The 57,671-nt window shown below is 53.7% G+C and carries 53 protein-coding genes and 4 tRNA genes (2 of these 57 cut by a window edge); 29 read left to right on the top strand and 28 right to left on the bottom strand.

Features of this window, described 5'->3' with window-relative positions; genetic code table 11:
• Positions 1–124, bottom strand: the 5' portion of a protein-coding gene (dnaN, locus tag ACLPGZ_RS09515; RefSeq protein WP_009461439.1) for a DNA polymerase III subunit beta. It extends 986 nt beyond the left edge of the window; only the first 124 of its 1,110 coding nucleotides appear in the window; it begins with the start codon at positions 122–124; the stop codon falls past the left edge of the window.
• A gap of 2 nt (positions 125–126) precedes the next feature.
• On the bottom strand, positions 127–1,524 hold the full coding sequence (dnaA, locus tag ACLPGZ_RS09510) for a chromosomal replication initiator protein DnaA (protein ID WP_009461437.1): 1,398 nt from the start codon (positions 1,522–1,524) through the stop codon (positions 127–129).
• 224 nt (positions 1,525–1,748) lie between these two features.
• Between dnaA and rpmH the strand changes: the two genes are divergently transcribed.
• The 6 genes from rpmH (at position 1,749) to ACLPGZ_RS09480 (ending at position 6,620) form a co-directional block, all read left to right on the top strand.
• Complete coding sequence (gene rpmH, locus ACLPGZ_RS09505; protein WP_003800771.1) at positions 1,749–1,883, top strand: 50S ribosomal protein L34; 135 nt, start codon at positions 1,749–1,751, stop codon at positions 1,881–1,883.
• 69 nt (positions 1,884–1,952) lie between these two features.
• The gene (rnpA, locus tag ACLPGZ_RS09500; RefSeq protein WP_009461433.1) at positions 1,953–2,318 is read left to right on the top strand and encodes a ribonuclease P protein component; all 366 of its coding nucleotides are present in this window, start codon (positions 1,953–1,955) and stop codon (positions 2,316–2,318) included.
• Positions 2,315–2,557: a membrane protein insertion efficiency factor YidD gene (gene yidD / locus ACLPGZ_RS09495; RefSeq protein ID WP_021447161.1), complete on the top strand. Its 243-nt coding sequence runs from the start codon at positions 2,315–2,317 to the stop codon at positions 2,555–2,557. The genes rnpA and yidD overlap by 4 nt, the downstream gene beginning before the upstream one ends.
• Before the next feature lie 107 nt (positions 2,558–2,664).
• On the top strand, positions 2,665–4,332 hold the full coding sequence (gene yidC, locus ACLPGZ_RS09490; protein ID WP_009461429.1) for a membrane protein insertase YidC: 1,668 nt from the start codon (positions 2,665–2,667) through the stop codon (positions 4,330–4,332).
• Between the two features lie 351 nt (positions 4,333–4,683).
• Positions 4,684–6,126 (top strand): catalase, encoded by a 1,443-nt coding sequence (locus ACLPGZ_RS09485; RefSeq protein WP_115634667.1) that lies wholly within the window; start codon positions 4,684–4,686, stop codon positions 6,124–6,126.
• A gap of 104 nt (positions 6,127–6,230) precedes the next feature.
• Positions 6,231–6,620 carry a VOC family protein gene (locus tag ACLPGZ_RS09480; RefSeq protein WP_060186797.1) on the top strand — a complete coding sequence of 130 codons (390 nt, stop codon included), beginning with the start codon at positions 6,231–6,233 and terminating at the stop codon, positions 6,618–6,620.
• 112 nt (positions 6,621–6,732) lie between these two features.
• On the opposite strand, the gene ACLPGZ_RS09475 is transcribed toward ACLPGZ_RS09480, so the two are convergent.
• The 15 genes from ACLPGZ_RS09475 to argE form a co-directional block, all read right to left on the bottom strand.
• Entirely contained in the window at positions 6,733–7,440 is a 708-nt protein-coding gene (locus tag ACLPGZ_RS09475; protein WP_035269502.1) for a TetR/AcrR family transcriptional regulator, read from the bottom strand.
• Between the two features lie 36 nt (positions 7,441–7,476).
• Positions 7,477–8,352, bottom strand: coding sequence for an oxygenase MpaB family protein (locus ACLPGZ_RS09470; protein ID WP_035269503.1), 876 nt, complete (start codon positions 8,350–8,352; stop codon positions 7,477–7,479).
• Between the two features lie 23 nt (positions 8,353–8,375).
• Positions 8,376–9,584, bottom strand: a complete 1,209-nt coding sequence (locus ACLPGZ_RS09465) for an FAD-dependent monooxygenase (protein ID WP_035269998.1) — start codon at positions 9,582–9,584, stop codon at positions 8,376–8,378.
• 93 nt (positions 9,585–9,677) lie between these two features.
• On the bottom strand, positions 9,678–10,295 hold the full coding sequence (locus ACLPGZ_RS09460; protein ID WP_083055107.1) for an isochorismatase family protein: 618 nt from the start codon (positions 10,293–10,295) through the stop codon (positions 9,678–9,680).
• Positions 10,292–11,332 carry a M29 family metallopeptidase gene (locus ACLPGZ_RS09455; RefSeq protein ID WP_060186799.1) on the bottom strand — a complete coding sequence of 347 codons (1,041 nt, stop codon included), beginning with the start codon at positions 11,330–11,332 and terminating at the stop codon, positions 10,292–10,294. The genes ACLPGZ_RS09460 and ACLPGZ_RS09455 overlap by 4 nt, the downstream gene beginning before the upstream one ends.
• Positions 11,333–11,351: 19 nt before the next feature.
• On the bottom strand, positions 11,352–12,188 hold the full coding sequence (locus tag ACLPGZ_RS09450; protein ID WP_269508549.1) for an alpha/beta fold hydrolase: 837 nt from the start codon (positions 12,186–12,188) through the stop codon (positions 11,352–11,354).
• On the bottom strand, positions 12,188–12,916 hold the full coding sequence (locus ACLPGZ_RS09445) for an ABC transporter ATP-binding protein (protein ID WP_239054919.1): 729 nt from the start codon (positions 12,914–12,916) through the stop codon (positions 12,188–12,190). The genes ACLPGZ_RS09450 and ACLPGZ_RS09445 overlap by 1 nt, the downstream gene beginning before the upstream one ends.
• Positions 12,913–13,671 (bottom strand): ABC transporter ATP-binding protein, encoded by a 759-nt coding sequence (locus tag ACLPGZ_RS09440; RefSeq protein ID WP_035269509.1) that lies wholly within the window; start codon positions 13,669–13,671, stop codon positions 12,913–12,915. The genes ACLPGZ_RS09445 and ACLPGZ_RS09440 overlap by 4 nt, the downstream gene beginning before the upstream one ends.
• Positions 13,664–14,623 carry a branched-chain amino acid ABC transporter permease gene (locus ACLPGZ_RS09435; protein ID WP_045930453.1) on the bottom strand — a complete coding sequence of 320 codons (960 nt, stop codon included), beginning with the start codon at positions 14,621–14,623 and terminating at the stop codon, positions 13,664–13,666. Before ACLPGZ_RS09435 ends, ACLPGZ_RS09440 begins: the two co-directional genes overlap by 8 nt.
• Positions 14,624–15,499 carry a branched-chain amino acid ABC transporter permease gene (locus ACLPGZ_RS09430; RefSeq protein WP_035269511.1) on the bottom strand — a complete coding sequence of 292 codons (876 nt, stop codon included), beginning with the start codon at positions 15,497–15,499 and terminating at the stop codon, positions 14,624–14,626.
• Positions 15,500–15,543: 44 nt separating this feature from the next.
• Positions 15,544–16,674, bottom strand: a complete 1,131-nt coding sequence (locus ACLPGZ_RS09425) for an ABC transporter substrate-binding protein (protein WP_239054918.1) — start codon at positions 16,672–16,674, stop codon at positions 15,544–15,546.
• Between the two features lie 625 nt (positions 16,675–17,299).
• Positions 17,300–18,271, bottom strand: a complete 972-nt coding sequence (locus ACLPGZ_RS09420; RefSeq protein ID WP_026483987.1) for a tripartite tricarboxylate transporter substrate-binding protein — start codon at positions 18,269–18,271, stop codon at positions 17,300–17,302.
• A gap of 30 nt (positions 18,272–18,301) precedes the next feature.
• A complete protein-coding gene (locus ACLPGZ_RS09415) occupies positions 18,302–19,306 on the bottom strand; it encodes an ornithine cyclodeaminase family protein (protein ID WP_239054917.1) in 1,005 nt (334 codons plus the stop codon).
• 2 nt (positions 19,307–19,308) lie between these two features.
• Positions 19,309–20,283 (bottom strand): threonine ammonia-lyase, encoded by a 975-nt coding sequence (locus ACLPGZ_RS09410; RefSeq protein WP_115634661.1) that lies wholly within the window; start codon positions 20,281–20,283, stop codon positions 19,309–19,311.
• Between the two features lie 30 nt (positions 20,284–20,313).
• Positions 20,314–21,510: an acetylornithine deacetylase gene (gene argE, locus ACLPGZ_RS09405; RefSeq protein ID WP_239054916.1), complete on the bottom strand. Its 1,197-nt coding sequence runs from the start codon at positions 21,508–21,510 to the stop codon at positions 20,314–20,316.
• Between the two features lie 109 nt (positions 21,511–21,619).
• Here argE and ACLPGZ_RS09400 point away from each other — a divergent pair, with 109 nt between their 5' ends.
• From ACLPGZ_RS09400 to ACLPGZ_RS09385, 4 genes are all read left to right on the top strand, one after another.
• On the top strand, positions 21,620–22,222 hold the full coding sequence (locus ACLPGZ_RS09400; protein WP_022983402.1) for a helix-turn-helix domain-containing protein: 603 nt from the start codon (positions 21,620–21,622) through the stop codon (positions 22,220–22,222).
• A 316-nt stretch (positions 22,223–22,538) separates the two neighbouring features.
• Complete coding sequence (gene mnmE / locus ACLPGZ_RS09395) at positions 22,539–23,912, top strand: tRNA uridine-5-carboxymethylaminomethyl(34) synthesis GTPase MnmE (protein WP_239054915.1); 1,374 nt, start codon at positions 22,539–22,541, stop codon at positions 23,910–23,912.
• Between the two features lie 43 nt (positions 23,913–23,955).
• A complete protein-coding gene (locus ACLPGZ_RS09390) occupies positions 23,956–24,993 on the top strand; it encodes a virulence RhuM family protein (protein WP_239054914.1) in 1,038 nt (345 codons plus the stop codon).
• Between the two features lie 136 nt (positions 24,994–25,129).
• Positions 25,130–25,519: a DUF6180 family protein gene (locus tag ACLPGZ_RS09385; protein ID WP_257112745.1), complete on the top strand. Its 390-nt coding sequence runs from the start codon at positions 25,130–25,132 to the stop codon at positions 25,517–25,519.
• 126 nt (positions 25,520–25,645) lie between these two features.
• Here the strand turns inward: ACLPGZ_RS09385 and ACLPGZ_RS09380 are convergent, their stop codons facing one another.
• Positions 25,646–26,116: a hypothetical protein gene (locus tag ACLPGZ_RS09380; RefSeq protein WP_230940663.1), complete on the bottom strand. Its 471-nt coding sequence runs from the start codon at positions 26,114–26,116 to the stop codon at positions 25,646–25,648.
• A gap of 231 nt (positions 26,117–26,347) precedes the next feature.
• Between ACLPGZ_RS09380 and ACLPGZ_RS09375 the strand changes: the two genes are divergently transcribed.
• Positions 26,348–29,650 carry an autotransporter outer membrane beta-barrel domain-containing protein gene (locus ACLPGZ_RS09375; protein ID WP_429641147.1) on the top strand — a complete coding sequence of 1,101 codons (3,303 nt, stop codon included), beginning with the start codon at positions 26,348–26,350 and terminating at the stop codon, positions 29,648–29,650.
• A 27-nt stretch (positions 29,651–29,677) separates the two neighbouring features.
• Here ACLPGZ_RS09375 and ACLPGZ_RS09370 read toward each other — a convergent pair whose 3' ends face one another.
• The 4 genes from ACLPGZ_RS09370 to ACLPGZ_RS09355 form a co-directional block, all read right to left on the bottom strand.
• Positions 29,678–30,430 carry a DUF4880 domain-containing protein gene (locus ACLPGZ_RS09370; RefSeq protein WP_035269538.1) on the bottom strand — a complete coding sequence of 251 codons (753 nt, stop codon included), beginning with the start codon at positions 30,428–30,430 and terminating at the stop codon, positions 29,678–29,680.
• Between the two features lie 280 nt (positions 30,431–30,710).
• Positions 30,711–31,736, bottom strand: coding sequence for a hypothetical protein (locus tag ACLPGZ_RS09365; protein WP_115634653.1), 1,026 nt, complete (start codon positions 31,734–31,736; stop codon positions 30,711–30,713).
• A 157-nt stretch (positions 31,737–31,893) separates the two neighbouring features.
• Positions 31,894–32,682 carry a PhzF family phenazine biosynthesis protein gene (locus ACLPGZ_RS09360; protein WP_115634651.1) on the bottom strand — a complete coding sequence of 263 codons (789 nt, stop codon included), beginning with the start codon at positions 32,680–32,682 and terminating at the stop codon, positions 31,894–31,896.
• Positions 32,683–32,952: 270 nt separating this feature from the next.
• Entirely contained in the window at positions 32,953–33,306 is a 354-nt protein-coding gene (locus ACLPGZ_RS09355; protein WP_021447165.1) for a MarR family transcriptional regulator, read from the bottom strand.
• A 562-nt stretch (positions 33,307–33,868) separates the two neighbouring features.
• On the opposite strand from ACLPGZ_RS09355, the gene ACLPGZ_RS09350 reads away from it, so the two are divergent.
• A complete protein-coding gene (locus ACLPGZ_RS09350; protein WP_083055089.1) occupies positions 33,869–34,786 on the top strand; it encodes a pyridoxal-phosphate dependent enzyme in 918 nt (305 codons plus the stop codon).
• A gap of 217 nt (positions 34,787–35,003) precedes the next feature.
• On the opposite strand, the gene ACLPGZ_RS09345 is transcribed toward ACLPGZ_RS09350, so the two are convergent.
• The 3 genes from ACLPGZ_RS09345 to ACLPGZ_RS09335 all read right to left on the bottom strand — a co-directional run bounded on the left by ACLPGZ_RS09345 (position 35,004) and on the right by ACLPGZ_RS09335 (position 38,640).
• Positions 35,004–36,005 carry an Lnb N-terminal periplasmic domain-containing protein gene (locus ACLPGZ_RS09345; protein ID WP_239054911.1) on the bottom strand — a complete coding sequence of 334 codons (1,002 nt, stop codon included), beginning with the start codon at positions 36,003–36,005 and terminating at the stop codon, positions 35,004–35,006.
• 198 nt (positions 36,006–36,203) lie between these two features.
• Positions 36,204–37,052, bottom strand: coding sequence for an archaetidylserine decarboxylase (asd, locus tag ACLPGZ_RS09340; protein ID WP_009458320.1), 849 nt, complete (start codon positions 37,050–37,052; stop codon positions 36,204–36,206).
• A gap of 220 nt (positions 37,053–37,272) precedes the next feature.
• On the bottom strand, positions 37,273–38,640 hold the full coding sequence (locus ACLPGZ_RS09335) for a diguanylate cyclase (protein WP_035269543.1): 1,368 nt from the start codon (positions 38,638–38,640) through the stop codon (positions 37,273–37,275).
• A 1,490-nt stretch (positions 38,641–40,130) separates the two neighbouring features.
• Between ACLPGZ_RS09335 and ACLPGZ_RS09330 the strand changes: the two genes are divergently transcribed.
• Positions 40,131–41,189 (top strand): metallophosphoesterase, encoded by a 1,059-nt coding sequence (locus ACLPGZ_RS09330; RefSeq protein ID WP_239054910.1) that lies wholly within the window; start codon positions 40,131–40,133, stop codon positions 41,187–41,189.
• Between the two features lie 601 nt (positions 41,190–41,790).
• Here ACLPGZ_RS09330 and ACLPGZ_RS09325 read toward each other — a convergent pair.
• Both ACLPGZ_RS09325 and ACLPGZ_RS09320 read right to left on the bottom strand, forming a co-directional pair.
• The gene (locus ACLPGZ_RS09325; RefSeq protein ID WP_239054909.1) at positions 41,791–42,219 is read right to left on the bottom strand and encodes a hypothetical protein; all 429 of its coding nucleotides are present in this window, start codon (positions 42,217–42,219) and stop codon (positions 41,791–41,793) included.
• A gap of 138 nt (positions 42,220–42,357) precedes the next feature.
• Positions 42,358–43,530 (bottom strand): methionine aminotransferase, encoded by a 1,173-nt coding sequence (locus ACLPGZ_RS09320; RefSeq protein WP_239054908.1) that lies wholly within the window; start codon positions 43,528–43,530, stop codon positions 42,358–42,360.
• A gap of 885 nt (positions 43,531–44,415) precedes the next feature.
• Between ACLPGZ_RS09320 and mnmG the strand changes: the two genes are divergently transcribed.
• From mnmG to ACLPGZ_RS09300, 4 genes are read left to right on the top strand one after another with little or no spacing between them, the layout of a single operon-like run.
• A complete protein-coding gene (gene mnmG, locus ACLPGZ_RS09315; protein ID WP_239054907.1) occupies positions 44,416–46,332 on the top strand; it encodes a tRNA uridine-5-carboxymethylaminomethyl(34) synthesis enzyme MnmG in 1,917 nt (638 codons plus the stop codon).
• On the top strand, positions 46,329–47,000 hold the full coding sequence (rsmG, locus tag ACLPGZ_RS09310; RefSeq protein ID WP_035269551.1) for a 16S rRNA (guanine(527)-N(7))-methyltransferase RsmG: 672 nt from the start codon (positions 46,329–46,331) through the stop codon (positions 46,998–47,000). Before mnmG ends, rsmG begins: the two co-directional genes overlap by 4 nt.
• Before the next feature lie 2 nt (positions 47,001–47,002).
• Entirely contained in the window at positions 47,003–47,818 is an 816-nt protein-coding gene (locus ACLPGZ_RS09305; RefSeq protein WP_021447168.1) for a ParA family protein, read from the top strand.
• A 29-nt stretch (positions 47,819–47,847) separates the two neighbouring features.
• A complete protein-coding gene (locus tag ACLPGZ_RS09300; RefSeq protein WP_429641146.1) occupies positions 47,848–48,786 on the top strand; it encodes a ParB/RepB/Spo0J family partition protein in 939 nt (312 codons plus the stop codon).
• Position 48,787: 1 nt separating this feature from the next.
• Here ACLPGZ_RS09300 and ACLPGZ_RS09295 read toward each other — a convergent pair whose 3' ends face one another.
• Positions 48,788–49,063, bottom strand: coding sequence for a hypothetical protein (locus ACLPGZ_RS09295; protein WP_203145278.1), 276 nt, complete (start codon positions 49,061–49,063; stop codon positions 48,788–48,790).
• 328 nt (positions 49,064–49,391) lie between these two features.
• On the opposite strand from ACLPGZ_RS09295, the gene ACLPGZ_RS09290 reads away from it, so the two are divergent.
• The 12 genes from ACLPGZ_RS09290 to rpoB form a co-directional block, all read left to right on the top strand.
• Positions 49,392–49,478: transfer RNA gene (locus tag ACLPGZ_RS09290), tRNA-Tyr, on the top strand.
• A 56-nt stretch (positions 49,479–49,534) separates the two neighbouring features.
• Positions 49,535–49,608 (top strand) — tRNA-Gly (locus ACLPGZ_RS09285).
• A gap of 38 nt (positions 49,609–49,646) precedes the next feature.
• Positions 49,647–49,721: transfer RNA gene (locus tag ACLPGZ_RS09280), tRNA-Thr, on the top strand.
• A gap of 43 nt (positions 49,722–49,764) precedes the next feature.
• The gene (gene tuf / locus ACLPGZ_RS09275; RefSeq protein ID WP_009462422.1) at positions 49,765–50,955 is read left to right on the top strand and encodes an elongation factor Tu; all 1,191 of its coding nucleotides are present in this window, start codon (positions 49,765–49,767) and stop codon (positions 50,953–50,955) included.
• 95 nt (positions 50,956–51,050) lie between these two features.
• Positions 51,051–51,126: transfer RNA gene (locus ACLPGZ_RS09270), tRNA-Trp, on the top strand.
• 45 nt (positions 51,127–51,171) lie between these two features.
• Complete coding sequence (gene secE / locus ACLPGZ_RS09265; RefSeq protein WP_009464327.1) at positions 51,172–51,552, top strand: preprotein translocase subunit SecE; 381 nt, start codon at positions 51,172–51,174, stop codon at positions 51,550–51,552.
• A gap of 9 nt (positions 51,553–51,561) precedes the next feature.
• The gene (gene nusG, locus ACLPGZ_RS09260; protein WP_009464325.1) at positions 51,562–52,095 is read left to right on the top strand and encodes a transcription termination/antitermination protein NusG; all 534 of its coding nucleotides are present in this window, start codon (positions 51,562–51,564) and stop codon (positions 52,093–52,095) included.
• Positions 52,096–52,162: 67 nt separating this feature from the next.
• Entirely contained in the window at positions 52,163–52,597 is a 435-nt protein-coding gene (gene rplK / locus ACLPGZ_RS09255) for a 50S ribosomal protein L11 (RefSeq protein WP_009464323.1), read from the top strand.
• 3 nt (positions 52,598–52,600) lie between these two features.
• Positions 52,601–53,296, top strand: coding sequence for a 50S ribosomal protein L1 (gene rplA / locus ACLPGZ_RS09250; protein WP_026484874.1), 696 nt, complete (start codon positions 52,601–52,603; stop codon positions 53,294–53,296).
• Between the two features lie 233 nt (positions 53,297–53,529).
• Entirely contained in the window at positions 53,530–54,054 is a 525-nt protein-coding gene (gene rplJ / locus ACLPGZ_RS09245; RefSeq protein ID WP_009464320.1) for a 50S ribosomal protein L10, read from the top strand.
• A 79-nt stretch (positions 54,055–54,133) separates the two neighbouring features.
• Positions 54,134–54,511, top strand: a complete 378-nt coding sequence (gene rplL, locus ACLPGZ_RS09240; RefSeq protein ID WP_003800851.1) for a 50S ribosomal protein L7/L12 — start codon at positions 54,134–54,136, stop codon at positions 54,509–54,511.
• Positions 54,512–54,673: 162 nt separating this feature from the next.
• Positions 54,674–57,671 carry the 5' portion of a DNA-directed RNA polymerase subunit beta gene (gene rpoB, locus ACLPGZ_RS09235; protein WP_022983337.1) on the top strand. The gene runs 1,115 nt beyond the window's last position, so 2,998 of the gene's 4,113 nt are visible here — the first part of the coding sequence; its start codon is at positions 54,674–54,676; its stop codon lies off the right edge, out of view.

The following is a 57,671-nucleotide window of genomic DNA, read 5'->3' as shown; positions in this document are numbered from 1 at the left end:
CAGAGCCGTTTTTACGCAGCAGGATGTTGGCCAGAATCGGCAAAGTATGGCGGCGCTCCACAATGCCAACTACTGTGGATAAGGGCTTTAGCAATGCGTCGCGAGTAGCTTGAACGAGTTGCATGGTCATCCTTTGAGAGTTTGTTCCAGTACGTGTAATGCGTGATTCAGTTCGGCTTGCTTGGTGCGTGCATCCGAGATTTTGCGCACCGCGTGCAGCACCGTAGTGTGGTCCCTACCACCGAAAAGATCGCCAATTTCCGGCAAACTCTTTTGGGTCAGTTCCTTGGCCAGATACATGGCCACCTGGCGCGGCATGGCGATATTGGCGGGGCGGCGCTTGGAGTACATATCCGCGACCTTGATTTTATAAAAATCGGCCACGGTTTTCTGAATATTTTCCACTGTGATCTGCCCATTGGAGACCGACAGCAAATCCTTCAGTGCATCCTTGCACACCTCCACCGTCAAGACATCGCGGCCATGGAAACGCGCGTAGGCCGAAACCTTGCGCAGCGCCCCTTCCAGCTCGCGCACGTTGCTGCGCAGATGCTTGGCAATGAAGAAGGCCACTTCTTCGGGCATGGCAATGCCTTCGGCCTGAGCCTTGCGCAACAAGATTGCCACGCGCATTTCCAGCTCGGGCGGCTCGATGGCCACGGTCAGGCCGGAGTCAAAGCGCGAGATCAGGCGGCTATCAATATTGGCCAGCTCTTTGGGATAGGTATCCGAGGTGATGATGATCTGCTTGCGCTGAGCCACCATCGCTTCAAAGGCGTAGAAAAACTCTTCCTGCGTACGGTTCTTGCCGGCGAAAAACTGAATATCGTCAATCAGCAGCAAGTCCAGCGAATGGTAGTAGCGCTTGAACTCGTCAAACGCCTTGCGCTGGTATGCCTTGACCACGTCCGACACGTATTGGTCGGCATGGACGTAACGTACCCGCACACCATTGCCATTGGCGACCAGCGCATTGCCGATCGCGTGAATCAGGTGGGTCTTGCCCAAACCCACACCGCCATACAGAAAGAGTGGGTTATAGGAGACACCGGGGTTCTCGGCCACCTGCAAGGCCGCTGCGCGTGCCAGCTGGTTGGCTTTACCCGTCACGAAGTTGTCGAAAGTCAGTTCGGCGTTCAGGCGCGAACGATCCTGTACCGCATCCACCACCGCCGTCATGGCCGGGTTGGCAACAGGAGGAGCCAGGTTTTCACCGGCGGGGCTGCCTGCAGGCGCAGGAGCGGCACGATCGGCCAGGGCGCGACGAGGCGCCGCGCTGGCCGAGGGCAGCTCGAACTGAACCGTTACGGGACATTCGTAGAAATCCGAAGCCAGTTCCTCTATGCGAGTGGCGAAATTCTTGCGGACCCAATCCAGTTTGAAACGATTAGGAGCAGAAACGCGCAACACCCCGGCTTCGCTGTCGAAGTCCAGGGGAACCAGTGGACGTATCCACGCACTTATTTGTTGGGGGGGAAGCTCCTGCTCCAATTTCTGAACGCAGGACTGCCAGAATTCATTCATCGGTCATCACTTCTGTAAACCTCGATTCTACCCTGAGCTGTGCCAAGTTATCCACAGGCTAACAAATTTAGTTGCGTAATATCGGGCTAAATAATTGACACAACAGAAAGAATTTGCTGAAATGACGGGCTTAACACGATTTTCTGTTGCCAGATCCCAAGCGTTTGCGCTGTCGGGGTGGAGATTTTCTGCGATTTCTGGCGGCTCATTTTTTTGGATACACCATGAAACGCACCTACCAACCCTCTGTTACCCGTCGCAAGCGTACCCACGGTTTTCGCGTTCGCATGAAAACTCGCGGTGGCCGCGCTGTTTTGAACGCACGTCGCGCTAAAGGTCGCAAACGTCTGGCTGTATAAGCCATGTCGGGATGCGGGGCCCAGGGTGATGGATCTATTATCTAAAGCCCGACTCCCACGATACGCATCATGCGTGCCTCCTTTCCAGCTACGGCTCGCTTACATAGCCCCACCGAATACGCACAGTCTCTTAAAGGGCAACGCGTAGGTCGCGGGGCTTTGTTCGTGGTCACTCGCTCTCGTGGCGAAGATCCACACCAGACCGAAGGCGCCCGTCTGGGACTGATCGTCCCCAAGCGCTTTGCCAACCGCGCCGTCACCCGCAACACCATCAAGCGTATCTTGCGTGAAACCTTCCGCCACAAACGTGAAGGCTTGCCCAATGCCGCCTATGTCTTCAGGCTGCACAGCAAGGTACCCCAGGTGTCGCTGACTGCCCTGAAGCAACTGGTTCGCACCGAGGCCGACACCTTGTTCTCCAAGGTACGGCCATGATGCGCAAACTGGCTTCGGCACCGATCCGCTTTTACCAGTTTTTTCTGAGTCCATGGATCGGTAGAAACTGCCGCTTTACTCCCAGCTGCTCCAACTATGCCTTGCAGGCCATTGAAATTCATGGCCCGCTCAAAGGGCTATGGCTCGGTGGTGTACGCATCTGCCGCTGCAATCCCTGGTGCAAGGGAGGGCATGATCCTGTGCCCGCTCGCACGCCCGAAGACCGCAACACTTTCTGAAATCGTCCTGGTCTGCGCCTTGTTTTTCAAGGCAACCCCCTGTTTGCTGACCAGCTACGTTAAACTGCTAAGCTTTTGCTCAGCTTTATAAATGTGATACAGGCGCTATGGATATCCGACGCACCATCCTATGGATGATCTTCTCCTTTGCACTGCTGCTGCTGTGGAACAACTGGCAGGAATACAACGGCAAACCATCGCTGTTCGCTTCCACCCCAGCCACCACACAAGCGCCAGCAGCCTCCGACGAACCTGCCGCAAACGGTGGTGTTCCCGCTGCTCAAGAGCCGACTGCGTCTGCTGCCTTGCCTTCGAGCAACAGCGCGGTGTCTGCCACAGCGCAAACTATCGACATCACGACAGACGTCTACAAGCTGGGCTTTAGCACCGAAGGTGCCCAGCTGATCAAGGCCGAGCTGTTGAAGTACGGTTCGCCCGAGAACCCCGAGCAGCCCATGGTGCTGCTGGATAACTCGCCCGCCTCCACCTACCTGGCCCAGTCCGGTATTGTGGGTGCCTCTGGCCAGAACCTGCCCAACCACCTGACCCCGTTCACCCTGGTCTCGAGCCAGCGCAGCATGACGGGCGATACGCTGGACGTGGTGTTTGAAGCGACTTCGGACGACGTGAAAGTCACCAAGACCTACACGCTGCACAAGGGTCGCTACGACATCCAGGTTCGTCACGACATCCAGAACAATACCGGCGCCGCGATTGACCCACGCCTGTACCTGCAACTGACTCGCGACGGCAACAACCCACCCGACTCTTCCCGCCTGTACAGCACCTTTACCGGTCCTGTGGTTTACTCCAGCGGCGACAAATTCCAGAAGATCACCTTCTCGGACATCGACAAGAACAAGGCCACCTACGCGCGCAGCGTGGATAACGGCTGGATCGGCATGGTGCAGCATTACTTTGCAACCGCCTGGGTTCCTGCCCAGGATCTGCAACGCACCAACGAAATCCTGAAGCTGGGCAACAATCTGTACGCCGTGCGCACGCTGGAATCGGTCGGCTCTATCGCCGCTGGCCAAAGCAAGGCTGTGGACGCCTCCCTGTGGGTAGGCCCGCAAGACCAGAAAGCCATGTCACAACTGGCTACCGGTCTGGATCTGGTGGTGGACTACGGCTGGCTGACCATCATCTCCAAGCCTTTGTTCAAGCTGCTGACCTGGCTGCATTCCCTGCTGGGTAACTGGGGCTGGGCCATTGTGGCGCTGACCGTGCTGATCAAGCTGGTGTTCTTCCCGCTGTCGGCCGCCAGCTACCGCTCCATGGCCAAGATGAAGCAATTTGCGCCACGCATGCAAGCCCTGCGCGAGAAGTTCGGCGACGACAAGGCCAAGCTGAACGCCGCCATGATGGAGATGTACCGCACCGAGAAGATCAACCCGCTGGGTGGCTGTTTGCCCATGCTGGTTCAGATCCCTGTGTTCATTGCGCTGTACTGGGTGCTGCTGGGCAGCGTCGAGATGCGCGGTGCACCCTGGATTCTGTGGATTCACGACTTGGCCGCACGCGACCCATGGATGATTCTGCCCGCCATCATGATGGGTACCATGTTCCTGCAGATCAAGCTGAACCCCACCCCGCCTGATCCAATGCAAGCCAAAGTCATGATGCTGATGCCTCTGGTCTTTGGTGGCATGATGTTCTTCTTCCCCGCCGGTCTGGTTCTGTACTGGTGCGTGAACAACATCCTGTCCATTGCCCAGCAGCGCTACATCATGGTGCAAATCGAAAAGAACAGCGCGAAAGCAGCCAACAGCTAATTCGCTCTGACACAAAAAACCCCGCTACGTTTAGCGGGGTTTTTTTATGCCTGTTATCTACCCGATTGCACTAAACGCTACTGCCCGCCAATAATGCCTTGTCCCCCAGCGCTTAAAGACTGTGTGCACACATTTATTAGCTTTTCCTCTCTGCCCCGATCGTAGAAATTTTATTTTCTGTGTTTCTACTTACCGCTATGATCGGGATGAAAACCCCTTTCAATAGCAAAAAGCTATTCGTTCGCTAAACTCATTTGATTTAACTATTTTCACCCAGGCAAGTAGACTGATCTCAACTTCTTAAAACGACCCGCCCCACTCGGTTCGGGTCAGCTTCAACGGAGAATCACAATGAGCAACAAAACCCTGACGACCGCCGCTGGCCGCCCAGTTGAGGAGAACCAGAACTCCATGACGGCAGGCCCTCGTGGTCCCGTCCTGATGCAGGATTATTGGCTGCTGGAGAAGCTGGCTCACTTTGACCGTGAACGCATCCCCGAGCGCGTGGTGCACGCCAAGGGTTCGGGCGCTTTCGGCACCTTTACCGTCACGCACGACATCACGCAATACAGCATGGCCAAGGTCTTCAAGCCAGGCAGCCAGACCCCCGTTTTCTTACGTTTTTCCACCGTAGCTGGTGAAGCAGGAGCCGCCGATGCAGAACGCGACGTTCGAGGATTTGCCCTCAAATTCTATACAGAAGACGGAAACTGGGACCTCGTGGGCAATAACACTCCTGTCTTCTTTATACGGGATCCACTGAAGTTCCCCGACTTCATCCACACACAGAAACGCGACCCGCGCAGCCACCTGCGCAACATGAGCGCTGCCTGGGATTTCTGGTCCCTGTCGCCCGAATCCCTGCACCAGGTCACCATCCTGATGAGCGACCGCGGCTTGCCCTGTAACCTGCGTCAGCAGCATGGCTTTGGTTCGCACACCTACAGCCTGATCAACGACAAGGGCCAGCGCCACTGGGTGAAGTTCCACTTCAAATCCCAGCAAGGCATTGCCAACTACACCAACGAAGAAGCCGCCAAAGTCGTAGGCCAGGACCGCGAGAGCTCGCAGCGCGATCTGTACGAAAACATTGAAAAGGGCAACTTCCCACGCTGGGCGCTGCGCATTCAGATCATGACCGAAGAGCAGGCGCGCACCTACCACATCAACCCCTTTGACGTGACCAAGGTCTGGCCACATGGCGACTTCCCGCTGATCGATGTGGGCATGCTGGAGTTGAACGAGAACCCCACCAACTACTTTGCCCAAGTGGAGCAAGCCGCCTTTACGCCTGCCAACCTGGTGCCCGGCATTGGTCACTCGCCCGACCGCATGCTGCAAGGTCGTATCTTTTCCTACGGCGACACCCAGCGTTACCGTCTGGGCGTGAACCACGGGCTGCTGCCAGTGAACGCACCGCGTTGCCCGTTCCACAGCTACCACCGCGATGGCGCCATGCGTACTGGCGACAATAACGGCGGCACGATCAACTACGAGCCCAACAGCCAGGGTGAATGGCAGCAAGCTCCGCGCAGCGAACCGCCTCTGGCGCTGGATGGCCAGCCTGCGGATCACTGGGATCACCGCGTGGACGATGACTACTACTCGCAGCCAGGCAATCTGTTCCGCCTGTTCAACGACGAGGAAAAGCAGCGTCTGTTCAGCAATATTGCCGACGCCATGGCGGGAGTTCCCAAGGAAATCATCGAGCGTCAGCTGGGCCACTTCACCAAGGCAGACCCTGCCTACGGTGCCGGTGTAAGGGCAGAACTGACAAAACGCGGTCAGCTTTAAACCCTGACCGGGCTGTTTAAGCCATCAAAGAATCGGCTCCCCATCTACAATCGGGGAGCCGATTTTTTTTGCACTGGCCCTGCGTTTTCCTATCGAGCCCCACCATGAAATTTGGCTACACCATCATCTACGTACCCGACGTCGGCCAGGCACTGGATTACTTTAACCGCGCGTTTGGTTTGTCCACCAAAATGCTGCATGAAACCGGCTTGTACGGTGAGCTGGAAACCGGCCAAACCACCTTGGCCTTTGCGGGGGAAATGCTGGCCTACATGAACTACCCCAAAGGGCATTTGTCGACTCACGCATCCGACGTGCCGTTGGCCATTGAAATCGCCCTGGTCTGCGACGATGTGCCTGCAGCTCATGCCAAGGCACTAGCGGAAGGGGGCACGGAACTGGCGCCACCACAGAACAAGCCATGGGGACAGATGGTGTCTTATGTGCAGACGCCAGAGCGTGTTGTGGTGGAGTTGTGTACGCCGGTTAAATAAACGAAAACGCCAGCAAAATTTGCTGGCGTCGGCCCTGATGGCGAGAAAGGACAAGTGTCATTTCAAAGTAGAGAGTTCAACAGGGTCCCTGGTCGACATGCAGGCGTCCAGTTCAAGCCTTGCCAGGCAAGACAACCGGCGCAGCCAGCAAACCGGCAGAGACAAAGGCAATGATCTGCTCAAGAATCTCGTCGGTATTGTTGGGGTCACAGATACCTGGCGCCAGCTCTTCCAGCCGGTGGGTATCGGAGAAGGCATACATATAGGCCCCAATCATCAGGACCACACGCCAGTACACATCTTTAGCCTGCAACTCCGGCAATATTTCTTCCAGAATCTGCACATACGCACGCGTTGAGCCGTCGTAGGCTTCATTACGCAGTTTGTAGGAAATCTCGGCTGGCTCGGTGTGCAAACGTGCTTGCAGCCGCAAGAAGCGGCGGCCTCCGGGCGTCTCGCGCAAGGCTATCGTGGGTGCCAGAAAAGCGCGCACCACATCATCGACCAGGACCTTGCCCTCTTGATCGCGCAAGGCATGCAAGCGCCGTAGACGCTCATCGGAAATGGTTTTGCCTCGGCGGATGAACACGGCCTCAAACAGGCCGTACTTGGAACCAAAGTAGTAGTTGATCAAGGCTTGGGTCACAGCCGCCTTTTGAGCGATGACGCGCAATGTGGTCCCGGCATAGCCAGTCTCGGAAAACTCTTCCTCGGCGGCGTCCAGAATTCGCTCTGACGTGTTGTCACCTACCCCTTCCGGGCGTCCAGGCTTATCCCGCTTGACCCAGGAGCTATCCGACGACAAAGTTACACGGCCCATATTTGCCTCAAAATTTGATTCATTCTTATCTACCAGCTAAGCCAGATTGGCGACGCGACGCCGCGCCCGATGCACGGAACCGTTACGTGTGGCCCAACGCAAGACGCCAGCAACGCTGTTCACCACCTTGCGACGCCACCACATGGATGCCGTGCTGGGGCGATGCTCAAAACAGCGTTGAGCCCACTCTGGCAACATATCCAATGCCGCTAACAGAAACACCCTGGCAACCCAAGCCTTGGGCCCCTTAAACAGGGTATGTGAAGACATTAAAATTGTAGCCACTTCCCGGGTTCGCGCATCAACCCGTAATTGCGGACCGGCCTGGGCAAACAGCTCCCTCAAGCTTGCCGCATCCATGACCAGGCCATCCGCCCCCAGCAACACGGCAACTTTCGAGTATTGTGCAACATAGCGATCCTGCTGCTCTGGCGCCAGTCTGGCATTACGCCAGCGCATATGGGATTGCAGAAAACAGTAGGCCTGCGTGTGATGCACCCAACGCAACAACTCCGGGTCATTGGCATCGTAAGGCGTGCCATCCGGCAAATACCCGTGTACGTGCTCGTGCACCCGCCGTACCTGATCAATGCAACGCTCAGCCTGCTCCGTACCCGCATAACTGACTGCCGAGATGAACTGCGCCGTTCGACTCAAGCGCCCCTGCATATCCTGACGAAAGCGGGAATGATCCCAGACCCCGGCCAAAACCTTCGGGTCCAGCATCTGCAAACACAATGCAGAAATCCCCCCGAGCATCATGGAGGTGAAATCTGCATGCACTTGCCACACAGCCGACTGTGGGCCAAACAAGCCGGGGTCGCCCGCAGGCGTCGTAAAGTCTACCGGGCTGCCTTGCAGACCGGTAATGATGTGAATCTGGTTCTCAACATACTGACGTATCGACAACAAGACGCTCCCTCCGGCCCTACCCATTAAACCTGTAATGCTTTCGGCTGAAAGTCAGTAGCATTATATGAATAAACCCAGTCCGTCTTGATGCCGCCCGCGTGCGGGTTTTTCTTCTGCTGCTCACGGTATTCGGCATCACGCTTGGCCTTGGCTTCGCTATCGGACAGGTGATAGGTGCGGCCGCGCTCACGTGCTTCCAGTTGCACCCGGCTGGTACGTGGCAAGCGTTCTGCTTCATAAAGCGACAAGGCGGTGTCCAGATCATCTGGCAAAGCGGCTAGCGCAACCGCCAACACGTAGGCGTCCTCGATAGCCATTGCCGCCCCCTGAGACAGGAAGGGCAGCATGGGATGCGCCGCATCGCCCAGCAAAGTCACACGGCCCGACGACCATTTAGTCATAGGGTCACGATCGAACAGCCCCCAGCGATAGACATCCGTCACACGCTCGAACAGCTTGACGATATTGGGGTGCCAGTCCTTGAAATCCTGCAGCATTTCCTGCTGGGTACTGCGCGCATTCCAGGACTCCTCCACCCAGCTGGCCGTTTCATTCACCGCCACAATATTGACGGCCTTGCCGCCGTTTACGTAATAGGTCACCACGTGGCTTTTAGGCCCCAGCCAGAATGAAGACTCGGGTGCGACGAAGTCAGGCATCTGGTCAAAAGGTACGACTGCCCGATAGCACATATTGCCGGTGAACTTGGGTTCTTCCTCCCCGAAGATGGAGCGACGTACTTCCGAACGTACACCATCAGCACCCACAATCAGATCGGCCTCAAAACTAGAGCCGTCAGCAAAATGCGCCACCGCCTTGCCATCTTGCTGCGACACCCCGGTGCACTGCGTGTTGAAGGTGACCTTCGTTGTCCCCAGAAGCTCGGTCAGCAAATGATGCAGGTCCGCACGATGCACGTGAAAGAACTCTGCGCCATACAGCTGCGGGCAATCGCTCTTTAAAGGGATACGGAAACTTTCCTCTCCAGTGGACCAATCACGCCCCACCAAAGCCTCGGGCAAGAAACCCACCTTGGCCAGCGCATCGTGGGCGCCCAAAGCGTTGAGCACCTTGACCGCATTCGGAGTCATTTGAATCCCGGCACCGACCTCTCCAAAGGCGGCGGCACGCTCAAACAAATGTACTTCGATGCCGCGTTGCTCCAGGGCTGCTGCCAAAGTCACGCCGCCAATACCACCGCCTATCACACCTACTTTCAACGTTTTTTTCATGCTGTACATCCTCGGTGTTTGGGCCTTGGGCAGCCCAAACCTCCTCAATTAATTAAACAAATAAATAATAAATAAGCAAAAAAACAGATAAGCCTAGATCACCAGCAAGGGGCGCAAGTCTGCATACGGACGAACCTCGCCGTACTTCTGTTGAATATCAAACAGGCTCGCATCATGAGGCTCCTTGGCTCGGTCACCCACGCAATCTGCCAGGACAAAAGGGCGCAAGCCGCAGGACATGGCATCTACGACAGAGGCACGTACGCACCCGCTTGTAGTAGCGCCAGCAATCAGCAAAGTTTGCACCGCCCGCTCCGCAAACCAGGCAGATAAAGCAGTCCCAAAGAAGGCCGATGGAACCGTTTTACGCACGACCAGCTCACCCGGTGCTGGCTTCAAGGCATCGACAATGGCACTGGCTGGATTGTGTTCTCGCAGCTGCACCAAACCGGGGACTTTCAGGCCGAATACATTACGGTCGGCACTGTCATCGGCAAAGACGATGCGGCTGTGCGCCACCGGCCAGTTCTGTGCCCGCGCATCCGCCAGAACCGTGCGCGTTTGCTCAATGGCTTCCAGAATATTTCCACCACCAAATGCTTGAGGGTCCGCAAAACCGTTAACGAAATCCACAATTAACAGCCCGACATTGCCTTCAAGCTCCAGCCCTTGGCCAAATCCCTGTCGCTCGTAAACACTCTGGCTGCTCATGCCAACTCCTCCACAAGCTTGCCCTCCCGAACGGTCTCGCGACCATCTACGGTCACGGTGCAAGCACGCAGCGGAATATCGATGTGGCAAGCCGTCGTGCGGTCGCCCCCGACCTCATTATTGGGGCCAAAAGAGAACAAGAAATTGCCCGCATAGGCACGGGCATCCATGCCCAAGGTTTGCTCTTTGTCGTAAAGGCCAAGCGTGGACCAGTGAGCACGGGGCTGCAAACCCCAGCCTATGTGGGACATGGCGTAAGCCTCAGGATCATTGAACGAGGCCATGTATTCGCGCAGCAGCTCGGCATCCAACCCACCCTCAATCGAGGTCACCACACCGTTCTCGACTGTCATGGTGATCGGGTCAGCCGCATAGGACTTCATGGGCAACAAGATGTCGCCACGATCAATCACGATGCGGCCATGAGCCTGACCTTCGTTTGGCCAAGTCAGGATAAAACCGCTGGGCCAGTGATCCCAGCGCCCCGGCTCATCCACAAAGCCGTATTCCTTTACTACCGGGTACTGCCCCAAAGGCATGACCAGATCCGTACCTGCCCTGGACGTGGCCCGCATTTCACGAGCGCCCTGTAGCACCTGTGCCGAACGCTCCACACGTTCCTTATCCTGCAAGGATGGCACCATACGCACCAGCACCTCGGGCGGTTCGGCTGCCAGGAGAATTTTGGTGCCCGACTTCAAAATCTCATGCTGTTCGGGAGAGAACAGCAAGGTCATCAGATCCAGCACCAAATCACTGGCCTTGAGGGCGGCAATCGCGGCTGGATTACCCGTCAGCGGAGTCGTGCCCAAGTAAGCCAGAAGGTCGCGGCTCAATGCTTTTTCTGCGTTTACAGGCAGCAAGTCCACCTGCATCTGGGTTGCCCCCAAAGATGCCACGGCCAGCTTGGCGGTAGCCAAGGTTTGAGGATGGGTATGCGAACTGGTCAGAATGGTGACCATCTGCCCCGGCTTCACTCCAGAAAGACTCAGCACCTCATTCCAGGCCTGAACCATTTGATGATCAGATACAGCCATCTTCCACTCCTGTTTCTTGTTAAAAGGTAAGGCCCAGAAAGGTGCCCAATGCGCGATAAAAGCCTTCCTCGTCGTCCCAGGGGATCATGTGCCCAGCGTCCGGTACACGTAAGATCTGCAAGTCAGGCTTCAAGGACTGCGCCTCTTCAATATCCTCATCGCGAATGACATCCCCCTTGCCCGCCACCATCAGGGCCACCCGCCAGCCAGCAAGCTGGCTGAAGTCCGGGAACGCATCGTCGGTGTGGAACCACTCGTAGCTGTCCGTCACCGCGCGCACATCGCAGGTGTGCAGCCACTGGGCGCGCAGCGCCAGTTGCTCGGGAGTCCAGGTCGGGCAAAACTGCCGCATCTGCTCGGCGCTCATACCTTGTTGAGCCTGTGCAATCGAATCGGTGTACCAGGCGATATTCGCCGGATAGGGGCGTCGCCCTGGGCCGGACACTGGCGGATCCACCAGCACCATGGCGGCCCCCTTGGCCAACCCTCGGCTGGCCGCACGCAACAGAATGCGCGCCCCCATGGAGTGCCCCACATAAATGGGCGACTCCAGTGCCAGCTCCCGAACGAACTCGCACAGATCATCCGCGCAAGCATTCACGCCGTAATCCAGATCTGCGCCTGCTTGAGAAAGACCACGACCACGTACATCAAGCACATACACATCAAAATGCAGGGCCAGACGCTCTGCCACAAACCCCCAGGTGGGAGCAGGGCTGGTGATACCCGGCACCAGCACCAAAGCGGGTCCGGGACCGCCATAACGCAAGTAGTGCTGCCGGATGCCGTTAGCGTGGACATGAGCGCCATAGCTAAGTCGCGATAGGAGTTCAGTCGCCTTGTTCATGCTCATCATCAGCCTCCCAGGTAAGCACTCAATAGTTCAGGATCTTTCAGCATGCTGGCGCTGTCTTTCTCTGCAATAACGCGCCCTGTCTCCAGCACATAGGCTCGACTGGCCACATTCAGCGCGTTATGCACGTTCTGTTCCACCACCAGAATGGACACGCCATGCTCGCTGATGTCCCGCACCACCTGAAAAACCTCCAGCGCCATCTTGGGACTGAGCCCCAAAGAAGGTTCGTCCAGAATCAACAGTTCCGGTTCTGACATCAATGCCCGAGCAATCGCCAGCATTTGCTGCTCCCCGCCGCTAAGCGTGCCTGCCAGTTGCCTGTATCGCTCTTTCAGGCGCGGGAAGCGATGAAAGGCAATGCCTTTACGCCGCTCCACTTCACTCTTGGACTTGATCAGGTAAGCGCCCAGATCCAAGTTGTCTTCAACGGTCATTTCAGGCCACACATGCCTTTCTTCAGGGCAGTGAGCCAAACCCAGCTTCAGAATATGTTCAGGGCTACGACCACTGATCACCTGTCCCTTCCAGGTGATCTGGCCAGAAGTAGGGCGGATCAGACCGGAGATTGCCCGGAGCGTGGTGGATTTCCCGGCGCCATTGGCTCCCAGAATGGCTACAACTTCACCAGGCTGCACATGCAAGCTGACGCCATGCAGGGCCGTCAAATTGCCATAACCCGCCACCACATCCTGCAACGCCAATAGAGGTTCAATGTCCTGTTTACTCATGCCGCTTTCCCCATATAGGCTTCCAACACTTGCTCATTGGCCTGAATCTCTGCCGGTGTTCCCGTTGCCAGTTTTTTGCCAAAGTTCATGACCACGATCTGGTCAGACACACGCATGATCAAACCCATGTTGTGCTCTACCAGCAAAATGGACTCCACCCACTGCCCAGGCAGCTGTTTGAGCAGGTCGGCCAAGCCTTCTGCCTCGTGGGTATTGAGTCCTGCCGCTGGTTCATCCAGCATCAGCAGCCTGGGTTTGGCGCCCAGAGCAACGCCCACCTCCAGCAGTCGCAACTCGCCACAAGACAAGGAGCTGGCCAGGACATCAGCACGCTTGGCCAAGCCAATCTGATCGAGAATACGGCGGGCCGAGACGATGATTTCCTGTTCGTTTTTTGCCTGCTCCTTGCTGGGCCAGAAAGTGCGCCACAAGGGTGCCCGATCAGCCAAATAATGGGCATGGACCAGATTGTCGAAAACACTCAGAGCCCGCAGCACATTAGTCTTTTGAAAAGTGCGAATGACGCCCTGCTGTGCCATGCGATACGGCTTGCTGGCCGTGACCTCTTTGCCATCCCATAACACCCGCCCACGAGTAGGCTGATAAAAGCCGGTGATAAGGTTGAAACACGTTGTTTTGCCAGCCCCATTGGGCCCGATCAAGCTGACGATTTGCCCGGCAGGAACGGTGAAATCAATATCCTGAACCGCATGAATACCGCCAAAGGATTTGCTGAGACCGCACACTTCAAGCATGACGCGTCCTCCCAAATAAATGATGAAAACGCTGCTGCACAAATCCCATGATTCCATCCGGCGCAAACAGCACCGAAGCCATGACGATCAGTCCAAATAAGGACAGACGCAACTCCTTGAATTCGCGCAAATACTCTTCCAGCAAGGCCACCACAATGGCCCCTGCAATAGGCCCCAGCAAGGTGCCTTTACCGCCCAGCAAAACGATAATGATCATGGTCGCGGTAAACGGAAAACCGAAAACTTCCGGCCCTACAAAACTGATGTAGCTGGCGTAGTAAGCCCCGGCAATCCCGGCCAGAAAGGCCGCCACCACAAAGACAAACTGCGAGTAGCGAAAAGGATCAATACCGACCGATTGCGCCACGTAGTTGTTCTCTCGCAGAGTGACGGCAGCACGGCCCGCACTGGAATGCACCAGGCGGTAGCAGATGTAGAAAGTGATGGCGGCCAGCACAATGCCCATCACCACAAAACCCCGCTTGCCAGCCAGCCAGGGCGACATGTCCAGCAAGGCAGGATGAGCCACACCCGAGATGCCCATCGGGCCATTGGTCAGGTCCACCCAGTTATTGGCCAGCAGGCGCAGGACCTCGGCAAAGGCCAGCGTCACAATGACAAAGAAGGGCCCATTCAGACGCAAAGTCACACGCCCAATCACGTAACCCGCTGCCGCAGCAATCAAGGCCGCCGCGGCAATGGTGACCGTGACAGGCCAGCCCACCGCGGGCGAGCTCAAAATGGCGACCGAATACGCCCCCAGGCCAAAAAATGCCACATGACCCAGCGGGAACTCTCCCACATAACCAATGATCAAGTTCAGGCTGCTGGCCAGCACGCTATACATCAACACCAGCACCAGGATGTGCAGCAAATAATCGTTCTGCACAAAACCAGCGAGCAACGCCGACAAGGCCAGGAAGCCCACCATAAAGTGACGTTCTATTTTCATTTACGCGCGCTCCGCTCGAACCGAAAACAAGCCATAGGGGCGGAAGAACAGAATCAAGATAACCAGGGCAAAGCCCACCATGTCCGCTGTCCCCGTTTGCACATAACCTCCCCACAGCGCTTCTGCCACGCCCAGGATCAAGCCACCCAGAATGGCCCCACCGAAATTGCCCATCCCGCCCAGAATGACCACCACAAAGGCTTTCAAACTGATCAGGCCACCGATCGAAGCCTGCGCGACATAAATGGAGCTGAGCAACATGCCCGAGGTTGCCGCCAGAACCACACCCAAAGCGAAGGTGGAGGCGTAAATCGTGGCGGTATTGATACCGACCAGACTGGCCGCCGTCGAATCCTGAAACGTGGCCCGCATGGCTTTACCCAAGCGGGTTTTCTGGATCAGAAGGCGTGCGCCGACGATGGCCGCAATAGACATCCCGATCGCAAAAACGCGCACCTCGGTGATGAATATCGGTCCCAAAAACAGGGGAGTATTAGGCACCGGCGCCACCACTTTCAAAGGTGCCGTACCCACGATCATCAAGGCGGTATTTGTCAGGAAAATCGACAAACCGATAGTCAGCAAAATGCCTGGCTCCGGGCCCTTGTCCCGGATACGAGCAATCAGGAAGCGATCCAGCAGCCAACCAAACACCGCGACGATCACCATGACCAGCGCCAGGCCCACAAAGAAGTTCAGCTCCAGTTGCTGGGTCACCAACCATCCCAGCAGGCCACCGATCATGTAGAACTCGCCATGGGCAAAGTTCACCAATCGCATCAAACCAAAAATCAGGGTCAGACCCAGAGCCGACAACGCGTAGAACGTCCCGTTCACCAGTCCATTGGCAATGAACTGCAGCAATAAATCAAACACAATGCCCCCTCATCAAACGATAAAATCCGCAGCTCATCGTGCTCTTAGTCCGCCGTTACCTTGGCCTGAGCAACTATTTCCGGCTGCCCGCCTTGAAGCTTCACCAGCACGGCATCAAAGCCGTAGCCCTGGCGTTTTTCGTTGAATTTGAAGTTGCCATTGGGGCCGTTGTAATCCGTCGCCGGCAGCGCCAGGCGGATCTTGTCCGGGTGGGCTTCCCCAGCTCGTTCGATCGCGTCCATGATGATGTTCATCGCGTTATAGCCAGCTACCGAATACTTGCCAGGCAGCTCGCCATACTCTTTCTGATAGGACTGCACGAACTCCAGATTTTCGGGACGCTGCAAGGTGTGGGCATAAGGAACGGCAGCATGAATGCCTTCTGATGCAGAGCCCGCCAAATTCACAAAGTCCGCCGTCGCCCAACTACCCACGCCAAAAATCAGACTCTCCAGACCCACTTCCTTCATCTGTTTGACCAGAATCGAGCCATCCTGGGTTTCGGCTGCCACAAAAACACCATCTGGTTTGGCGGCTCGTACCCGCGTCAACAGCGTGTAGAAGTCCGTGGTGCCATGGTCGAAATACAGCTTTTGCACGGTTTCACCGCCCAGGGCTTCGATCTGGCTGGAGAACTCCTCCATGCCGCCCCGGCCCCAGTCATCATTCACCCCGATGTAGGCGATTTTTTTCAGCTTGAGCTGCTCGACCAGAATCGTGGCAAAGGCATGAGCCAGCAAACCATCGGTTTCTGCGGTGCGGAAGAACCACTCATTGCCACGCTCGGTTAAATCACTTTTTGACGACACGCCCGAGAGCAGGGGCACTTTGTACTTTTGCGCCACGCTCATGGCTGCGATGGTGGCGGAGCTGCAAAAGGCGCCGGAGATAATCGGCACCTTGTCTTTCTGAATCAGTTTTTCAGCCGCGTTCACGGTTTTGGAGGGCTGACATTCTCCATCCTCAATAGCCAGTTCAACCTGTTTCCCCAACACCCCGCCACGAGCATTACGCTCTTTGACAGCCAACTTGGAACCGTTCACATCGGCCTCCCCGTTGTAGGCCACCGACCCGGTCAAAGGCTGAATCACACCAATCTTGATGGTTTGCGCTTGCACGGCCCCCACAGCACCCAGCGTCATGAGCAACCCCATCGTCAATATCGTCTTACGCACCTTGTATCTCCTTCCTTGGTTTTTAATTAACTGATTGATTATTTCTAGTTTGAAATATTATTAACTGACTAGCCAATAAATAAAATATAGGGAATTCCCTACAGACTTAAAATAATTTTTTATTGTTATCTATCAGTCACTTAATGGAATTAACGCAACTTGATCGGATGTTCGTGGCCGGGAGAAACACGTTTGGCAGCCCCATCTTAGGAACAACTTCCAAGTGCTATTTGAAGGGGTGAACCAGAGGTACTTCGGCTACTCCGAGGCTGGCTACGAAACAAGAATTCGATAGCCCGGCACAGAGAAGATCAGCTCCCTTTCGGAGGGCAAAGCCTCTTTCCAATGGTGATGTTCTGTCCACGAGCTGAGTTCCCACGACGCACAGGCAACATGCTCTGTCAGTGCCCGTTACCTTCTTGAAATCGCCATAAAAAAAACGGACCTGACTCCAAATCAGGTCCGCGTCCAGCTTTTCTGCGCTCACAAATTTTGCGTTGTTAGCTACTACTAGTCGTTTCTCTACATACCCCATCAGAACTGGGTTGAAACGCCAGTCTGTACTCATTCAAGTTTGAAAAGCACGACACAGCACAACAAAGCGTCTGCACCGTCGCCTTGAGTTTTACTGCTGCAAATACCCAGACTCCTTGATGATGGGTCCCCAAGTATCCAGATCATCCTGAACAATGCGCGATAGCTCCTGCGCATCGCCCGACTCGGGTCGGAAGCCGATCGGCACAATCGCGCTTTCAATGCGTGGCAGCTTGGCCACTTCATTGAAGGCATCCTGGAACTGTTTGACCATCTCCGGCTCCATGCCCAGCGGGGCAAAAATCCCCATCCAGCCCGACGCTTTCAGGTCGCCATAGCCCATTTCTGCAAAGGTGGGCACGTCTTTCAAGATAGGCAGGCGTTCCGCACCGGTAATTCCCAGCACCCGCACCGAACCGGCGGCAACGTGTTCGGTAATCATGCCCACCGCGTCCACGCCAGCAGGAATATGGTCACCCAGCAGGTCGTTGATCAAAGGGGCACCCCCTTTATAAGGCACGGGGGACATCTGGATATCGTTCTTCTTGGCGATGCTGTAGCCAATGAACTGAGGGGCGCTGCCGGGGGCGGGAATACCATAGTGGCCGTACTTTTCCGGTTCTTTGCGCACCAGCTCCACGTACTCCTGCAAGGTATTGGCAGGCGTGGTTTTACCCACCACAAAGATATGTTCGAACTTGGCAATCACGGCTACCGGCGCAAAATCCTTTATTGGATCGTAGCTGACCGTTTTTACGGTCAGGGGCAGGGTGGTCATCATGTGATTATTAGCGACCAACAGCACCGAGCCATCGGTAGGCGAGCGCAAAAAGCCTTGAGCAGCAACCTGCCCGCCCGCGCCTGCGCGGTTATCCACCACCACATTCACACCCAGCTTTTCACGCAATTGCTCGGCATACACCCGCGCGACGGCATCCGCTGTTCCTCCGGCCGGATAACCTACGACCAAACGTATGGTGTCCGGCAATTTGCTGGCAACAGACATACCTGTTGCCAAGGCCAACGCCGTTCCCAGCAAAACCTGCGCCCATTTCTTTTTCATTACTTGTCTCCCTACCTCTTGATGACACTATTAAAGTTCTACTACTCGTCCATTTCCTTGTGCGGCATGACGGCTTAACAAGGCGGCCGCCGTCAATACGTCCTCGAATGCCAAGCCCAAGGATTTAAAAATCGTGATTTCTTCATTGTTGATGCGGCCTGCGGCTTGCCCCTCCAGAACGGCACCCAGCTCGTTCAACTCGGTATCCGCCGACAAGTAGCCCTGCTTACACGCATTCAAGAACTCGCCCGACTCGTTACGAGTGGATTGCGCACGGTCCACAAACAAACGGCCTGCCGTCATGGTGGGGCCATCCAGTTCACTGCTGGCAGGTGTGCTGGAACCCATGGCGGTAATGTGCGTGCCAGGGCGCAGCCATTCGCGCTGCAAGACAGGCGTGGCAGAGCTGGTGGCCGTCAGTACCATATCCGACTGGGACACGGCTTGCTGGGCCGAGACTCCGGCTATCAAGGGGCAATCCAGATACGCTTGGGCTTCTTCAATGAAATGCTGAGCCGACTGTGCGGAGCGGGTAATCACAAATACCTTGCTCAAGCGACGCACTTGCGCCACGGCACGCAACTGCCACAAGGCCTGATGCCCGCCACCAAACAAGGTCAGCACGCTGGCATCCGGGCGCGCCAGCATGTCGGTGGCCAGGCCACTGACCGCAGCGGTACGCAAGGCCGTCACGCTGCTGGCATCCAGAATGGCACGTGTTTCGCCGGTCAAGCCGCTCATCAAGAGCACGCAGCCTTGATGGGGGTCCTTACCCAGGCGCACATTGTCTGGAAACAGGGTGCCCATCTTGGCACCGTACAAAGGCTCGGGATAAATCTCCGGCATGTCGATGCAGGCAGGCATCATGCCCAGAAAGCCGCTGGACAAATGGCTGCGCACAATCGTACGCAAGGGCTGGTCAATACGCCCTTGCTGCATGGCGATAAAACCCTGGCGCATCAGATCAATCGCCGCCCCCATATCCAGCCCTTCATACACTTCCTGGGCTTTTGCTACATAAACGCTTAGCTGCATGATTAGCCTTGCGCCAGTGGCGTGGTGATATGGCGGATAAAGGTGTCGGTATCCGTATTGGAGCCGCAAAACAACACGCCCACTCGTTGCCCGGCCAGATGTTTGCGCAAGGGGAACATCAAGGCAGCCGTTGCCACAGCGCAAGCCGGTTCAGTGGCCATCTTGAATTCGTTGAACAGGAAGTGCATCCCTGCACGGATCTGGTCGTCGTTGACGGTCACCAGCGTATCGATATTGTCCTGACACACACGGAAGCTGAACTCGTCAGTATGCGGAGCCATCAGACTGTCTGCGATGGACTGCATGGCGCCGATTTTTTGCGGCTCGCCAGCCTGGCGGCTAAGCGCCATGACGTTTGCTCCCACAGGCTCGATGCCATAAACCACGCAATCAGGCTGCCACAGCTTGACGGCAGCCGACACACCGGCGGCCAAGCCACCGCCCCCAATGGGCACCAGCACCGCGTCCAGCTTGCCCGCTTGCTGCAACCATTCGTAGCCCAGCGTGGCGGTTCCCAGCACGGTGGGGTAGGTGCTGAACGGATGAATGAAGGTCTTCTGTTCGTCCTTCTCTATCTGACGCACCAGTTCAAACGCCTGCTCGCCATTGTCAGCAAAGATGATCTCGGCCCCATATTCACGGCACAGGGCTACGCGCGCCGGGCTGGCCGTCTTGATCATCACGGTCTTGGCTTTCACCCCCATTTGATGGGCGGCATAGGCCACGGCCACGGCGTGGTTACCTGCAGAAACGCAAGTCACCCCTTGCTGGCGTGCTTCTTCGGACAAGCTCAGCAAGTTGTTGAAAGCACCGCGTGCCTTGAACGTGCCCGAGGCCTGCAAATGCTCAAACTTGAAATTGACGGCGCTATCCAGACGCCCGGTCTGGTAATCGAACACGGGCGTCTGGCGCACATAGGGACGCAGACGCTCATGCGCCTGCACCACATTTTCCTTGGTAACTTTTTCTGTTGTCATGGGTTTGCCTTGAAACCTGATTGTCTATTTTTAAGAGGCTACGGCCTGGCTGCGAATCAGAGCGCGCAAGAAGTGCTCGCACTGCTCCACTTGCGCCAGTTCTACGTACTCGTCGGGACGATGGGCCTGCTCGATATTGCCGGGACCACAAATAATCGAAGGGATACCGGCTTGCTGGAACAGACCTGCCTCTGTGCCATAGGCCACTTTGCGCACCGTGTCGTCCCGCGTCAGTTCACGCACCAGCTTGGTAATGGCTGCTTGTTCTTCAGGATTCAGGCCGGGGGCGCTGGCCAGCTTCTCCAGCTCCACCAAAGCATCCGGATGCTCGCGGCGCATGGCAGGCAGGACTTTCAGGTCGATGAACTCACGGATTTCCTGCAAGATCGGCTCGGGGTCCACGCCGGGCAGATTGCGATATTCAAATTCAAACTCGCAAAGGTCAGGTACGGTATTCAAGGCGATACCGCCACGAATCATGCTGGTCTGCAAAGTGGTGAAGGGCACGTCAAAATCATGGTCATAAGGGCCCATGCTCTTGTAGTCGTCGGCCAGATCACGGATGGCCGTGATGATGCGTGCCGCATGTTCAATCGCGTTCACACCCTTGGGGGTCAGCGAGGAGTGCGCGGCATGACCGTGCACCCGGCAGCGATAGGCGTTAATGCCTTTATGCGCCACGATGGTGCGCATGCTGGTGGGTTCACCCACCACGCAGCCTTCCGGTTTCACGCCACGGCGGACCAACTCATCAATCATGACGGGCGCACCCACACACCCCACTTCTTCGTCGTAGGAGTAGGCCAGGTGGATGGGTTTGGCCAGCTTGGTCGCCAGCATTTCAGGAACCAATTGCAAAGTCACACCGACAAAGCCTTTCATGTCGCAAGTACCGCGGCCATACAGGCGGTCGTCGCGAATCTCGGCTTTGAAAGGGTCACTACTCCAGTTCTGGCCATCGACAGGCACCACATCAGTATGGCCCGACAAAACAATGCCACCCGTACGCGTGCCATCGGCAGCCGGAATCGTAGCGAACAGATTGGCCTTGCGACCGCTAGCGTCATGCGTCAGCACGGTTTCCAGCCCTTGCTGCTGCAAATAGGCCTGCACGTCATGAATCAGTTCCAGGTTGGATTCCCGGCTTGTCGTATCATAAGCAATCAGTTTTTGTATCCATTCCACCGAGGTAGAGGGATAAGCAGTAGGATCAAACAACGCAGTCATGCCTTCTTTCTCCCAGCGTAAAGCGTGTAGTTCTATACAATAGGACAGAGTTTTCTTATAAGAAAATTAATATTATTTATAAGAAGATGGTTTTTTACTTCTTTAGGTTATGACAAAAGACTTAGCCAACACCGCCCCCAACTTATTGAGCAAAACAGCCATGGGGGCGCGCATACGTGATGAACGCAAACGACAGGGCTTGACCCTGCTCATGTTGGCACGCTTATCCAATGTGTCTTTGTCCACCCTGTCCAAGGCAGAGCGCGGCCTGATTGGCCTGAGCTACGAAAAATTTCTGGCCGTCAGCCGGGCCTTGAAGATGGATTTGTCCGACCTGTTCAAGACGCCTCGCGATCAGAATGAATCCGGCATGGATATTCTGGTAGGACGGGCTTCACGTACCGTGACCTACCATGCGCATCGTTATGAATATGGCATGCTGGCATCGGAATGGATCAACAAGAAAATGACGCCCATGCACGGGCGTGTCCTGGCCGGTAAACCACGCGATGCCAGCGACTTCAGCCAGCACGAAGGCGAAGAATTTATTTTTGTGATCGAAGGGCAGTTGACCATGCAGTTTCAGGACGGGCGCCGCCACGTGCTGCAGGCGCGCGACAGCATCTACTTCAAAAGCAATCTGGGCCACTTGTACCTGTGCGAACACGGGGAAAGCGTGGAGATCTTGGTGGTTTGTGTGAACAATCACTAGGCCCAAGAGGCGTAGACAGCTAGCTTTTGACGCTTTGGTGACATACCAAAGAGCGTGTTTATTTGCTTTGGCCCCGATTAGATAGCCCAGATGTCTGCTGGATTGCCTGATTGCCTGATTGCCTGATTGCCTGATTGCCTGATTGCCTGATTGCCTGATTGCCTGATTGCCTGATTGCCTGATTCTCAAGAGCCTGGGCCACAAGTACATAAAAGCAAGCATTTCAGATACCAACAAGGGCTAACGCTCCAAGCCCGAACCATCCACCTGCTCCATTACAATACAGCTCTGTTCTGCCTCTTTGATCGATCTGCCCATGTCCAGTTCTTCCCCTATTGTGGCTATTGCCACCGCCCCCGGCCGGGGTGGTATTGGTGTCATCCGTGTGTCCGGCAAGGAGCTTGATGCTCTGATCCAGACCCTGTTTGGCCGCACGCTGCAAGCGCGTCATGCGCACTTTTTGCCCTTCAAGGACGCACAAGGCGAGGCAATCGACGAGGGCATCGCGCTGTTCTTTAAAGGCCCGCATTCTTATACCGGCGAAGATGTGCTGGAGCTGCAGGGTCACGGCGGCCCGGCTGTTCTGCGCCGCCTGCTGGATCGCTGCCTGGAAGCGGGTAAAGATCAGGGCCTGCGCCTGGCCGAGCCCGGCGAATTCACCCAGCGCGCCTTCTTGAATGACAGACTGGACCTGGCCCAGGCCGAGGCCGTGGCCGACTTGATTGACGCTTCCTCGGAAGCCGCAGCCCGCAGTGCCGTCGCGTCCCTGTCCGGCGTGTTTTCCAACAACGTCAACGCCCTGGCCGACCGCATCATTCACCTGCGCATGCTGGTAGAAGCTACGCTGGATTTCCCCGAAGAAGAAATCGACTTCCTGGAAAAATACCAGGCAGCGGCCACCCTGCAAGGTATACAGGACGAGCTGGAACGCATCCTGCAGCATTCGCGTCAGGGGGCGATCCTGCGCGAGGGGCTGCACGTTGTACTGGCAGGCCAGCCCAATGTGGGCAAATCCAGCCTGCTCAACGCCCTGGCCGGTGAAGATGTGGCCATCGTGACCGACATCGCCGGCACTACCCGCGACCGCGTCATGCAGCTGATCCACATCGATGGCATCCCGCTGCATATCGTGGATACCGCTGGTCTGCGTGAAACCGAGGACACCGTAGAGCGCATCGGTATCGCCCGTACCTGGGACGAAATCGCCAAAGCCAACGTGATCGTGCACCTGCTCGATGCTCGCAACCCGCAAGACGAGCTGGACAGTGCCATTACCACTCGCCTGCCATCACACGTACCCGTGCTGCGCGTCTATAACAAGATAGACTTGCTGACAGCTGAGCAGCAGGCAGCCTTGCCCGCACAAGAGAATGGCGCCACCGTGCTGCCAATTTCTGCCCGTAAGGATATCGGTCTGGACACGCTGCGCCGCACCTTGCTGGATATCGCAGGCTGGAACCCCGGCAGTGAGTCCCCCTGGCTGGCGCGAGAACGGCACCTGCGGGCCCTGGAGCGCGCGGAGTACCACCTGAGCCTGGCTGCGGAACACGCCACACACAGCGATCAGGTGCTGGATCTGTTTGCCGAAGAACTGCGCTTGGCGCATCTGGATCTGTGCTCGATTACCGGCGAGTTCAGCAGCGATGATTTGCTGGGGGAGATTTTCTCCAGTTTTTGTATTGGGAAGTGACCTCGTCGAAAGACTGAGCCATCGATGTGCAGAGGGGCCAAGCATGAGCGGCAAGAAGCTGATTCGAAATAGCACCACTGAATTTCTGATCTTTACCGGCCAGGCTGGTGAGCAAAGCATCGAGGCTCGCTACGAAGACGAGACCGTCTGGTTGTCCCAGAAGCTGATGGCGGAGCTTTTTGGCGTTGATGTGCGTACGGTCAGTGAGCACCTGAAAAACATCTTTGCCAGCAATGAGCTGGCTTCGGAGGCAACTATCCGGAAATTCCGGATAGTTCAGCAGGAAGGTAATCGGGAAGTCACGCGTCTAGTCGACTTCTACAATCTGGACGCCATCATCTCTGTCGGTTATCGGGTCAACTCCATCCGTGCCACCCAATTCCGTCAATGGGCCACCCAAATCCTGCGCGAATTTGCGATCAAGGGATACCTGATTGATCGTCAGCGCATGGAGAACGGCAGTTTTCTAAACGAAGACTACTTTGAGCAGTTGCTGGCAGAAATCCGAGAGATTCGCTTAAGCGAACGGCGCTTCTACCAGAAAATCACCGATATCTACGCAACCAGCGTGGACTACAACAAGAACGCCCCGATCAGTAAAACCTTCTTTGCCAAGGTGCAGAACAAGCTGCATTACGCCATCCACGGTCAAACTGCAGCGGAGCTTGTTCATCAGCGTGCCGACAGCCGGCAAGCCCATATGGGACTTACTTCCTGGGCCAATGCTCCCGACGGCAAAATATTGAAAACAGACATCAGTATTGCCAAGAACTATCTGAAACAAGACGAGCTGGATGCCTTGGGGCGCATCGTCAATGCCTATCTGGAGCTGGCTGAAAACCGTGCCCGCAGAAAAATCCCCATGACAATGGAAGACTGGGCCAAACGCCTGGATATGTTTCTGGAGTTCGACGATCGGGAAATTCTGCAAGACAGCGGCAAAATTTCTGCCAAGCTGGCCCAAACCCATGCTGAAAGCGAGTTCGAGAAATACCGCGTCATACAAGATCGCTTGTTTGAGAGCGACTTTGATAGAGCCATAAAAGAACTAGGCTCTTCAAGTCCGGAATCAGATCAATAGCCTGATCGCTCCAAACGGCTTGCTCCCCCACCTCAGTAAAAACCCGAAATTCATCCCTGAATTAAGCCCTATCAAAGCTCGTCCTCATCGATCAGGACTATGCTGAGCATTCCATCGTCTCCTGCGGGAGGACATCATGCACACACTCAACAAGTGGGTTTTGATGGCAGCTTTGCTTCATGGCGCTTGGGCAGCACAAGCTCAAGAATGGATGCCTCTGGAATTGGAGGCGGAACAGCGCTCCATCTCCCGTCTCAGCGTGGCCCAGTGCCTGGATACCGTTCAGCAAACCGCCGCGGGCGAAGGCTACCAGCAGCGCAATGACCCGGCAGCCAGCGAACAGTTAGGGGTTTATATTGGTGCGGCTCCCCTAGGGGGCGGATCGCTGGTGGTGTATTGCATTGATTTGAATCCTTCGACTGCCTACATCATTCGTACCAAAGCACAGGTCACGGCGGATTTGATGTCTCCACATCAGCTCAACCACAAAATTACGCAGGCCTTGACGGTGGCAAACCAACCCTGAGCATCAGTGACGGCAGCCCCTGGCTGTCCAGAGTCAAAAAAGGGCGCAGTCAATGGTTCATACAGGCTTGCGCCCGAACAAACCACCCGCGCCCCCAAGGACTCCCGAAGCCAGTCGAACGGCTTCTTACTTCATCAACAAATCTGCCACTTCCATACGGCTATCTCCATCCAGCTCAACGTCGTCCATAACCTTGTTCAACATGGCGTGGGCACTGGACAGAGCACCGTTCAAGCTGGTTAGCTCGCCTTGCACGCGCTCCAGCTCCTGTTTCTTTTCGGCTTCACTACCTTTGTCGCTGGCCTGGATACGTTGCAACTCCATCAGTTTTTGCTGAATTTGCTCTTTCAGGTCGCGGATACGTTTAAGTATGTCCTTGACTCCGTCAGGCAAAGAGCTGTCGTCAATGTCCTTGTCGCGGCCTTTTTTCTGAGCTTGCTGACTGGTCAACGACAGATCTTTGCCCATGGGAGACAGGTGCACCTTGATACGTCCCGATGAGTCTATGGAACCAGACTCTTCCTGCTCGGGCACCACAGGGGGCGTCATGGCCGACGCGTTTAATGGTTCGGCCACAGGCATAGTTTGTCTATGCATTAAACCCTGTCCACTGATCTCTATGGTCATACTTTCCTCTCTTGTACACATCATCCCCTAGAGGGTTACGGCTGAAACCCGGTAGTTCTTTACCGTGATGTGTGCACAAGTGTTGCGCCTTTTACTCAGCTGTTCGGCACAGCTCAGAAATAAGTAGCAAGAAAAGACACTTTTATTTACTTTTATACGAAAAGTGCCCCCTAACCATTGTCTTCTCTTTATTTGAACCCCATGGACTTCAAAATCAAAGCACTACTAGGCCACACCCTGTTGGCCTTGAGCTGGGCCGGCAGCGCTTACGCCTACGAGACAGAATTCATTCTGAACAAACAAGGTCAACAAGCCTTTGAGCTGCGGATCTATGGGCCGGATGATGGCGGTTACGATACGTCGGATCAATCCAATCCACGCGTTTCCCCCTGGAATATTGACGAGAATGGTCGGCTGAAAATTCGTGCCGCACTGGAGCGCTGGGCCGAAATCCTGAATCTGCCGGCGGGCTACACACCGGCTGTGATCAACCTGGGCACCATGAATGACAAGAACGCCAATGCCTATGGTGCCCAACTAAGTAACCCTGATCATCCCAACTTCGTCCTGTCGGCCTTGCAAGCACGCTTGCACGGAATCTTCCAGGGTGACCCAAACAACCCCGATGCGGTTATCAGCGTCGGAAAGCTGGATCTGGATACCGCCCCCGTCAATCCAAGCCAACTGCCCTTAACTGGCAAGGCGGACTACAACGCAGTCATTTTCCACGAGTTGGCGCATGCTTTGGGCATCAGCAATACAGTCACCGACAACCTGCCTGAAAACAGCTTTGATCCACCCGATCCCTTTTTCCTGAATGACCTTAGTCCCTGGGCCTTGGGCTTGCGCGATGACCAGGGTCGAGCCCCCAGCCCCGGACAGAAAATCCTGTGCTCGGTCTGCACCAACCCATATGATCCTGCCGCTTTTGACCTGCGCGAAGACAAGGGCTACTTCACTGGAGATCATGTACAGGAAGTCCTGAATGGCGCCATGCCGGGCATCCCCGTCAGCATCCTGAACGTTCATGACCAACCGCGATACGGAGTGGATCGCAACTACATGAGCCACACCGAGCTGCGCAACAGCTTGATGAGCCATCAGACCTATCGCAATTATGTGAATCTGATGGAAGCCGAGCTTGCCGCCCTGCAGGATATTGGGCTGAGCATTGATCGCCGCAACTTCTTTGGCTATTCGGTCTATGGGGACGGTGTCACCCTGAACAATACCAATGGCTACTTTGCCCGCAATGCAAACGGCACGGCCTACCTGCCCGGTCAATACAATATGGCCACGCAAGGTTTGGGGCTGCACATTTATGGCGAACGCAACACCATTACCCAGGCGGCGGATTTACTGACAGCCGGGCCAGGAGGCGTAGGCGTACGTGTGGATGGTAGCGAAAACACTCTCCTTATCCCCGAAGCCACGCGTATTCATGCCCAGGGCTGGTATGGCCGCGGCCTGCAATTCAGCTATGGTCGTCATCACAATATTGTTCAGCAAGGTGAGGTCCGGGCAGATGGCCAGGATGGCATCGGAGCCCTGTTTGACTTTGGCCAGAACGCCATGGGTAGCGACGATGAGTATCACGGCTCCTGGCTAGTCGTAGTGGATGGCCGGCTACAAGCTGTACCGACCATTTTGCAAGGTGCCTTGATCAGCAATTACGATCTGTCCGGCACCTTGTCGGGCCAGAAAGCAGCCATCCATATCGCAGACAATGCCTGGGTGCAAAACATCAATATCTTGCAGGGCGCACAAATTACTGGTGACATCACCTCGAACTACAACCGTCGCGGTTCTGACCAGCAACTGCTCCTGACCCGCATCAGCTTCGGTCAAAAGGCCGATGAAAACGGTCGTGCCACCAAGGCGGCTGATCCTAACTTCCAGATGCGTTATGACGGCAATATCAAAGGTCAAAACAATCTGGCTGTTGTCATTGCCGGGGGCTCAACCTCCTTGAATGGGCAACACGAGCTGTATGGCTTGCGAGTAGATCAGGGCGCCACCCTGTACGGCAATAGCGAATTCACGATCAACCCTGAATACAACTTCACCAATAACGGCACACTCAGCCCTGGGAATTCCTACGGGAACATGACGATCAAGGGCAACTTTGTCCAAGGTGCCGATGGCCGGATTCAGGTGGAGGCCTCGACCACGCAGAACGATCATATTGATGTGCAAGGCTTGGCTCAGCTGGATGGTGAACTGCACGTGGACTTGCAGCCAGACTGGTATCAGAACGGATGGACACTGAATCAGGACAAGGTGTTCACTGCCAGCCAGACACAAGGGCAGTTTGCTGCGCTCAATGCCACGCTGGCATCCCCCACCCTGAATGTAAAAAGTACCGGCAATGGCTGGTCCGTCAGCCGTAATCAGGACGCTTATGTGCAATATGCTGCTTCGCCCAATGCAGCCTCGGTAGGTACCAGCCTGGCACAAGCCTCCTCGGGCAATCAGTCCCTGGCAGCGGTGTATCAGGCCATGGACTTCTCTCGAACTGATGGCAGCGATATTGGCCTGGCTTTGGACCAATTAAGTGCAGGATCTTACGCTGCCCAAACCGCCGCCGCCTTGCGTCGCGAACAACTGGTCTCCGAACAATTGCGCCAAACCGACGGTATCAACAAGAGCGGCTGGCAAAGCTTCATCCAGACCTATGGGGGCCGCTACCACTGGCAACTGGGTAACAACGATGTTGACCACCGCAGCGAGACCTATGGGGTAATGCTGGGGACGGAACACCGGGCTGAAGGCAGTGACTGGAGCCTGGGGGTGCATGGTAATGCCAACGAGCAGCGCGTCAACGTAGACGCCCCCTTCCAGGCCAAGAGCAAGCTGACCGGTCTGGGCCTGGGGGTGCATGCCCGCTACCGTGGCTACAGCCAGGAAGGCTGGAATGGCTTGGCCCAACTACGTGTGGGTATCGAACAGGGCAAGATGAACCGCAACATCAGCTTTGCGGGCTATCAAGCACGTCCCTCCTCGGATTGGACAGGGCATACCTTCTCGCTCGGTGTACAGACTGGCTACAACTGGGCGCTAGGCGAGAACGGCAGCATCGGGCCGGTTCTGGCTCTGGATTACCTCCATTACCGGCGCCCTGGACTGGAAGAGAGCGGCGATGCCGCCAGCCGTCTGCGCCTGGACGCCAGCCGCCAAAATGCCTTGCAGGCTTCCATTGGCCTGGCCCTGCGTCAAAACTGGAATTTAAGCCAGGATCGCCAACTGCAAACGTCCTTATCGATTGCTTGGGAGCAGGCTTTGCTAAGCCGTAACCAGAACCAGGAGGCAGCCTTCGCCAGTGCCCAATCCGTGAGTTTTGATGGTCGTTACGCGCGGGTAGATAGCCATGCTTTGGCGCTGGGCACCAGCATCAGCTTGCAGCAATCCGAACGTCTGCGTTTAGGTCTGTCGGCCAGCACCCGTTTATTAGGGGATAGCCGTGCCGATATAAACGGTAAATTGTTCCTGAACTGGATGTTCTAAACGCTCCGAAACGTAAGAGGCCGACTGTTAGTCGGCCTCATTCGGAGATACAGGAGCGGGTTGAACCCGCTTCATTCCAGACCATCGATCCACATCAATATGTTGACCGGGAATCAAGACCCGAGTCTGTCGACGCCACCATGTCCCGCTAGATACTTCGACCGATCCAGTATCCACAGCAAATTTCATTTGATCGCTGTCCAGAAAAGCCGAGAACTGCCCCTTGTTACTGCGGGCCTGCGCAAAGCTGGAAAAGACCGTCACACTCTTTGGTGTGGGATCAGCCAGCAACAGCGTGACCTGTCCACGTAAAAGCTGCAGATTCAATCTGTCCTCATATTCACGGATTTCAAGGGCTGAATCCGGGCCCAAGCGCAGCACGGCCCCATCGACAAACCGTTGCTCCAGCATTTGAGCCCCCGATACCAAGTGCTCTTCTCGCAATACCGGCTCGGGCCAGGAGAAAAACACGGTCAGCGCCAAGGCCAACACCAGAAAACCCGCCAGCAAACCACGGTGATAGGGCTTGAGCAACACTGGCTTTTCCCCCGAGCCAGCCAATAAACGGCGTATCTCATGCTCGGGCGCATCCAGGCTGGCGTCACAAAAATAGCAAATATATCGATATGAACGTTCATTTTCAGGATTGTCACGGCGCCAATCCTCAAATTCCCGTAATTCAGCTGCGGTAGCCTCGCCCGAGTTCAAGCGAGTAAACCAGTAAGCAGCCTGTGCGTGGGCCTGCGTATGCTCCAGCAGTTCCCCTTGATATGTCGTCATAGCGGCATCTAACCTTGTTCAGTTAAGCCAGCAATAGGGCGGTTTCAGTCCGACGGATTGTCTCTTCCGCTCAAGGCCAAAACCTTAAAAAACGAAACCAGCAGCCACCAACCCTCTACATTCCACCTTTGAAAACGATACGTTTTTATTTTATACATTCGCTTCAAATGCTTACATTAACTCAAATTGACCCATTCCAAACAAATTCGCCTTATTTAATTACACTCACCACAAAAAAACTGCAGATTACAGGTAAAAAAAGCCGGAATCAGGTCGTTAACTAGTGAAATCCGTCCAAAATTTGGCCACTAAGCAGGTCATGAACCTGTTCTTTTCTTTGATCCGATTCGCCATCCGCAGGCAATACCATTCTCAATAAAAGTGGCCACTGCGGGTAAAAGCGATAGTTGGGCGTCGACACACGCGTACCGGCTGGATAACTAAATCCGCCGAATTGAAATTCTCGAGCCAATTGAGCATGCGAGAGATAAAGCAGATTTTTATTTTTATCGACTGAGAAATAAGCACGTTCCAAAGGCAGATTCCATGCCTGAACCTGTAAACCCTCTTCCTCTACACGTACCATCCAACGGTCCTGATCCCGCTCACCGTTGACATACAAAGTCCCATCCGGCCTGGCCTGAACCAAAGTGCCGGCAGGTAGATCCAGAACAAAATCCGGGGCTGTATTCATATTGGAAGCCGCCGCATAGGGACTCCAGCCCCTGATCTGATTCCCTTTAGCCAAAAAGCAGCTGACAAAACGAAAACCGTGCTCTGCCATGGAATCTTGTTCCATTTCAAGCACTTGGCTGCCATCACATTGCCAGCCCTCCAATTCCGTATCGCCTGCCAGATGCAGCTTCCAGCTGGAGTTCTGCATATCGGGCCGGGGGCGCTTGAAAGACAGCACTGGAGCATTGCCTACCATGACCGCCCCCGGGAAACGAGCCCAGGACACGCTGTCCGGGTCGCCCCACACACTCAACTCCAGCTCTGTTCCGGCTGGCATATCAATTCCGGCAAAACGGCCAGGCTCTTTTAAAACATGCTGCCGACTAGCCAGCTCCTGTGCCTGACGTTTATCGAACTGATAGACCTCCCACTGGAAATAACTGTAGTAGAGCGCCAATACAAGCAAAGGAAGCAAAACCAGTAGGCGTGGCCAGGGTTTTTTCTTAAAGTTTTCCCGGCGATGTGGCTGTACTAAAAGCAAAACCACCCAGACCAGCACAATAATTAAGGCAAGCGGCCCGAGGGTAATAATCAGCAGAAACAGCAAAGAAAATGGAGCGACAGGAATCATAAGAGATCAAAAAACCATAAAAAGTCGCAATAAAGAAGGCCAAAAAAATGTACAACCTGTCTTGCTGACTACTGTGCTGATCGGGCAAAAACAAGGGAAGGGCGTTACCAATACAGGCACGGCACCGCCATGCCCGTTTAAACCGCTTGGCATCGTCTCAGGCGATCTGGATGTGTCCTTCCATATACAGGACGGCCTGGCCTTTCAAGAACACGCGGTCACCCGTTAAGGTGCAGTCCAGTACACCACCACGGGCAGAAGCCTGATATGCCAGCAAATGAGTTTTGCCCAGGATAGGAGCCCAGTACGGCAGCAAAGCACAATGGGCCGAGCCCGTAACCGGATCTTCCTCAATACCGTGACCAGGAGCAAAAAAGCGGCTGACAATATCAAACTGGCCCGAGCCCGGCACTGTCACAATGCATCCGTCACAGCCACTGGCCAGCATGGCTGCCGCATCCACCTGCAGCTGTCGCACTTGCTCTTCCGTTTCCAATACAGCCAGATGGGTGAAGTCATTACGCCACAGTTGCGTAATCTTGGTGCCCAAGGCTTGCTCCAGCAAAGGATTGTCATCCACACGGTGAACCGGGCGCACAGGCAAATCCATGACATAGCTGTCTTGGTCACGACGTACCGTCAAAGCACCACTTAGCGTATGGAACACCACCTGGCTGTCCTGGGGACGCACATGCTGCAGCACAACGGCGGCGCTGGCCAATGTTGCGTGTCCACACAAGGGCACTTCTACCGTAGGGGTGAACCAGCGCAGGCGAAAGTCCTGGCCTTGTGGCACCAGAAAGGCGGTTTCGGCAAGATTGTTCTCCTGCGCAATCGACTGCATCAAGGCATCGTCAGGGAACTCGGGCAACAACACCACGGCGGCAGGATTGCCTGCAAACAAGGTGTCAGTAAAGGCATCAAGCTGATAGATGGGTAAGCGCATTCTGCCTCCAGGCATGGAATTCAAGGTGAGTCCCCAGTATAGAAAAATAGACTCTTTGAAGGCAGGTAAATCCGCGGAACAGGGGCATTGTTTTAATACCGCCTATCTTTTCCGTTTTTTAAGCACCAGACACGCGAGCGCTTTTTGCAAACGCCTGTTTGCATTCCATTAGTTGGACCCGAGCGCTTCCCGCTTATTTACCTGATGCCAAACGCTTCTTTTTGCGGGTTCAGCAATTACATCGGGTGCAAGGCCGCGCCATTTGATCAATCAAACATTTGCCGCCTCTAAAAGACAGGCGGAAAGACGATCAAAATGCAGCAGGGCAGCCTGGCTCAAGTCCACTTGTTTGCGGCGAGTGTCCTCCGTATCACTAAGGACGATCCAGCCTTTCTCGCGCATGGATTTGAGACGGGTATGAATAGTCGCGGGCGATCCCAGCCGTTCTACGGCCATGACATCGCGCACCGACAAACGCAAACAGTCTTTCGATGCCTTGGCAACCAGCACCAGGATCCGCTCTTCAAGAGGGTCCAGGCAAGGCAAGCAAGGCAGGGTATGCAGCGAATCGGCGAGCTGCAAAAAACGCATATAAATATCAGCAGGTCTGGTGGCAGTTTTCATAACAAAATCTTTATTCCTTTAAGAACCGCTACCACAGCGTCCTTTCTAGAAATAAGTTCTGGTTATTATTGTTTTTATTCCGCTCAGGCAAAGCAAAAAACAACACTGCTTTATGGCCCGAGTGATTGGAATGAGTTTCGGTGCTTATCATGCACTTAAAATTAAACGCTTAAGACCGGGCCTGAATTCCGTACGGAAAGGGGTCTTGAGTCGGGCGATTTATCTGGAATTTTATCAGATAAGCCCTTGATTTAGCTTGAACACTACAGTCCAGACGAAGCAAAATTGTAAGTAGGTGCAGACACGTAGTTAGTTAGTAAGCTGCCTCACATTAAACGCTAATAAAGGGACTTAGGGCAGAGAACAAGAACAGTTACAAAATCCAGGCCCGATGATATAAGCATCCTTTCCAAACAATTTTCCGCCCGCTTGTCCTGGTCGTCACAAAACCATGCCCAGGATCTTTAGCCACACGTGTTTCAGACCGATAAAATGTGGTGAACAGCGCTCGGAGCGCCCAACGCGCCCCCTCAGATCACTATAAAATCTGGAACGATAAGAAATGATTCTTCACCTTGAGACACCGCTCATTTTTTCACACGCCTTGAGCGAGCAGCTTGGCAAACAAATCTGGTTAAAAATGGATGCGCTGCAACCTAGCGGATCATTCAAAATTCGCGGTATTGGCCACTTGTGTCAGCACCATGCCCAGCAAGGAAAGAAGCGCTTTATTATTTCTTCGGGAGGCAATGCCGGAATTGCCGTTGCCTATGCCGGACGCCGCCTGACCATGCCCACCCTTGTTGTCGTCCCCGAAACCACTAGCGAACACGCCAGACGTTTGATTCAACGGGAAAAAGCCGAGCTGCACGTAATCGGCAAGAACTGGCAGGAAGCTCATGAGTATGCGCTGACCCTGGTGCAAGAAGACGACGCCCTGATTCACCCATTTGATGATCCTTTGCTTTGGGAAGGCCATGCCAGCCTGATCGCAGAAGTGGCCCAAATGGGCGTACAGCCGGATGCCGTCTTGCTGGCTGTAGGCGGGGGTGGCTTGCTATGCGGTGTGGCTCAAGGCCTGCGGGAGCAGGGTTGGGACAAAACCCCGATTATTGCGGTAGAAACCCAGGGCACCGCCAGCCTGGGCGAGTCGGTAAGGCAGCGCCAGCACATCACACTTAGCGAAGTCAGTGGGGTTGCCACCTCCTTGGCTGCACCACGCGTCTGCGACCAGGCTTACGCCATCAGCCAATCTCATCCCACCACCTGCGTTCAGGTCAGCGATGCTCAGGCCGTCAGCGCATGCCTGCGCTTTCTGACCGATCATCGCGTTCTGGTGGAACCCGCATGTGGCGCGGCTTTGTCGACTCTCTACCTGGATCATGAGGCCCTGGCTCCCTACAACAACATTCTGGTCGTTGTGTGTGGTGGCAACACCACGACGCTGGAGCAGTTGGTGCAGTGGCGGGCCACTCCTTAAACTGTCCGTTATCAGCCCTGACGCATTTGGCAAAAATAATTATTTTCTATCGCATCTGCAATCTGGAAAACAGGGTACAGGGTTTAAAAAACCCCATCACATGATTTTCATATGATGGGGTTTTTATTTATTCTTTTTATTCCTGATACGCTCTAATTTTCAGAGCGTATGAAGTAAAACATATGTTTCACGTGGAACAAAAGCGCCTAAAACAGCCTTAAAAAGGCTTTACGAGAGGCAAATCCTGTCGAATCAAAGCAGAAAAATCCTGCCCCTCCTGCTGCGACAAGGCTCTCGGGTTGATGTAGCCCAGTTGCTTCAGTTCCTGGAAACTATGGCCTGGCGCCAAAGCATTCAGACCATACACATACTCGGCCAAATAGCCCGAAGCCAGCACACGCCAGTCCCACGGTATCCCGTCCACAATCCTGGAGACCATGTCGTAAACAATGGTGGTGCAATTAGCCGTCAAGGTGTTGTAGAAACGAGGAGTAGTCTGCAGTTGCTGGCCCTGCTCCACATAAGACAAGAACAAGGCCTGCATAGCAGGTTTTGCCAACTCCACGCTGTACATATACACGTCTTCGCCGCGCGCATTACTACGGGTACGCACAATGTCCTGCTCTGTTGCCGCAATCAAGCTCAACTCAAACTCTTTGAAAAAACCGCCTATCGCAGAAAATGCCTCGTGCTTTTCCTTGCGTATTTCTACCGAAAACACCACATGGCGGCCATCCTCAAACCCGAAAGACACCAGGGTATGAGCGATCACCGGGCCCATCCAGTACGAAAGGAACATATCTACCGATTTGAGCGTCTGCAGATCGTAGTTCTGGCTAATCCAATGCTCATCAAAATCGGTCTCGCTGCGCCAGTTAAAGTCACGCACATTGTGCAGAGTCACCACTGAACCATTTACCTCGCCGTAACTCATTCTGGCCACATCAGGCGCCCATTCCCGGTCGTTGCTGGGCGCAATACTGCTCCACCAGACCACCAGCACCAGAAAGCCCAACGCCTGGGGTGCAAAGAGCCAGTTCTTGCCCTTGCTTAAGGCATACAGGCTCAATCCAGCCACCGCGACCCAGCCAGCCAATGCCAGCCAGCGCCCCAGACCTGCTGACAGCTGAAACTGTAGTGCCAGCGCGCCCCAGGCCGCTACCGCCAAGACCAATAACAGGACCAAAATCTTGATCACCATCGCCCCCCACCTTTTCATACTCACTCCACAGACCTCTTGAATACAGATTACTTTTAAGCGCTGAACCGTCAAAAAAGGCTCCACGCAACGCCTTCGGCTTGCTGGCTCCCCCAAGGGGGTGTTTTTTGCCGGAGGCGCCGAGCCTTTAGACGACCCGACGACAAAAAAAAACCTGTGTCCACTTGAACACAGGTTTTATTCATTAGAAAACAGGGTTTAGCCCTGATAGCCCATCGCTTGACCTTGGCGGATTACGCCTTGCGGCTGCCAGCTCGGATCAAAACGATAGGCGCTTTCTTTGGGGAACAACATCACCACCGTGGAACCCAGCAGAAATCGGCCCATTTCCTGCCCCTTTTGCAAGGCGATATTCTGACCTTCGTAGTTCCACTCGTGGATCTTGCCGTCACGCGAGGCATTTACCACACCATGCCAAACCGTAACCATACTGCCCACCACCGTCGCCCCCACCAGCACCAACACGAACGGGCCTTGCTCGGAGTCAAAAAAGCAGACCACACGTTCATTACGGGCAAACAGGCCGGGAACACCGCGCGCCGTCGTCGGATTGACCGAGAATAAATCGCCCGGTACATGAATCATGCGCTTGAGCACACCCGCACAAGGCATATGTACCCGGTGATAGTCGCTAGGACTCAAGTACAGGGTCGCAAACAGCCCATCCTGATAGCGGGCAGCCTCCTGAGCGTCTCCGCCTACCAAAGCCGTCGTCGAGTAACTATGCCCCTTCGCCTGGAACACCTCGGCACCCTGGATAGGCCCCAACTGGCTGATGGCACCATCAACCGGGCTGACCAAGGCCGTCTCCGCGATAGGGCGGGCCCCCGGACGCAAAGCTCGACCAAAAAACTCGTTAAAGGTGGCGTAGCTGGCTGGGTCGGAGTTTTCTGCCTCGCTCATGTCGACCTGATAACGGTCGATAAAACGCTTGATAGCCCAGGTCGTGCGCCCGCCCATGGGCTTGGAGGCCAAACCGCCTAGAAACTGGGTCAGAGCCTGTTTAGGGAGCAGGTACTGGGGAAGAACAGCCAAACGGGGATGCATAAAATCAGCTCGCAAACAAATCCTGCTTCAGCCTGGGGCCAAAGCGTTTATGCCATTCAATGTAATTGTGTTTCACGCGCCACATCCGGCCGGGGCCACCACTTCAAAGGCCGCGCAACCGTCAGGAATCAGGCACCAAACACTGGCAGGAACAAAACAATACGCACTTGTAGCACAGGTTGCCGCCATACGACATAAAAGGGCGGGCAAGCCCGTCCCATCAGACGTAGACAACCCGGTCGCGGCCTTCTTCTTTGGCCTGATACAAGGCGCGGTCAACCCGGCGCAGCGTGCGCTCGTAATCCGGGTGACCGTCGTACAAGGCCACGCCAATACTGGCGGTGATATTCATGCTTTCGCCATCCACAACCCGGAAGGTCTCCGCATGAATACGAAGACGCAAATTACGGGCGGCACGCATCGCACCATCCGCATCCACGTCGACCAAGACCAGAAGGAACTCTTCGCCCCCAAGGCGGAACACGTAATCACCGGCACGCGCGCTATTGCTGAGCAGCTCAGCAAACTGACGCAAGATACGATCACCGGCATCATGGCCATGAGTATCATTAACCCGCTTGAAGAAGTCTATATCCACGGCCAGCAGCGCAAAACGCGATCCCCGCTGCTGGGCATAGCCCACTTCACGGCTAAGCACGACAGGCAGGTATTTGCGGCTTAACAGGCGGGTCAGCACGTCCCGGCCCGACTCCAGCTCGTTTTGCTGCTCAAACAAGCGATCCAGGTGCAAACCAATGGCTCGGGTTCGATCACGCAGCTCATGCAAGCGTAGAACCTGTCCTTTCGCGTCCCCTTGCTCGAAAGCCGGCATCAGCTCGGTATCAATCAGATTCATCAAGTCCAGGATCTCACGACTCTCTACCGTGCCCTGGAAGGCATGCGCACCCTTATGCTTGAACCAGATACCGAAGTCCGAATCTCCAATCCGCGGGGCAGGCGTCACACCATTGTTGACCGCCATCGCAAACATGAAAAGATTTTCCCAATCCAGCAGCGCGGCTCGCTGTCGGCCACGCTCGGCCGCCACGTTCTGCACAATGGCAAACAGGCGATAGGACTCTTCGGCACGGGATTTACGCTCACGCGAATTGGCATAAGCATGGCTCATCAGTTCCATCGCCAGATCAATGAAGTTCTGAATGTAGCGATAGCACTCCCAGGCCTGCTCGGAACTAATAGTCGAAGATTCAAACAGGAAGCGGGCGTAACGTCCCTTGAGCAAGCGTGCACCACGCAGCACCAGGTGAACCGGCACCCCAACCCGAGCATGGACCTCGCCAACCTGATTTTGCAGCTTGACCTGATCTTGCATATCACTGTGTTCATCCACCGAAAACAGCTGTACCAACCAACTGCGCAAGGAGCGATGCAAGCGCTTATGTACCTGATCATGCGAGAGATACACCTGTGCGGCAGGGTGCTTGAGCATATGCGTATAAAAATGGGTCGCAAGCTCGTCCTGGTTATCTTGAGTGATAGTCAGCACATGAGCACGGACCGCCAGGGGCACTTTCTGGAGCAAGCCGTGCCAGTCCTGAGCGGCTTCTTCGATATTCGGTTGAGACATGAAGTACAGGGAGAGTAGCGAGACGATACTTAAGGATTAAACAGCCTTGGCGGCAATTGTTACATGAGGGGAGATTTCGCGCTATTTCTTATAGCGATACAAGCCACGGGCTAGCAGGAGAATACCCTTGCTGCCCACAAGGAAAAAACATACCCCTTAAAGATAAGTGGGTGATTCCACGGGCCAAGGCAGAAATACGTTGTCCATGTACTGGAGCAAGTGCTGGTTTCGCCTCACTTTGACAGCAATTTGCGATTCAAACCCATGGCTTTGTCGACCCAAACGCACCGAAAGTTCCACGGTGAGCAGATTGTCCTATCAAAGTAGATAGCTGACAAAACGAATTACCCACTATCGCCAAAAAGCCACGTTTAGCATCCGGACAGAGAACGATCAATAAAGCATGCTAGCGCTTGGGCAGGGGAGGGAGTGCCGGGAAACGGGCTCATAGGACTGGGTTTATATCCAATACTGAATAAATACCCAGGTTTCCATAAGACAGCCTGACCACCGCAGTCGGGTCGGGTCGGGTCGGGTCGGGTCGGGTCGGGTCGGCAGATAGGTTCCATCGCTAAACCCGATCATTCAATACTTATTACTCTGCTTCAAGTTATTTTTTTATTAAAAATAAGTCAACTTTATCTAAAAAACTCGGAAAGGAATCAAGAAATAATCAAAGAAAGCGACTGGAGAATAGAGATAAACAGACTCAAATGTTTGATTAGTTTCTATTTTTTCTAAGGAAACACATTAACCAAAAAAGAGGCCAGTCCAAATAAAAGATAGATAGGTAAGAAGAAAGAAATCCAGACAACAATTAAAAATGATAATTCGGACTGCTAATTTTTTATTTTTTGAATACAGAAATAAAAAATGAAAGAAAACAAAATCACGGCGTTGAATTACAAGAACAGGATTTTGTTTGGAACTGGAAAACAAATAACAGTCGTGATAATCAAACTTATCCACAGATCTGGATAACAAAGAAATCCACAATTTTATTAACAAAATAGATTAAACCAGAAATGGAAATATAAAATCCGGAGAAATCAGCAGTTAATAAGAAAGTGAATAATTTGTGGATATTATAAGGGCTTAATTCGCACTTCAACATGGTGTTGGTGCAAACACCGACATCCGCTCATCCAGACGCTCCAGGCGGTCGAGATCCGGCCAGAAAATCGGTCAAGAACAGGGCAAAAAAGCTATATTTAAGGCAGCTACTGGCTCTGGCCCCCTGTGGATAAGCTCCAAGAAGGCCTGCTGTGGACCTGCTGTGGATGAAAGGGGGATAAGTTGCCTGTCTGGCCAGGCCTCAAATTTTGTCCAGTTTCGGTCCACCGACTCCATCGGGGTGGTGCACAGGAGAAAGTGGTCAATAAAGTACTGAAATTAAAGGTTAATTTCTATCTATGCCACTTATCCACAGACACCCATTATCCATTACCAGTTATATATATAGTTATTATTAAATAAAGATCTCTTCACCCATGCCCAACTTTCTTGTACAGCCTTTACCTGCTGGTTCTTTAGACATCATCGGTGATGTACACGGAGAGCTTCAGGCCTTGCAACAACTGATCCAAAACTTGGGTTACCAGGAAGATGGCTCTCATCCAGAGCAACGTAGCCTGATATTCGTGGGAGATTATTGTGACCGAGGTCCAAATAGCCCTGCTGTAATTGAATACCTTAAGTCCTTGATAAATAATAATAAAGCAAAAGGGATATTAGGTAATCATGAAATCAATCTACTGATAGATGATGCGAAAGATGGATCAGGTTGGTATTTTGATCAGCGATATCAATCAGATTTAAAGAATTACTCGCCATTTATACGCGCAAAGCCTCAAAATAGAGACAAAATCCGAGAGTTTTTAAGCTCACTACCCATTGCATTAGAAAGAGATGACCTGAGAATTGTGCATGCAGCCTGGAATAATCCTGCTATTGATGCAATTAGATCGGTTAAAAACGAAGATTTTCTTGATTTTTTCTTTGAATGTGAGCGTAAAGCTGATACTTATGCAGAAAAAAAAGGAATTCTGAATAAATATCTAGCTGCAAAACAAGAATGGAAAGAAAAAATTGAAGACCCAAAGGCCCTGATACCTTTGTTGCAGGCCTACATTGACTACGATTTGGTCAAAAATGACTTCAACCCCATCCGTTTGCTGACTTCCGGCACTGAAGGACCCGCAGATCGTCCGTTTTTTGCTGGCAACCGTTGGCGTTTTTCCGACCGAACTCCTTGGTGGAACAACTACCAGGACGATATTCCTGTCGTTTTTGGCCACTATTGGCGCCAGCTTTTTCCTCAACCAACAGCGAAAATGTCTAAATATTCCTTATTATTCAAAGATATAGATCCATTTTCCTGGCATGGAGCAAAGAAAAATACATTTTGCGTGGATTTTTCCGTAGGAGCTCGTTGGCGCGATCGCCGCAAGGACCAGGCACCTGAAGGCTCAGCTTTTCACCTGGCTGCTTTGCGTTGGCCAGAGAAAATCATCATGACAGACACCGGATTTATCCAAGCAACCCGGTAAATTCACTTTATATTCCGCTGTTACAATTTTCTTTGCTGTGGATAAGCTCTAGGAAGGGCATTGTGAACAGGGTGTGGATACATAAGGCATAAGTAGGTACTTCTTTGTGAAGTCTAAAAGTTGTACCTAAACCATCCACCGGTAAGCGTTAGATCTATCCCCGGAAAAAAAAGCGCTAAGCTCTTGTTTTAACGCTGCTAAAGACACTTGTTCGACTTATCAACAGGGCTCCATCCAATAATTCCAATAAAAGATTTAAGTGCTTGTTATATAAGATAAGTTCAACTCTCTGCAGGCCAGCTCCATGCCCTTTGCAAGCTAAAAGTTCTCGACTAAGATGCAGTCCATGAACAAAAATCACGATCTCGCTCAAAGCTGGCTTATGCGGCTTTTGCATACAGAAATCTGAGCGTCAAAGGCTGAAAATTTATTTTCAGAACCGTACAAGATCGACTTTGTCGTCTGTTCCCGGAGTTTTCTTTCAACATGAGAAAAACTCAAACAAAGGAACGGAATGGCAAAAGAGGGGTGTTCTACCTGGACGACATGTTTGGCCAAGAGTTTGCTATGGCTGCAGGGATTGCTGCGCCTGGAGCTTGTACTAGGTCAATCTTGTTTGAATTTTTGACTTATCCACATTTTGTGGGTAAAGCGTTGGTTTGTGCTTGCTCGTATCTTGTGGTGCTCGAAGAGGCTTGGTGACCTGTGTATTTTCACAGTTGCAAAGTCTGTTCAAAGCTTGTGATATTGAAATAAGTCCTTGTTTTATATCTATATTTTTTGTGGTTTTAACTTTGAGGCCTGTTTTTTGGCAAGCCACATGAACTGAAACAGGAAGGCCTGCGAGCTGGCTGATTTTTACTTTTCTCAAAGGAAAAGAAGCGATAACTGGGCAAAAAATCAGGTTTACCCCCAAAGTTATCAACAGGACAGCGCTGGAAGGCTGTATTGCCTGTTTCACGTTTGGTGTTCTATGGGGCACAAGATGCGGGTTTTGTGGTTTGCGGTAGATGGTTTGTGCTTCGGACAATGCTTGCTGTTTTACGTCGCCGTTGCAGGGCTTGTGTGACAGATTTAGGCAAGATTGCGACGACTGCACTTGTCCACAAAAATCAGGACACAAAAAAACCGCCTGACGGCGGTTTGATGAAGGTAGGGAAAAAAGCCTTTAGACCTTTTTCAGGCGTTCAATACCCTGGTCCAGGGTGTTGAGCTGCTTGGCAAAGCAAAAACGCAGCAAACGATGGTTAGCCTGCTCAGAATTGGGATTCAGGTAGAAGGCAGACACGGGGATCGCGCCTACGCCATAGTTCTGGTTCAGATGCTTGGCAAAATCCAGCTCGGACAGCTCCGAAATGTGTTCGTAGCTGGCTAGCAAGAAGAAAGTACCTTCACTGGGCATAGGAGTGAAACGGGTGTTCTGCAGACCTTGATGCAAATGATCGCGTTTTTCCTGGTAGAACGCGGGCAGACTCTCCCAGGTGGCTGGATCCTGCATATAGGTGGCTAAACCAGCCTGTAAGGGGCTAGGAACGGTAAAGACGGTGTATTGGTGGACCTTGCGAATTTCCGTGCTGAGACTGGCAGGAGCACAGCAGTAGCCTACTTTCCAACCTGTGGCGTGGAAGGTTTTGCCAAAGGAAGAAACGATTACTGCTCGTTCTGCCAGGAGAGGGCGGGTAGCAAGACTTAGATGCTCTTTCTGATCGAAGGTCAGGTGTTCATAGACCTCATCGGACAAGATGATCAAGGAAGGGTGTTTTTCTACAATCTGCTCCAACGCGTCCAGATCCTGGGGCTGCAAGATGGTGCAGGTTGGGTTGTGTGGGAAATTGATCACCAGCATACGGGTCTTGCTGGTGATGGCTTGTTCCACTCGGTCCCAGTCGACGCGGTAGTAGGGTACAGCCTCGCTAGGCGCTGTCATGGGGACAGCAACAGGGGTACCTCCGGCCAGCTCGATGGCGGGGATATACAGGTCATAGAAGGGCTCGATTACGACGACCTCATCGCCTGTGTGCACAAAAGCCTGGAAACTGGCCATTAAGGCCTCAGTAGCGCCACTGGTGACGGTGATTTCCGTATCCACGTTGTAAAGGCGGCCATACCGAGCCTGCGTCTTGCTGGCAATGGCGACTCGCAGGGCAGGGTAACCAGCCATGGCAGGGTATTGGTTGATGCCATCCAGCATGGCCTGGTGCACAGCCTCAATCAGGGCTGGATCCGGATTGAAGTCTGGAAAGCCCTGGCCCAGGTTAATGGCCTTATGCTCCAGAGCCAGCTGGCTCATGGTGGTAAAGATGGTGGTGCCCACAGAAGGGAGCTTGGATGTGATCTGCATGGGTCTACTGATATGAATAATAAAAATGCACCCGCGCTTCAGATTTGAGTAAAAAGTTGGGTGGCGAAGTATCAGACAAATTCTTGTCGAAAATACCATAGATTCTGCGCGTATCTGTTGATCGTGGAACTGAGCACTCAGGATCGGTTTCTTACATTTATATAGCTATTGCCTATATAGGTTCCGAGCCCGGCTTCTCCTGCTGTTTTGCTTCCTCAGCTCTCGCGCTGCAGGTTCGTGTTGTAGCCACGGGAATTTTCTGGCTAGACCTGTGTCTTAACTTCGGCCTCTCGATTAAGTCCCAGGTTTTAAGCTAGGCGTTAAAGGTGCTGCTGTTTCTTCAAAGTATCTGTCGTCTCAAGTAAATCCTGTTCTATCTGGATAGCTGTCTTTTTGCGCATAGGGCACTTTTTTCTTGTAGCCAAGGTAGTCGGATTACATAATCGACGCCTTATATTTTCCGCAGGCCAGCCGAAATTTCCTTATCGCCACACTGTAGAACGGTGGATGTGGTCCTCAGGCAGTATTTCTTTTTATTGCTCTGTTATCCACAATTTTGCTGCCTGCTTGGGCTGCTTTTATCCACCTGTTGTGATGTACTGGCTTAGATAGCCCCTTTTAGGGGATTTAAGAGTGATAAGCGCGCCTTTTATGGCTTCGCTCCCTAGGGAGTTCTGGCTGAAGAAAATCTTTGCAAGCGCAGCCTGTGCTTCCCAAGGTGGCCTGGGGATAAAAAAGCGTCCCTTTCTCCACAAAGTTATCCACAGTGGTATTTACGCAAAAAACTGTGTTCCACGTGGAACAGATATTGGTTCCATGTGTTTCACGTGGAACATACTCCGCTGGTAATCGTATAATTGATTTTTATTTTTTAGCTGTTCTGACATGATTTATCCCGAAGAGTTTGACGTTATTGTCATAGGCGGCGGACATGCTGGTACCGAAGCGGCTTTAGCGGCAGCTCGAACCGGCGTGTCTACCTTATTGTTAACCCATAATATGGATACCTTGGGGCAGATGTCCTGCAACCCTTCTATTGGGGGGATTGGGAAGGGGCATTTGGTCAAGGAAGTGGATGCGCTGGGCGGGGCAATGGCGTTGGCTACCGACCACGCCGGTATTCAATTCCGTACTCTGAATAGCTCCAAAGGCCCGGCCGTGCGCGCCACTCGTGCTCAGGCGGACCGTTCTTTGTACCGCAAAGCTATTCGCGAGGTTCTACAAAACCAACCCAACCTGATGGTGTTCCAGCAATCAGTCGAAGACTTGATTGTGGAAGGTGATCGGGTTGTGGGTGCTGTGACCAAGATTGGCTTGGAATTCAAAGCCAAATCTGTGGTTCTGACAGCAGGAACTTTTTTGAATGGTCTGGTCCATGTAGGCCTGAATAATTATTCTGCGGGCCGGGCAGGGGATCCGCCGTCCATCAGCTTGGCGCATCGTTTGCGGGAACTGCAGTTACCGCAAGGGCGGTTGAAGACAGGGACCCCTCCGCGCATTGATGCCAACACCATCGATTTCTCCCGCCTGGAAGTCCAACCTGGCGACAGCGATCCGATTCCGGTGTTCTCTTATATGGGCGTTGTTTCCATGCATCCTCAGCAGATGCCGTGCTGGATTACGCACACCAACGAGCGTACCCACGACATCATCCGTTCCGGGCTGGATCGCTCGCCTATGTATAGCGACCAAGGCACTATCGAGGGCATTGGTCCGCGTTACTGCCCGTCTATCGAAGACAAGATTCATCGCTTTGCGGACAAGAGCAGCCATCAAGTGTTTTTGGAACCTGAAGGCTTGAGCACGACCGAGATCTACCCCAATGGTGTCTCGACCAGTTTGCCTTTCGATATCCAGTTGGCTATGGTGCGCAGCCTGCCTGGTTTGGAAAATGCCCGCATCATGCGTCCAGGTTACGCGATTGAATACGATTATTTTGACCCTCGATCCCTGTACCCCACGCTGGAGACCAAACAGATTCGTGGCTTGTTCTTTGCCGGTCAGATCAATGGCACGACAGGTTACGAAGAAGCCGCCGCTCAGGGCTTGTTGGCCGGGGTGAACGCAGCGCGTTTGGCACAAGAGAAAGAGCAGTGGTATCCACGTCGCAACGAAGCCTATCTGGGTGTGTTGGTAGACGATTTGATTACCCGTGGGGTGACCGAGCCTTACCGTATGTTCACGTCTCGTGCCGAATACCGTTTGAGTCTGCGGGAAGATAATGCCGACCAACGATTAACTGAAATTGGTCGGGAGTTGGGCCTGGTGGATGATGCCCGTTGGGATCATTTCAATCGCAAACGCGATGCGGTTGCACGTGAAATTGAACGCTTGAAGGGCACTTGGGTGAACCCCCGCAATTTGCCTGCCGAACAAGCAAATGCACTGTTAGGTAAAAGTATCGAACGGGAGTACTCCTTCTTCGATTTGCTCAAACGTCCCGAAGTGGACTATGCCAAGTTGATGGCCGTGCTGAATGATCAAGGCATGCCTGTAGCAGGCCCAGGTCTGGAAGATCCGGTGCATGTTGAGCAGGTGGAAATTCAGGTGAAGTATGCGGGCTATGTGGCGCGTCAACAGGATGAGGTGACTCGTCAGGCAGCACTGGAAGAGCAAGCCATTCCAGAGGACCTGGATTACGACGACATCAAGGGATTGTCGATTGAGGTGCGCCAACGCTTGAAGGCTGCCAAGCCTTTAACCATTGGCCAGGCCGGGCGTGTTCAAGGTGTGACACCTGCGGCGGTTTCTTTATTGTTGGTACACCTGAAGCGCAAGCAAAAGAACAAACAAACGGCATGAGCGATATTTTTTCAAAACGCCTGAATCAGGCCCTGCTGGATTTGGGTCTGGATCAGGACCCTGTACTGGTACGCAAGCTACTGGATTACATAAATCAGTTGCAGCGTTGGAACCGTACCTATAATCTGACCGCCCTGCGTGACCCAGATCAAATGCTGGTGCAACACATTTTTGATAGCCTGTCGATTGTCCGTCCGTTTCAGAACTATCTGGCCGGCAACAATACACAGACACAAGAATCGGTAAAGATTGTAGATGTAGGTTCAGGGGCAGGTTTGCCGGGAGTTGTTTTGGCAGCATCATGTTCCACGTGGAACATTACCTGTATCGATGCTGTCGAGAAAAAAATGGCATTTGTTCGACAAATGGTTGGTGCTTTGGCCTTGCCCAATTTGTCGGCGATGCATGTGCGTGTAGAGCAGCTGGAACCCATGCAGGCAGATATTGTGGTTTCCCGAGCTTTTTCTTCGCTGCTTGATTTCGTAAATTTGGCAGGCAGGCATGTTCGTCCAGGTGGACGCATTGCGGCTATGAAGGGTAAAGAACCTGATCAAGAAATAGCGGCATTGCAATCTGAAAGTAACTGGCGGGTCGAACGAATAGAATCATTAACCGTACCGGAGCTAGAGGCACAGCGTTGTCTAGTGTGGTTGGTGCAGCAAGGATAATCATGAGTAAAAAAGACGATAAATCTCCCCGTGCCTATGTATTTTGTATTGCGAACCAAAAGGGCGGGGTAGGCAAGACGACCACAGCAATTAATTTGGCAGCTGCTCTTGCTGTACTGAAGAAAAAGGTTTTATTGATTGACCTGGATCCTCAGGGCAATGCCACCATGGGTAGTGGTATTGATAAAAACAGCCTGTCTGGTAATTTGTACCAAGTCCTGATTGGCGACGAAAGCATTGCTAACGTAAAGATACATTCAGAAACAGGTGGTTATGACGTCTTGCCTTCCAATAGGGAGCTGTCGGGCGCAGAAATCGACCTGATCCAGATGCAAGAGCGTGAGCAACAACTTAAACAGGCTCTGGCTCAGGTGTTGGACGATTACGATTTTGTGCTGATCGACTGCCCACCCACCTTGTCCTTACTGACGTTAAATGGTTTGGCCAGTGCTCACGGGGTCATCATCCCCATGCAGTGCGAGTACTTTGCGCTGGAAGGGCTGTCGGATCTGGTCAATACGGTTAAACGGGTCTATCGCAATATCAACCCGGATTTGGAGTTGATTGGTTTGCTGCGGGTGATGTTTGATGGCCGCGTAACTTTGCAGCAGCAAGTCTCCAATCAGATCGAGACACACTTTGGCGATAAGGTGTTCAAGACGGTGGTGCCACGTAACGTACGTTTGGCTGAAGCGCCAAGCCACGGTATGCCAGGTATTGTGTATGACAAGAACTCCCGGGGTGCCAAGGCCTATATGGACTTTGGTAAAGAGCTGATCAAGCGCTTGAAGAAAGAATCCCGCAGCGACAAGGCATAAGGCACACAAGAATCAATAGGAATGTAAGCATGGCTACACGAAAACCAAAAGGTCTAGGTCGAGGCTTGGATGCCTTGCTCGGCGCAGACGCAGGCGCTATCGCAACCATCGGGAAAAAGGGCGAAGCGACGGTGAGCGATGGCCCACCTTCCAACCTGCCCGTCAAACTGCTCATGGCTGGGGTGTATCAGCCGCGTACTCGCATGGACGAGGGCGCCTTGAACGAGCTGGCCGAATCCATTCGCGCACAAGGCGTGATGCAGCCTATTCTGGTGCGTCCTCTGTCGGGTAAGGACAAGGGCAAATACGAAATTATCGCCGGTGAACGTCGTTTCCGTGCGTCGCAAATTGCTGGTCTGGAAGAAGTGCCCGTTCTGGTGCGCGAGGTAGGCGACGAGAACGCCGCCATCATGGCACTGATCGAGAACATCCAGCGTGAAGATCTGAATCCGCTGGAAGAGGCGCAAGGTGTGAAGCGTTTACTGGACGAGTTCGGTCTGACTCATGAGCAGGCCGCTCAGGCGATTGGCCGTTCGCGTTCGACCACCAGCAACCTGCTGCGTCTGATCAACCTGGCAGAGCCTGTGCAGATCATGCTGCTGGCCGGCGACATCGATATGGGTCACGCTCGTGCCTTGCTGGCTGTGGACGCTGCCCGTCAGATCATGTTGGCCAACGAGGTGATTGCCCGCCGTCTGTCGGTGCGTGAAACCGAGAAGCTGGTCGCCCGTGCTTTGCACGAGGATGACGAGCCTGCCAGCAAGCAGGCCCAGAGCAAGGCGAACCGCAATGGCGACGTACAGCGCTTTGAAAAGGTGCTGTCTGACCACCTGGGTACCAAGGTGACCTTGAAGGTCGGTGCCAAGGACAAGGGCCAGTTGCAGATCGCTTTCCATGGCTGGGAGCATTTGAATGCTTTGCTGGAAAAGCAGGGGCTGTCGTCCTTGCTGGAGCAAACGGACGATTAAGTCAGGCCCGCGCCACGCTGAAAGCGATGCAGTTGATGTAAAAAAGCCGACCTCTGGTCGGCTTTTTCTTTGCCATGCCCCGTGTTTTGCTACTGAGCAGTATTTGGCTGAAAAAAAGAAGCAACTGGTGGGAGATGAACTGGAACAATTTCTGGAATGATGAATTACTCCTTCCTAAGTAAAGTTCATCAGCAATCCAAGCTTTTTTCTGAAGACAGTTCATGGCTGCATGGTTTTCAGATTGCTTGCTTGCGCCCCAGCCGGTAGAAAACAGCAAGAGGAACGTCCAAGCAAGTCAGGGAACAGAGCAGGGAAGACGTCCGAGAGCCGGATTAAAAGCGAAAAAACCAGATTCGTATCTTTTGCTTACAAAAACAAGTGCTGAAAACAGAAAAAAATCTATGTGTTTACCCGTATTTCACCGTGATTCCCCGGTTTTGAAAGCATTCAAAAGCGGCATGTCTGACGCCTGAAAACAGTGACAAAACCAGTAAAAAAAGCACCCCAAATCCAGTTTTTTTAAAAAATTCATCGAATTATTCAGTTTTCTTCCCAAAAGGCTTGACGACCTCTTAAAACATGTCCATAATTCGATTTTCGCTTCGGGTGGGATGTCCGAGTGGTTAAAGGAGGCAGACTGTAAATCTGTTGGCCCTGCGCCTACGTTGGTTCGAATCCAACTCCCACCACCAGCACTTTTCTAGAGTCAGCCAGCAAGGCGACTTTAGGAGAGGGTGAAGAAAAGTCTGCGGGTGTAGCTCAATGGTAGAGCAGAAGCCTTCCAAGCTTAAGACGAGGGTTCGATCCCCTTCACCCGCTCCAGGTTAAAAATCTTTGGCCACTCTGGGCTGAAGTTGAATGCCCATGTGGCTCAGTGGTAGAGCACTCCCTTGGTAAGGGAGAGGTCACGCGTTCGATCCGCGTCATGGGCACCACATCTCTCTTCTCTATATCGTTCTATCCCTTCAGGAGTCTGCCATGGCTAAAGGCAAGTTTGAACGGACTAAACCGCACGTCAACGTCGGTACTATCGGTCACGTTGACCACGGTAAAACCACTCTGACCGCTGCAATCTGCACGGTTCTGTCCAAGGCATACGGCGGCGAAGCACGCGATTACTCGCAGATCGACAACGCCCCTGAAGAAAAAGCACGTGGTATCACCATCAGCACCTCGCACGTTGAGTACGAGACGCCTAACCGTCACTACGCACACGTTGACTGCCCCGGCCACGCTGACTACGTCAAGAACATGATTACCGGTGCTGCCCAGATGGACGGCGCTATTTTGGTTTGCTCGGCCGCTGACGGCCCAATGCCCCAGACTCGCGAGCACATCCTGCTGAGCCGTCAGGTTGGCGTTCCTTACATCATCGTGTTCCTGAACAAGGCCGACATGGTTGATGACGAAGAGCTGATCGAACTGGTTGAAATGGAAGTTCGCGAACTGTTGTCCAAGTACGACTTCCCTGGCGACGACACCCCGATCATCAAGGGTTCGGCCAAACTGGCTCTGGAAGGCGACGAAGGCCCACTGGGCAGCCAAGCCGTTCTGGCTCTGGCCGAAGCGCTGGACAGCTACATTCCTACGCCTGAGCGTGCCGTTGACGGTACCTTCCTGATGCCTGTTGAAGACGTGTTCTCGATCTCCGGCCGTGGTACGGTTGTGACCGGTCGTATTGAGCGCGGCATCATCAAAGTCGGCGAAGAAATCGAAATCGTGGGTATCAAAGACACGGTCAAGACCATTTGTACCGGCGTTGAAATGTTCCGCAAACTGCTGGACCAGGGCGAAGCTGGCGATAACGTCGGTCTGCTGCTGCGTGGTACCAAGCGTGAAGACGTGGAACGTGGTCAGGTTCTGGCCAAACCCGGTTCGATCAAGCCACACACGGACTTCGACGCCGAGGTGTACATTCTGTCCAAAGAAGAAGGTGGTCGTCACACTCCTTTCTTCAAGGGCTACCGTCCTCAGTTCTACTTCCGTACGACTGACGTGACCGGCACCATCGAGCTGCCAGAAGACAAGGAAATGGTTCTGCCAGGCGACAACATTTCGATGAAAGTGTCCCTGATCGCTCCTATCGCCATGGAAGAAGGTCTGCGCTTCGCTATTCGCGAAGGCGGCCGTACCGTTGGCGCTGGCGTGGTTGCAAAAATCATCAAGTAAAAAAAGAGTAGTAATTTTGGGCGAAAGAGGTTAATATCCTCTTTTGCCTAAAAGCCAAACGTAGCAAAGTAGCGCGCTACGGTTTGTCAAGGTATAGGGGTATAGCTCAATTGGCAGAGCGTCGGTCTCCAAAACCGAAGGTTGAGGGTTCGATTCCTTCTGCCCCTGCCACCACAGTCACTCGCCACCACCTCGCGTGGCGTCACTCGTCGGAATATGTCGAATACCAACGTAGAAACCGTTAACCGAGGTTCCGAGCGCATCAAGCTGGGCCTAGCGGTCCTAGTCGTCGCCGCCGGTATTGTTGGCTATTCCGTTCTGGATGGCCAAAATTCACTGGTTCGCGCTGGGGTATTTGTTGCCAGCTTAATCGTCGCCGTATTGATCATCTGGTTTAGCGATACAGGCCGCCGCCTGGTCGCTTTTTCTCGTGATGCCTACACGGAAGTGCGTCGCGTTCACTGGCCATCCCGTAAAGAAGCAACGCAAATGACGGGTATCGTCTTTGTGTTTGTTGCCGTTATGGCCATCTTGTTGTGGCTGATTGACAAAGGGCTCGGCTGGATCATTTATGGCCTGTTGCTGGGCTGGAAATAAAGGGCACACATGAGCAAACGCTGGTATGTGGTTCACGTTTATTCCGGCATGGAAAAAAGCGTGCACAAGGCTCTGGTGGAGCGCATTGAACGCGCTGATCTCCAAGAAGCGTTTGGTCGCATTCTGGTTCCATCGGAAGAAGTCGTTGAAGTAAAGAACGGCAAGAAATCAATTACAGAGCGACGTATTTACCCTGGTTACGTTCTGGTCGAGATGGCCTTGACCGACGAAACCTGGCACTTGGTAAAAAGTACGCCGCGAGTCACCGGCTTTTTGGGCGGTTCCGGTAACCGTCCCGCTCCCATCTCCGAGCGCGAAGTGGAAAAAATCCTGTCGCAAATGGAAGAGGGCGTTGAGAAGCCACGGCACAAAGTGCTGTTCGAGGTTGGCGAACTGGTACGCGTCAAGGACGGTCCGTTTGCAGACTTTAACGGTAACGTCGAAGAAGTTAACTACGAGAAAAACAAGGTTCGTGTCACCGTTACTATTTTCGGTCGCGCCACCCCCGTTGAACTCGATTTCGATCAAGTCGAAAAGACCTGATTAATTACAACCCCCGGGAAGCCTGTCGCATCATGTGCCAGGCGTCATCACCCGCAAGGAGCTAAGCATGGCGAAGAAAATCGTCGGCTTTATCAAGCTGCAAGTCCCAGCTGGTAAGGCAAACCCATCCCCTCCAATCGGTCCAGCGCTGGGTCAGCGCGGTCTGAACATCATGGAATTCTGCAAGGCGTTCAACGCCCAGACACAGGGTCTGGAACCCGGTCTGCCAATTCCTGTGGTGATCACCGCTTTTGCTGACAAGAGCTTCACGTTCATCATGAAGACTCCTCCAGCAACCATCCTGATCAAAAAGGCTGCTGGTATCAAATCCGGTTCTGCACGTCCTAACGTGGATAAAGTCGGTACGCTGACCCGCGCTCAGGCTGAAGAAATCGCCAAGACCAAACAACCCGACCTGACCGCTGCCGATCTGGACGCCGCTGTGCGTACCATCGCTGGTAGCGCTCGCAGCATGGGCATCAACGTTGAAGGGGTGGTGTAAGTCATGGCTAAAGTAAGCAAACGCGCAGCCGCTATTGCTGCCAAGATCGACCGCAACAAGTTCTACCCTGTGGCCGAAGCTCTGGCCCTGGTGAAAGATACTGCCACTGCCAAGTTCGACGAATCCATCGATATCGCTGTTCAGCTGGGCATCGATCCTCGTAAGTCCGACCAACTGGTCCGTGGCTCCGTGGTTCTGCCTGCTGGTACCGGTAAAACCGTGCGTGTTGCCGTTTTCGCCCAAGGCGAAAAAGCCGACGCCGCTCGTGAAGCTGGTGCTGACATCGTTGGTCTGGACGACCTGGCTGAGCAAATCAAAGCCGGTCAAATGGACTTTGACGTTGTGATCGCTTCGCCTGACACCATGCGTGTTGTCGGTACCCTGGGTCAGGTTCTGGGTCCTCGCGGCCTGATGCCAAACCCCAAGGTTGGTACTGTGACTCCTGACGTTGCTACGGCTGTTAAGAACGCCAAGGCTGGTCAAGTTCAATACCGTACCGACAAGGCCGGTATCATTCACAGCACCATTGGTCGCGCTTCGTTCAACGTTGAACAGCTGCAGACCAACCTGGTTGCCCTGGTTGACGCCTTGAACAAGGCTCGTCCAGCCGCTGCCAAGGGTGTTTACCTGCGCAAGGTTGCCGTGTCCTCCACCATGGGTGGCGGTGCACGTGTTGAAATTGCATCTCTGACTGTTTAATCAACAGTTAGAAAAAAAGAACTTTGGGCTGTGATCCTGTTTACAGGGTCACTGCTGTCAAAGACCGTTGGAGCAGTTGGCTGACTTGTCATCTCACTGCTTAATCGGGGCAGAACGTCCCATCCAACGTAGACGGCGCCCGTGGAAGAATTCGTTATAGAACTCGTCCAGGTGCGCCGCATTCGGTTGATGTTGGGAAGCCTTCCCGACATCGTTTGAAGGAGTGTTCAACCGTGAGTCTCAATCGTGAAGAGAAAGCGGTAGTCATCGAAGAAGTCACTGCCGAACTGGCAAAGGCCCAATCGATCATTATCGCCGAGTACCGTGGTCTGGACGTCGCTTCTGCTACCGTATTGCGCAAAAAAGCGCGTGAGTCTGGCGTCTACCTGCGTGTGTTGAAAAACACCCTGGTTCGTCGTTCGTTGGCAGGTACCTCGTTTGACGGTATCTCCAGCCAGCTCGTGGGTCCTCTGATGTACGCCATCAGTGAAGATCCCGTTGCTGCGGCGAAAGTCGTTGCAGATTTTGCCAAGACCAATGACAAATTGGTCATCATGGGCGGTGCGCTGCCCAATAGCGTTCTGAATGCTGATGGTGTTAAGGCTCTGGCCACAATGCCCTCGCGCGAAGAATTGCTGGCGAAACTGCTGGGCACCATGCAAGCACCTATCGCTACTTTTGTGCGTACGCTTAACGAAGTTCCCACCAAGTTTGTTCGCGGCCTGGCGGCTGTGCGCGATCAGAAAGAAGCTGCGTAAGCAGTTTTCCTTCAGGAAACTTCGTCGTTGCGAACGACAACCAAACCTGGCATTTACCTAATATCTGGAGTTCTTAAAAATGGCTACTAAAGCTGAAATCCTTGACGCCATCGGCGCAATGTCCGTGCTCGAACTGTCCGAGCTGATCAAAGAAATGGAAGAAAAATTCGGTGTGTCGGCTGCTGCCGCCGCTGTTGCTGTTGCAGCTCCTGCTGCTGGTGGCGCTGCTGCTGCCGCTGAAGAGCAAACTGAATTCACCGTGTTCCTGGCTGACGTTGGCGCAAACAAAGTTAGCGTCATTAAAGTCGTGCGCGAAATCACCGGTCTGGGCCTGAAAGAAGCCAAAGACCTGGTTGACGGTGCTCCTAAGGCTGTTAAAGAAGGCTTGTCCAAAGCTGATGCTGAAGACGCTCAGAAGAAGCTGGAAGAAGCTGGCGCCAAGATCGAGCTCAAGTAAGAGTATCGATAGATGCCCGGGAATGCGTTTCAAGCCTTCCCGGGCTTTTGCGTTTCCAGAAAACCCATGATTTTTAATTAGTATTGTAGAAAGTCGGGTTTTTTAGAGTCGTAAACCAGGGCCGTGGTTGACGGTCCGTGTAACCCTTGAGTCGGAGTGCTCATGCCTTATTCGTACACCGAAAAAAAGCGCATACGCAAGAGCTTCGCCAAACGTGAAGACGTACAGCAGGTTCCTTACCTGTTGGCTACCCAGCTGCATTCTTTCAGAACCTTCTTGCAGAAGGACACGCTGCCTTCTCAGCGTAAGGTTGAAGGCTTGCAGGAAGCTTTCAGTTCCATATTTCCAATAGTAAGCCATAACCAAATGGCGCGGCTAGAGTTCGTGAGCTATACGCTCGGCGAGCCGGTGTTCGACGTCAAAGAGTGTCAACTTCGTGGTTTGACCTATGCTTCCCCCTTGCGGGCGAAGGTTCGTCTGGTCCTCATGGACCGCGAGGTGAGCAAGCCTACCGTCAAGGAAGTAAAAGAGCAAGAAGTCTACATGGGCGAAATGCCCCTGATGACTGATAACGGCTCTTTTGTGATCAACGGTACCGAACGAGTCATCGTTTCCCAGCTGCACCGTTCCCCCGGCGTGTTCTTTGAACACGATCGCGGTAAAACGCACAGCTCGGGCAAGTTGCTGTTCTCGGCTCGCGTGATTCCTTACCGTGGTTCCTGGCTGGACTTCGAGTTCGATCCCAAGGACATTCTGTTCTTCCGTATCGACCGTCGTCGCAAGATGCCTGTGACTATCTTGCTGAAGGCCATTGGCCTGACGCCAGAACAGATCCTGGCCCACTTCTTCGAGTTCGATCACATCGAACTGCATCAGGAAGGTGGCAAGCTGCAATTCGTTCCAGAACACTGGAAGGGCGAGGTTGCCCGTTTCGACATTACCGACCGTGATGGTCGCGTACTGGTTGAAAAGGACAAGCGTATCAATGCCAAGCATTTGCGCGACCTGCAAGCAGCCAAGATCGAATACATTTCCATCCCGGAAGATTTCCTTCTGGGTCGTGTGCTGGCCAAGAACATCATCAACGCCGAAACCGGCGAGGTGATTGCCAACGCCAACGACGAAATTACCGAATCCATTCTGGCCGAAATGCGCGCAGCCAATGTGCGTGATTTCGAGACCCTGTACGTCAACGAACTGGATCAGGGCGGCTTTATCTCCCTGACCCTGCGCACGGACGAAACAGCGGATTCCAATGCTGCCCGCATCGCGATCTATCGCATGATGCGTCCCGGCGAGCCACCAACCGAAGAAGCGGTTGAGGCTTTGTTCAACCGTCTGTTCTACAGCGAAGAGTCCTACGACTTGTCGCGCGTGGGTCGCATGAAGGTGAACAGCCGTCTGGGCCGTGGTGACAGCATTGAAGGTCCCATGACCCTGACCGACGAAGACATTCTGGACACCATTCAGGTGCTGGTGAATCTGCGTAACGGCCGCGGTCAGATCGATGATATCGATCACCTGGGTAACCGTCGTGTCCGTTGCGTGGGCGAATTGGCTGAAAACCAGTTCCGCGCCGGTCTGGTGCGTGTGGAACGTGCCGTCAAGGAACGTCTGGGCCAAGCCGAGACCGAAAACCTGATGCCGCACGATCTGATCAACTCCAAGCCCATCTCTGCGGCTGTCAAGGAGTTCTTCGGTTCCAGCCAGCTGTCGCAATTTATGGACCAAACCAACCCGCTGTCCGAGATCACGCACAAGCGTCGTGTTTCGGCACTGGGCCCTGGTGGTCTGACTCGTGAACGTGCGGGCTTTGAGGTGCGCGACGTGCACCCAACCCACTACGGTCGCGTGTGCCCAATTGAAACGCCTGAAGGTCCAAACATTGGTCTGATCAACTCCATGGCGCTGTACGCTCGTCTGAACGAGTACGGTTTCCTGGAAACGCCTTACCGCAAGATTGTTGACGGCAAGGTCAGTGAACAGATCGATTACCTGTCGGCTATTGAAGAAAGCAATTACGTCATCGCTCAGGCTAACGCCGAGTTGACCGAAGACGGTGCCTTTGCGGACGATCTGGTTGCCTGCCGTGAAGCTGGCGAAACCATGATGACTGCGCCAGAGAACATCCATTACATGGACGTTGCTCCTTCGCAGATCGTGTCTGTGGCTGCTTCGCTGATTCCGTTCCTGGAGCACGATGACGCCAACCGAGCACTGATGGGCGCCAACATGCAGCGTCAGGCAGTTCCGTGCCTGCGCCCTGAGAAGCCTTTGGTCGGTACCGGTATCGAACGTACTGTGGCTGTTGACTCGGGTACCACCGTACAGGCCCGTCGTGGCGGTGTGGTTGTAGACGTTGACGCACAGCGCGTGGTTATTCGCGTGCACGATGACGAGAACGTGGCTGGCGAGGTCGGTGTAGATATCTACAACATGACCAAGTACACCCGTTCCAACCAGAACACCAACATCAACCAGCGTCCTATCGTCAAACGTGGCGATATCGTGGCTCGTGGTGACGTGCTGGCTGACGGCGCATCGACTGACCTGGGCGAATTGGCTCTGGGTCAGAACATGCTGATCGCCTTCATGCCCTGGAACGGCTACAACTTCGAGGACTCGATTCTGATCTCCGAGAAGGTCGTGGCTGACGATCGCTACACGTCGGTTCACATCGAAGAGTTGACGGTTGTTGCCCGTGACACGAAGCTGGGACCTGAGGATATCACCCGCGATATCAGCAACCTGTCCGAAATTCAGCTGAACCGTCTGGACGATTCCGGCATTGTGTACATCGGCGCCGAAGTGCGTGCCGACGACGTGCTGGTCGGTAAAGTGACACCCAAGGGTGAAACCCAGCTGACGCCGGAAGAAAAGCTGCTGCGCGCCATTTTTGGTGAAAAAGCCTCTGACGTTAAAGACACCTCCCTGCGCGTGCCTTCGGGCATGGTCGGTACGGTGATCGACGTTCAAGTCTTTACCCGTGAAGGTATCGAGCGTGACAAGCGTGCTCAGTCCATCATTGATGATGAACTGCGTCGCTACCGTCAGGACCTGAACGACCAGCTGCAAATCGTTGAAGACGACGCCTTTGACCGTGCCTTGAAGTTCCTGGTCGGCAAAACCGTTAACGGTGGTCCACGCAAGCTGCCCAAGG

It is taken from the genome of Alcaligenes sp. Me129 (genome assembly GCF_050487245.1).
In the GTDB taxonomy this organism is placed as follows: Bacteria; Pseudomonadota; Gammaproteobacteria; order Burkholderiales; family Burkholderiaceae_B; genus Alcaligenes; species Alcaligenes phenolicus.
The sequence above is the reverse complement of the archived record's forward strand: the minus strand, read 5'-3'. Positions and strand labels throughout refer to the sequence as shown.

Bases quoted from the DNA above. Each gene is read 5' to 3' on its own strand.
- ACLPGZ_RS09435 (WP_045930453.1), bottom strand. From the start codon at position 14,623: ATGAAAATAGAACGTCACTTTATGGTGGGCTTCCTGGCCTTGTCGGCG.
- rnpA (WP_009461433.1), top strand. From the start codon at position 1,953: ATGCGTGCCTCCTTTCCAGCTACGGCTCGCTTACATAGCCCCACCGAA.
- secE (WP_009464327.1), top strand. From the start codon at position 51,172: ATGTCGAATACCAACGTAGAAACCGTTAACCGAGGTTCCGAGCGCATC.
- ACLPGZ_RS09410 (WP_115634661.1), bottom strand. From the start codon at position 20,283: ATGACAACAGAAAAAGTTACCAAGGAAAATGTGGTGCAGGCGCATGAG.
- ACLPGZ_RS09420 (WP_026483987.1), bottom strand. From the start codon at position 18,271: ATGAAAAAGAAATGGGCGCAGGTTTTGCTGGGAACGGCGTTGGCCTTG.
- ACLPGZ_RS09335 (WP_035269543.1), bottom strand. From the start codon at position 38,640: ATGTCTCAACCGAATATCGAAGAAGCCGCTCAGGACTGGCACGGCTTG.
- ACLPGZ_RS09415 (WP_239054917.1), bottom strand. From the start codon at position 19,306: ATGCAGCTAAGCGTTTATGTAGCAAAAGCCCAGGAAGTGTATGAAGGG.
- rpmH (WP_003800771.1), top strand. From the start codon at position 1,749: ATGAAACGCACCTACCAACCCTCTGTTACCCGTCGCAAGCGTACCCAC.
- yidD (WP_021447161.1), top strand. From the start codon at position 2,315: ATGATGCGCAAACTGGCTTCGGCACCGATCCGCTTTTACCAGTTTTTT.
- ACLPGZ_RS09350 (WP_083055089.1), top strand. From the start codon at position 33,869: ATGATTCTTCACCTTGAGACACCGCTCATTTTTTCACACGCCTTGAGC.
- ACLPGZ_RS09445 (WP_239054919.1), bottom strand. From the start codon at position 12,916: ATGAGTAAACAGGACATTGAACCTCTATTGGCGTTGCAGGATGTGGTG.
- ACLPGZ_RS09380 (WP_230940663.1), bottom strand. From the start codon at position 26,116: ATGCATAGACAAACTATGCCTGTGGCCGAACCATTAAACGCGTCGGCC.
- ACLPGZ_RS09385 (WP_257112745.1), top strand. From the start codon at position 25,130: ATGCACACACTCAACAAGTGGGTTTTGATGGCAGCTTTGCTTCATGGC.
- asd (WP_009458320.1), bottom strand. From the start codon at position 37,052: ATGCATCCCCGTTTGGCTGTTCTTCCCCAGTACCTGCTCCCTAAACAG.
- ACLPGZ_RS09355 (WP_021447165.1), bottom strand. From the start codon at position 33,306: ATGAAAACTGCCACCAGACCTGCTGATATTTATATGCGTTTTTTGCAG.
- rplK (WP_009464323.1), top strand. From the start codon at position 52,163: ATGGCGAAGAAAATCGTCGGCTTTATCAAGCTGCAAGTCCCAGCTGGT.
- ACLPGZ_RS09305 (WP_021447168.1), top strand. From the start codon at position 47,003: ATGAGTAAAAAAGACGATAAATCTCCCCGTGCCTATGTATTTTGTATT.
- yidC (WP_009461429.1), top strand. From the start codon at position 2,665: ATGGATATCCGACGCACCATCCTATGGATGATCTTCTCCTTTGCACTG.
- ACLPGZ_RS09400 (WP_022983402.1), top strand. From the start codon at position 21,620: ATGACAAAAGACTTAGCCAACACCGCCCCCAACTTATTGAGCAAAACA.
- ACLPGZ_RS09330 (WP_239054910.1), top strand. From the start codon at position 40,131: ATGCCCAACTTTCTTGTACAGCCTTTACCTGCTGGTTCTTTAGACATC.
- mnmE (WP_239054915.1), top strand. From the start codon at position 22,539: ATGTCCAGTTCTTCCCCTATTGTGGCTATTGCCACCGCCCCCGGCCGG.
- nusG (WP_009464325.1), top strand. From the start codon at position 51,562: ATGAGCAAACGCTGGTATGTGGTTCACGTTTATTCCGGCATGGAAAAA.
- ACLPGZ_RS09375 (WP_429641147.1), top strand. From the start codon at position 26,348: ATGGACTTCAAAATCAAAGCACTACTAGGCCACACCCTGTTGGCCTTG.
- ACLPGZ_RS09465 (WP_035269998.1), bottom strand. From the start codon at position 9,584: ATGAAAAAAACGTTGAAAGTAGGTGTGATAGGCGGTGGTATTGGCGGC.
- ACLPGZ_RS09485 (WP_115634667.1), top strand. From the start codon at position 4,684: ATGAGCAACAAAACCCTGACGACCGCCGCTGGCCGCCCAGTTGAGGAG.
- ACLPGZ_RS09390 (WP_239054914.1), top strand. From the start codon at position 23,956: ATGAGCGGCAAGAAGCTGATTCGAAATAGCACCACTGAATTTCTGATC.
- ACLPGZ_RS09320 (WP_239054908.1), bottom strand. From the start codon at position 43,530: ATGCAGATCACATCCAAGCTCCCTTCTGTGGGCACCACCATCTTTACC.
- ACLPGZ_RS09475 (WP_035269502.1), bottom strand. From the start codon at position 7,440: ATGGGCCGTGTAACTTTGTCGTCGGATAGCTCCTGGGTCAAGCGGGAT.
- argE (WP_239054916.1), bottom strand. From the start codon at position 21,510: ATGACTGCGTTGTTTGATCCTACTGCTTATCCCTCTACCTCGGTGGAA.
- ACLPGZ_RS09455 (WP_060186799.1), bottom strand. From the start codon at position 11,332: ATGGCTGTATCTGATCATCAAATGGTTCAGGCCTGGAATGAGGTGCTG.
- ACLPGZ_RS09300 (WP_429641146.1), top strand. From the start codon at position 47,848: ATGGCTACACGAAAACCAAAAGGTCTAGGTCGAGGCTTGGATGCCTTG.
- ACLPGZ_RS09360 (WP_115634651.1), bottom strand. From the start codon at position 32,682: ATGCGCTTACCCATCTATCAGCTTGATGCCTTTACTGACACCTTGTTT.
- ACLPGZ_RS09345 (WP_239054911.1), bottom strand. From the start codon at position 36,005: ATGAAAAGGTGGGGGGCGATGGTGATCAAGATTTTGGTCCTGTTATTG.
- ACLPGZ_RS09460 (WP_083055107.1), bottom strand. From the start codon at position 10,295: ATGAGCAGCCAGAGTGTTTACGAGCGACAGGGATTTGGCCAAGGGCTG.
- ACLPGZ_RS09370 (WP_035269538.1), bottom strand. From the start codon at position 30,430: ATGACGACATATCAAGGGGAACTGCTGGAGCATACGCAGGCCCACGCA.
- ACLPGZ_RS09365 (WP_115634653.1), bottom strand. From the start codon at position 31,736: ATGATTCCTGTCGCTCCATTTTCTTTGCTGTTTCTGCTGATTATTACC.
- dnaA (WP_009461437.1), bottom strand. From the start codon at position 1,524: ATGAATGAATTCTGGCAGTCCTGCGTTCAGAAATTGGAGCAGGAGCTT.
- tuf (WP_009462422.1), top strand. From the start codon at position 49,765: ATGGCTAAAGGCAAGTTTGAACGGACTAAACCGCACGTCAACGTCGGT.
- ACLPGZ_RS09480 (WP_060186797.1), top strand. From the start codon at position 6,231: ATGAAATTTGGCTACACCATCATCTACGTACCCGACGTCGGCCAGGCA.
- ACLPGZ_RS09450 (WP_269508549.1), bottom strand. From the start codon at position 12,188: ATGATGAGCATGAACAAGGCGACTGAACTCCTATCGCGACTTAGCTAT.
- mnmG (WP_239054907.1), top strand. From the start codon at position 44,416: ATGATTTATCCCGAAGAGTTTGACGTTATTGTCATAGGCGGCGGACAT.
- rplL (WP_003800851.1), top strand. From the start codon at position 54,134: ATGGCTACTAAAGCTGAAATCCTTGACGCCATCGGCGCAATGTCCGTG.
- rsmG (WP_035269551.1), top strand. From the start codon at position 46,329: ATGAGCGATATTTTTTCAAAACGCCTGAATCAGGCCCTGCTGGATTTG.
- rplA (WP_026484874.1), top strand. From the start codon at position 52,601: ATGGCTAAAGTAAGCAAACGCGCAGCCGCTATTGCTGCCAAGATCGAC.
- ACLPGZ_RS09440 (WP_035269509.1), bottom strand. From the start codon at position 13,671: ATGCTTGAAGTGTGCGGTCTCAGCAAATCCTTTGGCGGTATTCATGCG.